This window comes from Cereibacter changlensis JA139, assembly GCF_003034985.1.
GTDB lineage: Bacteria > Pseudomonadota > Alphaproteobacteria > Rhodobacterales > Rhodobacteraceae > Cereibacter > Cereibacter changlensis.
This window is the reverse complement of record NZ_PZKG01000006.1, coordinates 1-56,321: the sequence shown is the minus strand read 5'-3', so window position 1 is coordinate 56,321 and position 56,321 is coordinate 1. Positions and strand designations below refer to the sequence as shown.

Genomic DNA, 56,321 nt, shown 5'->3' with positions numbered 1-56,321 from the left:
TGGCCAGCCTGCTGATGGTCCAGGTGGGCTGGGATGCGCGGCGCAAGAATTTTCCGGTCGAGCCTCCGGTGCCGCTGCGCGAAATCCCCCGCATCACCTGGCAGGCGCTGCCGACGCTGATGATGCCTGTCATCTTGCTCGGCTGCATCTATTCGGGCGTCACGACGCCAACCGAGGCGGCCGCCCTAGCTGCAGCCTATGCCGTGCTGGTCTCGGTGCTCTTTTACCGCAGCCTCGGGTGGCGCGAAGGCTATGCTGCGCTGCTGATCAGCGCCAAGACATCGGCCTCGATCGGCATGATGATCGGCGGGGCCTTGGTCTTCAACTACGTGGTCACCATCGAGAACATCCCGAATGCGCTGAGCAGCCTGCTGCAGGGCTGGGATCTGAGCCCCATCCAGTTCCTGCTGCTGGTCAACGTGATCCTGCTGGTGCTCGGTTGCCTGCTGGAAGGAACGACCATCCTTCTCATCATCGTCCCGGTGCTGATCCCCACGGCCAATGCGCTTGGCATCGATCTCGTGCATTTCGGGGTCGTCGTGGTGGTGAACATCATGCTGGGACTGGTGACGCCGCCTTACGGGCTCTTGCTGTTCATCATGGCCAACATATCCGGCGCGCCGACGAAACTGATAATCCGTGACAGCCTTCCCTTCCTGTTCTGGATGGTTGTCTGCCTCGGCCTCATCACCTTCTTCCCCGAAATCGTCCTCTGGCTGCCCCGGCAGGCCGGCTATGGCGCGTGAATCTCTGGCACATGACATGACCCTCTACATCCTGAACGGCCCGAACCTGAACCGCTTGGGCAAGCGTGAGCCGGAGATATACGGCCACACCACCCTTGCCGAGGTCGAGGCCTGGTCACGCGACGCTGCCGGCGATCTTTCCGTGGAATTTCGCCAGACCAATGCCGAGCACCAGCTCATCGATTGGATCCACGAGGCGATAGAGGGCAGTGCTCGCGGCATCATCATCAACCCGGCCGGGCTCACCTTCACCTCGGTGCCGATCATGGACGCGCTGAAGATGTTTTCCGGCCCGATCATCGAACTGCACATCTCCAATATCCATCAGCGCGAGGCCGTCTACCACAATTCGCTGATGTCGAAGGTCGCCACTGCCGTCATCGCCGGCCTTGGCCCACGGGGCTACCCGACCGCAGTGCGCGCCATGCGCGACCTGATCGGGGAGGCCGTCTGAAATGTCAGGGCGCGCTTCTCCTGCTGGCGCTTCCGAAATGCAGCAGACCATCCGCCTCGGACTGATCGGTGACAACATCGCTGCCTCGCAGTCTCCCCGGCTGCATCGGTTGGCGGGGTTGCAGAACGGCCGATCCGTGACCTACGACAGGCTGGTCCCGCTCGAGCATGGCAAGGACTTCGACGCCCTGTTCAGCCATGTCGCAACCTCGGGTTACCGCGGCGTGAATGTCACCTATCCCTACAAGGAGCGGGTGGTCCGCAAGGTCAGGATCGACGATCCCTTGGTGCGCGCCATCGGCGCGGTCAACACGGTGACCTTCGACGAGGACGGGCCGCGCGGCTACAACACCGACCACAGCGGTTTCGTCGCCGCCTACCGCCATATCCGCAGCAACGAGGCTACCGGAACGGTCTGCCTGATCGGGGCGGGCGGGGTCGGTAAGGCGGTGGCCTTCGGCTTGCTGGCGCTCGGCGCGACCGACATCCGCATCGTCGACCGGGATCTGCCGCGGGCTCAGGCTCTGGCCACGGCGCTCCGCGCTCTCTCGCCGAGACTGAAGACAGAGGTGGGCGCCGATGCGGCGGACTGGGCGCGCGGGGCGACCGGCCTGATCAACTGCACGCCGATCGGCATGGTCGGCCATGGCGGAACGCCGTTGCCCCTATCCACCATGGCAGGATCGGAGTGGGTGTTCGACGCGGTCTACACGCCGGTCGACACGCCCTTCCTGCAGGATGCCGCCGCCGAGGGGCTGACGGTCATCTCGGGTTACGAGCTATTCATCGGCCAGGGGGCGGACGCCTGGACAATCTTCACCGGCCTGCCGCTCGATCAGGACCGGCTGCGCGCCGATCTGCTGCAACCGGAGTGATGCCATGAAAACTTCGATCGCGACCGTCTCGATCTCGGGCAACTTCCGCGAAAAGCTGGCGGCGATCGCCGAGGCGGGCTTCGATGGTATCGAAATCTTCGAGCAGGATTTCATCGCCTGGGACGGCAGCCCGCGGCAAGTGGGTCGGATGGTGCGCGATCACGGGCTGGAGATCACCCTGTTCCAGCCATTCCGCGACTTCGAATGCCTGCCCGAACCGCATCGCGCCCGCGCCTTCTCGCGCGCCCGGCGCAAGTTCGACCTGATGGCCGAACTGGGCACCGACCTGATGCTGGTCTGCTCCTCGGTCCATCCGGAAAGCACGGGCGGGGTAGACCGCGCGGCGGCCGATTTCCGCGAGCTGGGCGAAATTGCCGCCGAACGCGGCCTGCGGGTGGGTTTCGAGGCGCTGGCCTGGGGCCGGCACTTCAACGATCACCGCGACGCCTGGGAGGTGGTGCGCCGCGCCGACCACCCGAACGCCGGGCTGATACTCGACAGTTTTCACACTCTGGGTCGGGGCCTCGACCCCGAGACGATCCGGCGCATCCCCGGCGACCGCATCTTCTTCGTTCAGCTGGCCGACGCGCCGCTGATCGGGATGGACCTGCTCTACTGGTCCCGCCACTTCCGCAACATGCCGGGCGAGGGCGATCTCGATGTCGTGGGCTTCATGCGCGCAGTGATGGCGACAGGTTATGCCGGGCCGCTGTCGCTGGAGATATTCAACGACCAGTTCCGGGGCGGGCTGCCCCGTCTGGTGGCGGCGGACGGCCATCGCTCGCTGGTCGACCTGATGGACCGCGTGCGACGTGCGGAGCCTGCTCTACCGGTGGGCCTGCAGGCATTTCCACCGCCGGCAGCCGTCGATGCAGTGGAATTTATCGAGTTTTCGACCGGTCCGGACGAGGTTCCCGAACTGGAGGCGCTTCTGGCCGCCACCGGTTTCGTAAAGGCCGGTCATCATGTCTCGAAGGCGGTCACGCTATGGCGGCAGGGCAGGATCAACCTGCTGGTGAACTGCGAGACCAGCGGCTTCGCCCATTCGGCCTATGTCAGCCGCGGCACCAGCGTCACCGAGATCGGCCTCACCATGCCCGATGCCGCCGCCAGCTTCGCCCGCGCCGTGGCGCTTGGGGCCGAGGTCCATGAGCAGACGACCGGGCCAGGCGAGTTGTCCATCCCCGCCATCGCTGGCGTAGGAACCAGCATGCTGCGATTTCTCGATCGGGAAACAGATCTGGGCAGCATCTGGGAAGTGGACTTCAACCACCCCACCGAGACGCTGGGGGCGGCGGGCCTGTTGCGGGTCGATCACATCGCGCAGACGATGGCGCATGACGAGATGCTCAGCTGGGCGTTGTTCTACACGTCGATCTTCGACGCCTCCCGATCGGCCATGGTGGATGTCGTCGATCCGGGCGGACTGGTGCGCAGTCAGGCGGTTGAAAGCGGCGCGCTGCGGGTGACGCTGAACGGGGCCGAGACCCGGCGCACCCTGGCCGGGCGCTTCATCTCCGAAAGCCTCGGCGCGTCGGTCCAGCACATCGCCTTCGCCACAGACGACATCTTCGGCACCGCGGCACGGCTGGCGGCCTCCGGCTTTCCGATCCTGCGCATCGGGGCCAACTACTACGACGACCTCGACGCGCGCTTCGGGCTGGAGCCGGAGCTGTCGCAGCGGCTGCGGGACGGCAGCATCCTGTATGACCGCGATGCGGAGGGCGAGTTCTTCCAGCTCTACAGCACCAGCCGCGCCGACGGCATGTTCTTCGAGGTGGTGGAGCGGCGCGGCCGCTATGCGGGCTACGGCGCGCCGAATGCCCCGTTCCGCATCGCCGCCCAGCGGCGCGCGGCGCGCCCAGCGGGGTTGCCCCGCGAGTGATGAGCAAAGGAACTGTTAGTGAGGCGGGGGCATGCATGTTCTGCCGCGTCCCCGGAAGCGCTGCCGTGCCTTAGACGGCACAGCATGACATCAGCCGCTACGGTTATTAGCCGCGAGCGCGCCCGCCGCGATCTTCGACCCGAAAGGAAACCGCCTGCCATGAAACGACTGCTGCTCGTCCGCCACGGGGAAAGCGTCTGGAACGCCACACGCCGGCTGCAGGGCCAGGCCGACATCCCGCTGTCGGAGCGGGGGCAGGATCAGGTGCGGGCGCTGGCCCCGCTGGTCGCCCGGCTGGCGCCGGATCTGGTGCTGACCTCCGACCTGCAGCGCGCCCGGCGGAGCGCGGTGCTACTGGGCCATCCCAAGGCGCGGCTGCAGCCGCTGTTGCGCGAGATCTCGGTCGGCGACTGGACCGGCGAGAGCATCGACGCGCTGGACCCGGGCCCCTACCAGGGCTGGCGCGAGGGCAGCCACGTGCCGGAGGGCGGCGAGTCCTGGGCCGCGTTCAGCGCCCGGACCGGCCGCGCCGTGGACGAGGCGCAGGCGGAGGGGCAGGCCACCGTGCTGATGGTCTGCCACGGCGGCGTGATCCGGGCGCTCCTGGACCGGCTGGTCGGGCTCGCCCCGCGGCATATCCTGCCCGTGGGACCGGCCAGCCTCACCGTGCTCGGCTTCCGCAACGGCCTTGCCCGGCTCGAGGCGCTGAACGTCACACCGGGCGGGCTGTCGCTCGACGCGCCGGACTGAGACGCCGACGGCTTGTCCTTGCGTCCTCCGGCCGGCAACGGCCCGCCGCTCGCTCATCTCGTGCGGCTTCACGAGGATCGCGACGGCTTCGCGCTCGGCGGCGGGCGTTTCGACTTTCGCGACAGGAGATCCTTCAATGCTGCCCGGCTAAGACTAAACGCTGCAGGATGCAGGTTCCGTCGCTGGCACATCCCTTCTTTTGCATGATGGCGTCTGATCCCCATGCGCGTCATCGCAACAAGACACGACGGTGGGGCGGCAATGCGTCGACGCGACATGCGCTGCGCGATTATTCCGTCTCGCAGACAAGGCGGCAAAGCGCTGTCAGCCGCTCGAGCGTTGCGTCGACGCAGGTCCCGATGTCCTTCTCGTCCTGCGCCGCCCAGAGTTGCACCGCTTGGCGGAGGGCGGCGATGACGATCTGGGACAGCAGATCGAGGGTAAGTGCGTCAGTCTCGGGCAGGCGATGCGACAGAATGGACGCCACGCTAGAGCGGAGGACCCTAAGATGATCCTCGAACAGGCTCATTAACCGGGGCGCCTCTTCGGACAGGGCGATCATGTCGTGGATCGCACCGCGGTTCACGTCCTCTTGGATCAGGTGCGTTCGCATCAGCCTAGCGAGGTCGTCGTGCAGCGAGCCGGTCCCCTCGACAAAGGCGCATATCGCCTCGTCGGAAAACTCAGGCGTTTCTCCGACGGCGGCGGCTTCCTTGTTGGCATAATAGTTGAAGAAGGTGCGCACGCTCACCTGCGCCTCGGCGGCGATCATGCCGGTGGTGACCACGTCGAAGCCGTGCCGCCGGGCCAGACGGAGGGTCGCCGCCTGAATGTCGCGGGCGGTCTGTCGCCGGCGACGGCTGCGCAGGGAGGAAACCATGATAACTCGGGTCACCTTTTCTTGCAGGGTGTGCAAATCTTGCTTATGCTGCATACTCTCAGGCCAAGGCCGTCTGCGCAACCACTCTTCCCGCAAGCACAGGATCTCCTATGAAATCTGCCCCCTATTTCTGCCGCTGTGTTGCGGCGTCCGCCGTGCTTTGGGCGGGATGCGCCTTGGCGCAGACTCCGGAGCCTGCCGCGAGGCAGGTCGGCGTGATCGATCTCGTCGTGCAAGAGGTGCCGCGTGTCTATGTGCTGCCGGGCCGGGCCGTCGCCTTCGAGGAGGCCGACATCCGGCCGCGGGTTGGCGGGATCGTGACCGAGATCATCTATGCGCAGGGCGAAGCAATTGAGGCCGGGGATCCGATGTTCCGCATCGACCCGGTGACCTACGAGGCTGCCGTGGCGCAGGCGACGGCCAATCTTGCCTCGGCGCGCGCGGCGGTGCCGCAGGCCGAGGCAGCCTATGGTCGGGCGCAGGCACTGGTGGGGTCGGGCTCCACGCAGGCGACGCTGGAGTCCGCACTCGCTACCTTGGAGCAGGCCCGCGCAGCCGTGCAGGGTAACGAGGCGACGCTGAAGCTGGCCGAGACGGAACTGTCTTGGACGACTGTCACCAGCCCGATCGACGGGATGGCCAGCCTGACCGGCGTCTCGGTCGGCGATCTGGTGACCGCGAGCCAGGCCGACGTGATGGCCACCGTGACCCGGCTCGATCCGATCGAGGTGGACATGTACGAGCCCTCGGTCCGGCTGCTGCAGATCCGCAACGACATGACCGAGGGTCGGCTGCGGCTGGCCGAGCGGCTCCAGGCCAGCCTGACGCTGGAGAACGGCGAGACTTATGAAGCGACCGGGGAATTCGTGGCGCCGGGTTACACCGTCTCGACCACGACCGGCACAGTGGACTTCCGCTTCCGCTTCGACAATCCCGACAACCGGCTGCTGCCCGGCATGTTCGTGCGCGGACGTGTCGAGCTTGGGCAGACCGACGCGCTATTGGTGCCGCAACTTGCCGCTACGCGGCGCCGGGACGGGCAGCTGACGGCTTGGGTCATCGAAGACGGCAAGGCGGCGCAGCGTGAGTTGTCCGAAGATGGCAGCTATCAGAACAGCTGGATCGTGACCGGAGGGCTCGCCGAGGGTGATCAGTTGATCGTCGACGGCCGCACCGGCCTGACCGAAGGCGCCGCCGTGACGCCCGTGCCGATCGAGATCGACGCCCAAGGCGTGATCCGCGACACCGCCCCTGCAGCGGACGCTGCTCCGGCAGAAGCGGAGTAGACATCACATGGCCCGTTTCTTCATTCACCGCCCGGTGTTCGCTTGGGTGATCGCCATCGTGACCATGCTGGCGGGGGCCTTCGGCCTCGCCACCCTGCCCATCGCCCAATACCCCGAGATCGCCCCGACGACGGTCCGCGTCAGCGCCAGCTATACCGGCGCCTCCGCCGAGATCGTCGAGAACTCGGTGACCACGATCATCGAGGACGGGATGACCGGGATCGATGGCCTGATCTACATGACCTCGTCCACAAGCCCCGGCTCGACCTCGATCTCGCTCACCTTCGACGACACGGTCGATCCGGAGATCGCGCAGGTGCAGGTGCAGAACAAGCTGCAACTGGTCACCTCGCAGCTTCCTGACATCGTGCAGAGCCAAGGGATCTCGGTCTCCCGCTCCACCTCGTCGATCCTGCTGGTCGGCGCGCTGACCTCGTCGGATGGCAGCTATTCGTCGCTCGAGCTTGGCGATCTTGTGGCGCAGTCGGTCGAGGACGCGGTGAAGCGGACGCCGGGTGTCGGGTCGATCAACTCCTTCGGCTCGGGCTATGCGATGCGGATCTGGCTCGATCCGATGAAGCTGGTGCAGTATCAGGTGACGCCGGGGGACGTGACCTCGGCCGTGTCCGAACAGAACACCAACGTCACCGTTGGCAGCCTCGGGGCGCAGCCCACGCTCGAAGGCCAGCAACTGAGCGTCAGCCTCTCGGCGCAGTCGCAGTTGTCCACCGTCAGCGAGTTCGAGCGCATCCTGCTGCGGGTGGACGAGGACGGCTCCACGGTGTTTCTGGGCGACGTTGCGCGGATCGAGATCGGGCAGGAGAGCTATGGCTCCTCCTCGCGCTACAACGGCAATCCTGCTGCGGGGTTCGCCGTGAACCTCGCCACGGGCGCGAATGCGGTCGACACGGCAGAGTCCGTGCGGACCGTACTGGACGGTGTCGCCTCGGCGCTGCCGGCAGGGGTCGAGATCGTCTATCCCTACGACACGTCACCCTTCGTCGAAGAGTCGATCAACCAAGTCTACCACACGCTGTTCGAGGCGGTGGCGCTGGTCTTCCTCGTCATCCTCGTCTTCCTGCAAAGCTGGCGTGCGACGCTGATCCCGACTATCGCTGTTCCGGTCGTGCTGCTGGGCACATTCGGCATTCTGGCCATCGCTGGGCTGTCGATCAACACGCTGACCATGTTCGCGCTGGTGCTCGCCATCGGCCTGCTGGTCGATGATGCTATCGTCGTGGTGGAAAACGTCGAGCGGGTGATGGAGGAGGAAGGGCTGGACCCCGTCGCCGCGACCGAGAAGAGCATGGACGAGATCACCGGCGCGCTGGTCGGTATCGTGCTGGTCCTGTCCGCGGTGTTCCTGCCGATGGCTTTCATGTCCGGCTCCACCGGGGTGATCTACCGGCAGTTCTCGGTGACGATCATCTCGGCCATGGGGCTCTCGCTAGGGGTCGCGGTGATCCTGACGCCGGCGATGTGCGCAAGCCTTCTGAAACCGCGCAGCCATGGCGGCGGCATTGCGCCGGCCCGCTGGTTCAACCGCACGCTGGACCGGGCGACGAACGGCTACGGTTCGGTCGTCACGCGCCTTCTGCGACGACCGTTCCGCATGCTGATCCTACTGGTCGCGATCTCGGCCGGGGCGATGGCGCTCTATGGCAAGCTGCCGGGCTCGTTTATCCCGCAGGAGGATCAGGGCGTGCTGATGGTCATGGTCGAGACGCCGGAAGGGTCTACCACCGGCCAGACCGAGGCGGTGGTCGAGGATCTGGAGCGCTATCTTCTGACCGAGGAGACCGACACTGTCGACTCCGTCTTCGGCGCGCTCGGCTTCAGCTTTGGCGGTAGCGGGCAGAACAAGGCCATGCTCTTCGTCAAGCTGAAGGAGTTCGACTCGCGCGAGGGCTTCGATGCGGCCAGTCTGGCCGACCGGGCGAACGGGCGGTTCTTCGGCAGCCGGGCGGGGCAGATCTTCTTCCTGATGCCGCCTGCGATCCAGGGTCTTGGGACGTCGGACGGGTTCACCATGTATCTCGTGGATCAGTCCGGAGCAGGGCAGGCTGCGTTGACTGAAGCAGCGGACCAGCTGGTAGCCACGGCGCAGACGGATGGCCGGGCGACCGGCCTGCGCGGCAACGAGGCGCCGTTCGAGACAACGCTGCGGCTGGACCTCGACCAGCAGAAGGCGACGGCGTTCGGTCTGTCGATCCCGGAGGTGAACGCGATGCTCTCGGTCATCTTCTCCGGCCGCGACGTGAACGACTTCACCCTAGGAACTGAATTGCGCCCGGTGATCGTGCAGGGCGAGGCCGAGGCGAGGATGCAGCCGACCGACATCGACCGTTGGTATGCCCGCAATGGCGCCGGCGAGATGGTGCCCTTCTCGGCATTCGCCACGCAGGTCTGGGATCAGGAACCGCAGAGCCTCGCCCGCTACGGCGGCACCCGCGCGCTGGAACTGAGCGGGTCGGCCGGGGCGGGTGTCTCCTCCGGTGCGGCTATGGATGCGATGGAAGAGTTGGTGGCCGATCTGGACGGCGGCTACGGCACCGCTTGGACCTCGCTGTCCTATCAGGAGCGGCTGTCGGGCAATCAGGCGCCGCTGCTGTTCGCCCTGTCGGCCCTGGTGGTGTTTCTCTGTCTGGCGGCGCTCTATGAAAGCTGGACCGTGCCGCTGGCGGTGATGATGACGGTGCCGATCGGCATCCTCGGGGCTCTGGCGGCGGCGCTGCTGTTCGGCCAGTCGAACGACGTCTACTTCAAGGTCGGGCTGCTAACGACCATCGGCCTTGCGGCGCGCAACGCGATCCTGATCGTGGAGTTCGCGCAGACGCTGCACAAGGGCGGCAAGCCGCTGATCGAGGCCGCCATAGAGGCGTCTCGCCTCCGTCTCCGCCCTATCCTAATGACCACCTTCGCCTTCATGCTGGGCGTCCTGCCGCTGGCAACCGCCACCGGCGCCGGAGCCGGTGCGCAGCAGGCCATTGGCATCGGCGTGCTGGGCGGGATGGCGGCCTCGGCGGTGATCGGGATCTTCCTTGTCCCGGTGTTCTACATCGCGGTGCTGCGGGGGGTGCAGATGATCCGTCCCAAGTCAGGCCGCGCCAAGGAAGCGTGATCGGTGGGCCCGGCGTTCCATATATGCCGGGCCTCGATAATATCGAGGTGCCACCCGTTTGGCGAAAAAACGTGGCCGCCGCTTGTCATCCTAAGCATTGGCACACAGGCTCCTTGACCTGCCCAAACCCCTCCCTGCCGATGTGCGTCGCTTCCGACCGGGGCAGATCCTGCGATAGACAGGCGTCTCTCCATGTCTGCGCCCCACGCGCCTTCGATCACCAACATGGGAGAGTGAAACGAAAGCCGGCTAGCGCCAGCGGCAAGTCACGCGGAGAGAGCCCTATGTCACCGTGCCGGCTGCGCCAGAAGGGCGTGGCAGTCACTGTGAAGGGCGCCGTCGATGCGGTCGCGGCAAAGACGTGAGAGGGCAGCGTGTCGGCGGCGCCGGCGGCATTGCCGGTCAGCCAGGTTTCGATCCGGTCGGCAGCCTCCGGATCAAGGCTGGCATCTTCGCCGAAATGGTCGGAAAGACCCGCCATCAGCGCCTGCCACGACGCGGCAGGCAGCAGGCTCGGGTGATAGGCCATGTGACAGGCCGAGCATTCCTCGCGAGTCGTCGTGTCGAAGGCGGTGGGCAGACCGTCGATTTCGCGGGTGATCAGCATGCTGTCCGCCGACCAGAGCCCTGCGCCTGCGAGCAGCACAAGGAAGAGGGCCAGCAGACCCTTGGCGGGCAGGTCGCGCACCGGATGGTCGCCGGTCGAGCCTCCTTCCGTCCGGTCAGCATGGACCGAGCCAGGTTCTCGCCACTCCGGCGGCTTTCAAACGCGACCCCAGCAAGGTGGAGGGAGACCAGTCCGACAACAGCCCATGCCGCAGCCTCATGCACCTCGCGACCCGTCAGCCCGGCGTCGAACGACCAGAAGGCCAGCGGTCCGGTCTTGAAGATGCCTCCCAGCACCACGAGCCCGCTCACGCAGATCACGAGCATGCACCCGATGAGCCCGAAGACCATGAGAGCGCCCACTGGGTTGTGCCCGAGGTGACGCGGAGCGTCGCTTCGAAGATGCTCGACAACGCTCTGCGGATTGGGGAGGAAATCCGAAAAGCGGGCATGGGTCGAGCCGGTGAAACCCCAGACGATCCTTGCGATAACAAGACCTCCCGCAACAAGTCCCGAACCGATGTGCCATTGGAGAACCTCCGGCCCACCGAAGAAGCCGGTGGCTGCGGCACCCGACACTGAGACCGCAAGCGCCCAGTGAAACAGCCGGAGCGGCAGATCCCAGACCGAAATGGAGGATAGAGGCATAACCGGGCTCCCGATGGCGGTAGCCCTTTTTCAGGCCCTCAGGTGACGCAGGCCTGAATGGGACTGTCAGCTATCAGTAAGAGGCCGAGCCGGTCTGAGCTGTTTCAACAACGATTTACCATGTGGTATGCCTCACGCGCAAGAATGCGCTCTTCGCCGGCTCGAAGCGCGGAGGTGAAAGTTGGGCGATCCTAGGCTCGCTGGTGAACACCGCCAAGCTCAACGGCATCGATCGGGAACTCTGGCTTGCGGACGTTCTGGAGCGGACCGTCTCCGGCGCCACCCCGATCAACCGGCTCGACACGTTGCCGCCCTGGACCTGGAAGGCCGCGCGCGAGGCGCTGCGGCCGACGCCATTGCTTCCGCAGCCCGTCAGCCCCTCGTCCACGAGACATGGAGCTATTCAGAGACGCGGCCATGCGCTTGCGGAGCCCAAAAAAAGAGGCCGAGGAGCAGGTCACAAGAGCGAACGGCTTATCCCATCTTGCACTTATCCACTCACGGGAGGGGATAAGACATGAGTAGATCCCTTGCGCGTTGCCGTGTCAGGTTGAGGCCAGACGTGACCGCTTACCGCTGTCTCGCCTTGCGATCTGCGTAGCGCCGGTCACGCTCGGCTTTCTTATCCGCTTCCGTGAGGACAGCTCGTGAGGCGTCGTCCTTCATGTCCAGTTCATGGGCAGCGATTTCGGCTGCTGCGACGGCGGCGGCCTCTGCCTGTTCAAGATCGAGCCGTTCCTGTTCCTCGCGCTTGCCCTTGACTCGGTCAGCCTGGCGTTCTTCCTTGGCCGCCGCTCGTGCAACGCGCTCTTCTTGCCGTGCAATGCGCGTGGGCTCCGCAGCTTCGACAGCTGCGCGGTGAGCGTTCAACAGGGCTGCCTTTGACTCAGACGCAGCGATGCGACGATCGGCGAGGTTGTCCTTCGGGTTCTTCATCGGGTGTCTTCCGGTGTTTCCTGACGATTGGCAAAGGCAACTAGGGCTCGCGGTCACAGTGGTCAAGTTGATTCAAGATCAGGTCGGGCAGCTGCACGCTTGGTAAAGCTTCTCGATACTTTACGATCAGGCGCATCACTTTGACGGGCTGACAGCGAGCACGGAGACTATTCGGAGCTGAGCACTGGTCTCTGGACGCTGCACGGGGACGTCGGCGATTTGGCCCCGATGCAGTCGCTATTCAAAAGCTGGAAGGTTCTGTGGAAGGAGCGCGCATGCCAGAGCGGACTTGACGGGCGATGCCAACGGGCGGGCTCGGCGTATGCGGTGACGACAAGGCGCAGAGCGGTGTTGCCTGCCTTGAATAGGATATCCTGTTGCTCGCGCTGACGACCGCGCGGCACAACGAATCGCACCTGTAGATTCAGCATCTCGCCGTCGCGCTCGGCATGGATGATGATCGACATGCGCAGCTTCTGACGGGCGCCCTGTCTACGCGCGACATAAGACAAAGCCGCTAAACCGATCTGCTGGTCGTGGCTGTCCGGCGACATCCGGATCTGGCCATGTGCCACAAATGGTGCAGCACGAGCGGCCGGCCGGCGTGCTCGGTGACGGGCATCTTCATACTGTAGACATCACGCAGGATTACTGGCGTCATCCCAGCAAAAGCCGGTCGGTCGGTCGGCAGGGATCATGAACACCGTGGAGATCTATGACACGCGCTCGACCAAGCGATATGGCATCTCCCACCTACGATGTAGAGGGCGACTATGTAGCGCCTGGGTATCGATGATCTTCCTTGCAACTTGCCGCTTTTGACAATTTTTGAATCCATGCAGGCAGTTGTCGCACCGTGAATCTTTCTGTGAGAAATGTTGGTTTTTGTGCTGGCCATGAGTCGCGTTGGATGTAACGTGCCCGAAGAATGATCACTTTGAGAACTGCCTGCTTAGCCGTCCTGTCCGCCACCCTGTTGACGAAGCGCACGACCGCTGCATTCCATCGAGGAGAAAAACGATGCAAGATCCTTCTTTGAAATTCCGCCGCCGCGCGCTGAAGCCGCAGCTGCTCGGCATCCGACGCGCCGCGCTGGCGACAACCGCCCTGATCCCCGCCGCCCTGATGGCCCAGATCGCATTCGCCGATCCTGTCGCCGGACCGTTGATTTTCGACGATGGCGGCGAGACCAGCTACGGGGCCGACATCACCGGCGACATCGATGTCGAGGTCCGTTCGGGAACTGTCATCCTGAAGGGCATGAACACCTTCACCGGGGCCACGATCATCAGCGAAGACGCGACGCTTGCGCTCGACGGCCAAGGCCGGGTCAACCAGTCCAGCGGCGTTGCGGTGAACGGCACCTTCGATGTTTCCAGCGCCTCTTCAGCCACGGTGAACGCCATTTCCGGCGCGGGCGTGATCGACGTCGGAGACAAATATCTCAACATCAACGCATCGACCGGGAGCTTCGCCGGCAACATCAGTGGCACGGGCGGAGTCAACGTCAATGCCGGCGACCTGATCCTGACAGGAACGAGCGAGGTCACCGGCCAGTTCGGCACCGGGACCGGAGCGAGCCTCACGGTCGGCGCCGGCGGCACCTCGGGGTGGATCTCGGCGAACGTGCTGAACTTCGGCGCGCTCACCTTCGACCGCAGCGATGGGGGAACCTATTCCGGCAAGATTACCGGGACAGGGAACATCTTCTTCACCGGCGGCGGCAGCTACGTCCTGACCGGGGAGAACAGCAACTCCGGCAGCGTCAGCATATCCGACGGCACTTCGGTCCAACTGGGCGATGGCGGCGCCACCGGCAAGCTCGGCGGCAGCGGCCAGAACTCCGGCAGCATCGCCAATGACGGGATGCTGATCTACAACCGGTCCAGCGCCACGACCTATGCCGGCGTGATCTCCGGGGCCGGCGAGTTGCGGCAGATCGGCGGCGGCAGGCTGACGCTGAACGGCCAGAACAGCTATTCGGGCGGCACAACGGTGGAAGCCGGCGAACTGCTGGTCGGCGGCACGGATGTCTATGCTTCGGCGACAGTCAGCGGACCGGTGTCCGTTTATGACGGGGCAATGCTGGGAGGCTTCGGCACGATCAACGGAGACCTGACGATCCTCGACGGCGGCGCCCTTGGCGCAGGCAACGCCTCGGCCATCGGCACGCTGAGCGTGAACGGCGATCTGGATTTCGCGGCGGGGTCTCGGTTCAACGTCAAGGTGAACGGCGGAACCGGCGCCAGCGACCTGCTCGCCGTCACCGGCACAGCCACGCTGGCGGGCTCTGTGGCCCATATCGGCTTCGAGGGGATCTACGATCCTGTCTCGACCTACACGATCCTGACGGCGGGCGACATCAACGGCGAGTTCGACGATGTCAGCAGCGACTTCGCCTTCCTCTACCCGGTGCTGAGCTACTCCGAAACCGATGTCGTGCTCTCGCTCATCCGCAACGACATCGAATTCACCGCCATCACCACCACGCCAAACCAGTTCGCGGTCGCCGCAGCTGTCGAGCAGCTGGGCGGCGGGTCGCCGCTCTACGGCGCGGTGGCCATGCTCGGCGAAGACGAGGCCAATGAGGCCAATGAGGCCTTTGACAGCCTTTCGGGCGAGACCCATGCCTCTACCGGTTCCTTCCTGATGGGCAACAGCGCGCTGCTGCGCGACGCCATCGGCCAGCGCATGCGCAACATGGAAACGCAGGGATCCGCCGGCGTCACCATCTCCAGCAAGGGCGCTCCGGCGACGGCGACGACACCCGTCTGGGTCAGCTCCTTCGGTTCCTGGTCCGACATCGATGGCGACTCGAATGTGGAAGGTATCTCCGGCTCCAGCGGCGGCCTGATGGCAGGGGTGGATCGTCAGCTTGACAGCGGCTGGCTGCTTGGCGCGGCCTTCGGCCTCGGCCGGTCGAGCTTCGATCTCGATGACGGCAGCGCATCAGTCGACAGCAACGACTGGCATCTGGGGCTCTATGCCGACCGCAGCTGGGGCCGGCTGACGCTGCGCAGCGGGCTTGGCTTCACCTCGCATGACGTGAGCTCCGAGCGCGACGTATCGGTCGGGGCGATTTCGGAGCAGCAGGAAGCCGATTATGATGCACGCACCGTGCAGGCCTTCGGAGAACTCGGCTACCGGATCGACAGGGGCCAGGCGGCCCTCGAGCCCTTCATCAATCTGGCGCATGTGCGCTTCTCCAGCGACGACATCGCCGAGGACGGCGGCGCTGCCGCTCTCGAGATCTCGCCGGAGAGCCGCTCCACCACCTTCGCCACTCTCGGACTTCGTGGAACCCACGACCTCAGCCTGCAGGGAACGCCTGCGCGGCTCGAGGGAGCCGTCGCCTGGCGGCGCGCCTTAGGTGATCTGGGCGCCTCCTCGGATAACAGCTTCATTGGCGGCGGTGGTTTCACTGTGTCCGGCGCAGACCTGCCCCGCGATGTAGTGACGCTCGAAGCCGGTCTCGGCCTCGCTCTCGCCGAGGGAAGTGATTTCAGCATCGGCTATGCCGGGCAGTTCGGCGACGGGTCCCGGCAAGACGGCGTCAGGGCGACGCTGAAGATGCGCTTCTGAGCTCCGGTTCAGCGACCCATTAGCCAATCCAAAGAAGGTCCGCCAAGATGTCCTTGGCGGGCCTTTTGTCACGTCGATCTTCGATGGATCAGCGCGAACAAAATCTCGCCCTGGCCTGATCGCAGGCCTTCGACGAGGTCTCTCAGGGAGGCGGCTCAGATGATGCGTGGTTAAGACTGTTGCCGCTCCGCATCAAGCGCGCCAACCTGCGTGGCGGCAGCAGCTCATCGCCGTGGTTCTGGCGCGGAGATTGCTGTCATTCGGCATGCCCTCCGGGAGCACGCCTAATGACAGAGAGCACGGCCTTATTCGGCCAGGATGTGAGTCATCAGGTCATGGGTGGCGCGAACCCGCGCCTCGTTGGGGTAGTTGCGGTTGGCAAGGACCACAACGCCCAGATTCTCGCTTGGCACCATCGCGATGTAGCCGCCGAAGCCGTTTGTGGATCCTGTCTTGTTCAGGATGACGCTCTGATCGGGCGCCGCGTCCCCTTCGTCCATAGGTTGAGGCTGGAGGATGAAGTCGGGCCCGTTCCCCTCCACCAGACGCTCCGGGTCGACTGGCCAAGGATAGGCCTCCCAAATCATCGCCTGGCTGTACAGGCGTGTCCGGAACCGGCCCTCCTGCGTAGAGGCCACCGCCTTTTGTAGTTCCGGCGAGGCAGTGCCAACGCCAAGCTCGATATCGAGGAGCGTCAGCATGTCGCGAGCCGACGATTTCACCCCATAGGCTTCGTCATCGAGCACACCGGGCGACACGCGGATCGGCGCGTTCGTCTTGCGGTCATAGCCGAAGGCATAGCGCTCCATCGCGTCGGTGGGGACGTCGATCCAGGTGGACTTCAACCCAAGCGCGGGGAAAAGAACCGTCCGGGCGGCATCAGCATAGCTCATGCCCATCGTGCCTGCGGTGATGTGCCCCAGAAGGCCGATGCTGATGTTGGAATAGCTGCGCGCACCGGGCTCGGACGGCTGCCAGCCGCTCAGCCAGTCGACCAGGCGATCGACCTCGGCAACATTGTCCGGAACCTGCAACGGCAAACCGCCCGTATGGTGCGTCGCCAGATCGATCAGCGTCAACTCTCCTGCAGGCGAGCCTTGCAGCCCGGGAAGATAGGCCGCGACCGGCGCGTCGAACGACAGCGCGCCCCGCCCCTCTGCCAGGGTCGCCAGCGTTGCGGTGAAGATCTTGCTGATCGAGCCGAGTTCGAAAAGCGTGTCAGGCGTCACCGACTGCTGATCCTCGCGTGACGCCAAGCCCGTCTGATAGAAACTGTGCTTTCCGCCATGGGTCACGCCCACGACCAGACCGGGAATGTCATATTCCCTGATGGCGCTCTCGAAGGCCGCTGCGGCGGCGCTCTCGAACGACGGCTGGCTGTCTTGCGCAAGCGCAGGCGTCAGCGCGCCCGCCATGAGGACGGAGAGGGTGGATAGGTGCTTCATGTCTTGTCCTATACGATCATCAGAGCCGGGATAAATCGCGCCGACTGCACAGGGCAGACGACAAAGGATTGGAATGCGCATAAGTTCAACTCATGCCAGATCGTCCCGACATCCCGCTGAACGCCCTTCGCACCTTCGAGGTGGCTGCTCGTCAGGGCAGCTTCACCCGCGCAGCCGTCGAATTGCGCGTGACCCAAGCCGCAGTCAGCCACCAGATCGCGCGGCTGGAGGATATGCTAGGCGTGATCCTGTTCCACCGAACGCCGACGGGTCTGATGCTGACAGATGCCGGTCAGGCGCTGTTCCCGGTGATGGAGCGCGGGCTGGACGACATCGCCCGCATGCTGGACCGGGTGGCGGCGGGGCAGCCGGGCGAAGTGCTCAACATCGGCGTGGTGACGACCTTCGCGGCGGGCTGGTTCATCCCCCGGCATCAGGCTTTCGCCCGCGCCCATCCCGGCATCACGTTGCGCCTGTCCACACACAACAACCGGGTGGAGATCGCGCGCGAGGGGCTGGACGCGGCGATCCGCTTCGGCGACGGCCAGTGGCCGGGGCTCGAGGCGCATCACATCATGGATGCCCCCATGACGCCATTTTGCGCTCCAGATCTGGGGCTGCGGTTTCCATCCGACCTTCACAGGCACACGCTTCTGCGCAGCTACCGGGCCGATGAATGGCCTGCGTGGTTCGCACAGGCAGGTGTAAGCTGTCCTTCCCTGACGGGGCCCATCATGGACAGTTCGATCGGGCTGGCGGACCTCGCCTCCGAGAGGTTCGGGATCGCCTTGCTACCTGTGCCGATGTTTGAACGCCATGTTCGCGCGGGCCGGCTGACATGCCCGTTTGCCACCACTGTGACCCTGGGAAGCTACTGGCTGACCGTGCCCAGGGAGCGGCGCATGACATCAGCTTCAAGAGCACTGCTGGACTGGATGCGCGACGTGCTTAGTCAATCAAATGTCCCCTGAGTGACAAGGACCGCCATTGGAGCTCGCGTCATGCTGCTGCGGGCATCTATGCTGCCTATGCCGCCCGGCGTCGGGCTGCATCCACTCACCGCGCAGCGAGTGTCGGCCCATACCTGACAGTCGGCCTGCTGGCACGCCGCAGCGCGGCTTCCCAGTACCGGCCGTTGGTGCTGACCGCAGCCAGACCGGCTGCGCGCAGTGTCTGCATTGAGAACCAAACGGTTCGCGGCGCAAGATGAGGACACCGGGCCCGGCGATAAACAACAGCCCTAGCGTCGAATCCATGTCCGGCACCTCAACGAAGAACACCAACCCCAAAGGGCGGCAGGCCCCGCATAAGCGAAGTCGAACGCTCCGATCATCGCGGAAGGTGCGTTCCGACAAGCGATCGCTGCGTCGATGCTATCAGGATCGCCGTCGCCAGGAGCTGCATGGCGATGACACGAGACAGGGTCGAAAATGCAAGCGTCGTGCAAAGCTCGCTTTGACAGAGCTGCGGCAGCCTTTATGCATGCAGGCCTGCACCGTCTGCGGCACCCGCTACAACAGGATAGAATATGCCTCCTAAATTTGGCACCAGCGGCCTGCGCGGCCTCGTCACGGAACTGACTCCCGAACTGGTGACCGCACATGTCGCGGCCTTCCTACGCACATGTCCAGTGGGCGCAGGGCTTTTCGTGGGGCGCGATCTCAGGTCTTCCTCTCCGGAACTGGCGGGGGTGGTGATTGCTGCCGGACGCGCTGCGGGACTTGCCGTAACCGACTGCGGTGCCGTGCCGACGCCAGCGCTGGCTCTCGCCGCTATGAGCGCGGGGGCGGCAGCCGTCATGGTGACCGGCAGCCATATCCCTGCTGATCGCAATGGCCTAAAATTCTACACCCCAGATGGCGAGATCACCAAGGCGCATGAGGTCGCAATTCTGGCCGGGCTGACGGCGACGTCGCCCACCCGCGCGGGCCCAACGCCGCTGCAAGACAGCGGGGCAGGACCGGCTTGGGTGGCACGGTACGTCACGGCCTACGGAACCCAAGCGCTGCGCGGCATGCGGATCGGCGTCTATAGCCATTCCTCGGTGGCGCGCGATCTGATGCTGGAGACCTTCAGGGCTTTGGGGGCCGGGATCGCCGATTTGGGGCGCTCGGAGAGCTTTATCCCGGTCGACACCGAGGCGGTGGACGCTCCGACTCGGGCTCAACTTGCGGCCTGGGCGGCGGAGGGTTTTGATGCCATTGTTTCGACAGATGGCGACGGAGACCGACCTCTGATGACCGATGCGGCCGGCCAGGTAATCCCGGGAGATGTTTTGGGCCAGATCACCGCCGCGGCGCTCGGTGTTGAGACGGTGGTGACGCCGGTTTCCTCCAACACCGGCGCAGAGGCTTCGGGGCGCTTTACGCGAGTGATCCGCACCAAGATTGGTTCCCCCTTCGTCATAGCGGCGATGCAAGCGGCGGGCGGCAAAGTTGCAGGCTATGAGGCTAATGGCGGCTTCCTCCTGGGTTTCGCCGCAGAGGGCCCTGTTGGCGCGCTGCCTGCGCTGATGACCCGCGACAGCCTGCTGCCACTGATCGCTCCGCTTGCAAAGGCGCGGGGTATTGGCCTTGCCGCGCTCGTCGCGGCCGAACCCCCTCGTTTCACCGCCGCCGATCGGCTTCAGGATGTGCCGGTTGAGGCCGCCTCTGCGCTGGTGACGACCCTGGTCGTCGATCCGCGGGCGCGGGCAGCGTTCCTTGCCTCCCTCGGCGGAGTGGAAGCTGCCGAGGATCGCACCGACGGTCTGCGGCTGACGCTGGAGAGCGGGGAAATTGTGCATCTGCGCCCCTCGGGCAACGCGCCAGAGTTGCGCTTCTATGCCGAGGCCGACAGTCTTCCGGCAGCCAGCGCGCTGCTGGCGGCCGGTCTGAAGCTCTTGCGGGAGATGCTATAGAAGCACCGTTCGCAAGCAAGCGCTCTCCCGCATAGTGACCTTGGACAGTTGCCAGCCTCGGCGATTTCGCGAGGGAGCGTTCAGCTTCTAGATCCTGGCTGTCTAGATCTTGCCGTCCTGCCTCATTGCTTTCGTCAGATCGTCGTAGGCCCGCAGAGTGCCGATCAGCGCGGCCATTTCATGAAGCGGGATCATGTTCGGCCCATCAGAAGGAGCTCTGTCCGGATCCTGATGAGTCTCGATGAACAAGGCGCTGACGCCCACAGCACAGGCCGCTCGAGCAAGCACTGGGGCGAACTCGCGCTGTCCGCCGGACGATCCTCCGCGTCCCCCTGGTTGCTGCACCGAATGGGTTGCATCGAATACAACCGGGTAGCCCGTGGCGCTCATTGTCGGCAGGCCCCGGAAGTCGGTCACAAGCGTGTTGTAACCGAAGGAGGTTCCCCGCTCGCAGAGCATGATGTTCTTGTTCCCGGTGGACGCCACTTTGGCGGCGACATTTTCCATGTCCCAAGGCGCAAGAAACTGACCCTTCTTAATGTTGATGGCGCGGCCGGTCTCGCCTGCTGCCAGAAGCAGGTCTGTCTGGCGGCAAAGGAACGCCGGGATCTGCAAGACATCGCAGACCTCGCCGGCGGGGGCACAGTGACCTGGTTCATGAACGTCTGTCAGGACGGGGCACCCGAATTCCTCGCGAATCCGAGCGAGGATCTCCAACCCCCTTTGCATCCCCAGCCCGCGCTCGGTGCCGAGGGATGAGCGATTGGCCTTGTCATAGCTGGCCTTGAAGACGAACTTCGTGCCCGAAGGCGCGCAGGCTTCCGCGATGCCGCTCGCCATCATCCGCGCGTGTTCGAGGCTTTCCAACTGGCACGGCCCTGTGATGAGCATGATGGGATGGCTACCCCCGACCAGGATGTCGCCGATCTTCACGGTGGTTTGTTGCATCTTGTGGCTCTCTCCGGCACTCGGTTAACTTTCGTTCTTTGTATTGGCAGAAGCCCGTGGCTGGCCAGCCCCTCAGACCCCGAAACATGGTCAGCCCGCTCCTCGAAGTGTACTTCACTAGCTAGATTTCTAGAGATCCTGTCCTGATGGCGGAAGCCGTGCCTCAAGGCATTGGGGCCAACAGCGATGGTCGCTCGCGCGACCCCGGTGGATAAGCAACCGCGAGAAGACAGGCGACCTGATCGGGATCATTGCGCCACCGCAAACGACGGCGAGGCAGGTCGAGTGAGTTCCTCTTGATCTTCGCCGTCCCGGAAACGTGCAAATTGCTTGAGCGCTGCGTCAACAGACCATGAGCGCCGTATGCGGCAGTAGGCGCCGGCGCGGCAGGCTCGGCTGGTCTCCTGCGGCACTGGCTTGCCGACCGCGCGCATGTTCATCCAAGGCGATCCATGCGTTTGCAGCTGGGCGCGAGAGGAATGGGCGCCTACCTCAGTTGCCCTCGGTGTTTCGCATGCGAAACATATTATGAAATATTTCCGCGTTGCTTCGCGAAACCTGTGGGAGCTTGTCCCGGAACCGCAAAAATGATGATCAGGAGCCTAATGAAGAAATCTGCTCCCCATGCAGCTGTCAAGAACCCCGACTGCCAGCGCCGCAAAACCAAGGTCACGGCCAGCCAAACCAGATGGCAGAGGACCAGCCTCTTCTTTAGTCAATGCCAGAGCTTCCATCGACCGGATCACCATCTTTGAGACGTCTCTGACTGCGTTACGGCCCTCAGGATCAAGGATTTCAAGGATCTGCGGCGCTTGTGTAGCACAAACCGACTTGATCGTGAGCTGCGCAACCTGCTGTAGATCGGGACCGTCGTATCGTAGCTGCGGGACTTCCCAGTGGCCGAATTCACTGACCGCCTCCCTTAGAGCAACAACAATCGTGCTTGCTGGAAACATTACCATCTGACAGGACGCCAAGTCTTTCTTCAGACTGCGCCGACATATGCGATCAAGTACCGAACGTAGTTCAGCGTGCACCGACAGTCACCTCCTAACTCACTAACGCCACCGATTTATCTCGTGGCTAGGTCTGAAAGAAAGTCTCGCTTTTTGCCTGCGTACATCTGCCGCGCATGGTTCCATTAGGCTCAGGACCCATTGATCTGCTTGAGGTCGCCAAGCCTGCATGTTTCAAATCCCCGAACTGACGAGTTCAGCCTGAACAATGTGTTCAGCCCGGTATGCTGGCCTGATCCTGCCGGTCCTGGGCAATTAGGGCCGCCAAGATTGCGGCTATGATCAGCGCAAGCCAAGCCCGGAGATGGGCGAGGATCTTGCGGATATTGTGGCCACAGCCACAGAGCACGGCGAAGAGGGCATCGCCGATGGCTCCCTTCAGGGGACATCTGGCGAGGCGACCGTCGGTTTTCATGTGGCCGATCTCTGCCTCGATGGCGCTGCGGCGGCGGAGGTCAGCGGTCAGCTTCGGCGTCAGGCCGCGGCGGGCGCCGCTGATCAGGACACGGGTCCTGTTCTCACCGTGGCCGCGGTAGCCGCGGTCGACGACGGCGAGGTCGGGGCGCTGGTCGGTCAGGACCGCCACCTGTTCCAGTGCTTGCCTCAGAGTGTGGCCGTCATAGGGATTGCCCGAAAAGCTGCGCATGCCGACGACGAAGCCCTCGTCCAGCGTGGTGGCGACGCTGACCTTGCAGCCGAACTCGTAGCGGACCCGCGCCTTACCCTTGGAGATGCAGTCGACTTCGGGCTCATGCAGGGCATAGATCTTGTCCGCGCCCTTGGGGGGCTGGTGAAGCAGTTGCGACACGAGGCTGAGCTTCCCGATGATGCGATCCCGCAGGTTGCCTTCGGGGATGTCCTGCAGGTGGCGGCGGATATCCCGCATGACCCGACCGGTGTAGCCCTTCAGCCTTTTCAATGCCTTGCGCATGCGTTTGAACTGCTTTGCATGGGCGTAGCGGCCAACCTGCAGCGCCAGTCGCGGCGCAAGGCGCGCGTAGGACTGCCGCAGCTCCACCCCGGCCTCTTGCGCCAGGGCGACCAGTTGATCGCGCGCCCGCTCATAAAGCCGGGAGTCCGTCGGATGGGCGATCGCCTTTTCCATCACGGTCGTATCCACTACCACACGCCTGACGCTGTCCTCGTTGTGTTTCGCGTGCAATTTTGATGGGGTGGACGGCCCCTGTCCCTAACGTGGCGCGGATTGCTGTCATGTTGCATGATCAGGGTTCCATGTCTGGACGGCCCCTGATGCGCAAGCTGGGATTCTGACGAGCCTATGCCGAAAGCAGTCATGTCTACGGCCTGTTTGCGCGGCATAGCCGCTGGCCCAGATGAAGTCCGCAGATCAGGTCCCAATCAAAATTACGCGCTCGTTTTGGCGCCTTGACCCCCTGGGGTGTCCTGATCCCCGGTTCGACCGGTTTGTCATCTTTCCTCAGCCTCGACGCATTCAGTTTCGCCTGTCTCGTGGCATCACGCGGTCCGAGCTGCGAAGACCTCGTTCCGTCGCAAGATCGCCCAGGCGATGCGAGCGGTCTTGTCAGCCTGGGCGACCGCGGCAACCTTCGGCCGCTTGCGCTCCTTGAGCCCCACCAGCCATGCTTTGCCGGGATCTCCCTGTCGGGCAAAACGCATGACGGCGCTGGCACCAGAGACCAGGAGACGCCGGATACAGCCATCGCCCTGCTTGCTGATGCCCATCTGCCTGTCTTTGCCGCCGCTGGAATTCGCACTCGGCGTGAGCCCCAGCCAGGCGGCGAACTGACGGGCGGTTCTGAACAGGCTCGCATCCGGCACATTCGCCGCTATGGCGCTGGCCGTGATGGGTCCGATCCCAGGAATGGTCGCGAGCCGACGGCTGGCATCATTTGCCCGGTGCCAATCGAGGATGCGGCTTTCGAGCCTTTCGATCTCATCGACCAGGCAGTCCGCCATCCTGATCAGCGCCTGAAGGGCTGCGGTGGCATGTTCAGGAAGTGAGCCCCGCACCTTGTGGAAATGGGTCTTCAGGCTGCTCAGCCCTTCGACGCCCTGGGCCGCAACGATGCCCAGCTCCGCGAGATGCGCCCTGAGCGCGTTGGTCTGCATCGTCCTCTGCCGAACCAAGAGCTCCCTCGTCTTGTGCAGCATCAGCACCGCCTGCTGACCTTCGCTCTTCACCGCGACGAAGCGCATCATCGGCCGGGTCACCGCTTCGCAGATGGCTTCTGCGTCCGAGGCATCGGTTTTGCCACGCTTGACATAGGGCTTCACGTAGGACGGGGGCATTAGCCTGACCTCGTGACCGAGGCGGGCAATCTCGCGCGCCCAAAAGTGCGACGACGCGCAAGCCTCCATTCCAACCAGGCAGGGCGACAAGCCGGCGAAGAATGGCGTGATCTCTGCACGGCGCAGCTTGCGTCGAACGCAGACCCTTCCTTCGGCATCGACGCCGTGAACCTGGAAGACATTTTTCGCAAGGTCGGGACCGACCGTCACGACGAGATCAGACATGGTGGAACCTCCCTTTATTGGAACCCTGATCATGCAACATGACAGCAATCCGCGCCACGTTAGGGACAGGGGCCGTCCCCCCCATCAAAATTGGGCGCCGAAAGGGGGTCAGGTTTGCGTGCCGATTGACAGCTTCCAGCTGGTCGAGCGCATCCTCGGCGAGCAGGACCCTGCCGCGGGGGTATCTTTCCGTATCGAGGAGCTCCTCGGAAACGAAGTGGTGCCCCTTGGGCCAGGCGAGGCCGGACCGGTCGCCTGAGCCGATCTGCTCGATCCCTTCGGATCCCGACATGGCCTGAGCATCATGAGGACGAACTTGGCCTCCGTCTTCGCGTGGATGTTCTCCTGACTGCAGAAGTCCGACCCGGTGATGTCGGACACGCTCGACCATGAACGGAACTCACGGTTCGTGGGCGGCAACAGGCTCCTGATGCGCGTCGCATCCGCGGCGATCTCCATCAGGGAGCGCGCCAGCCGGCCGGCTCCGGAACGATCCGGCCAGCTATCGTGGATCGGCGCCAGCCTCCGGGGCATCGCGTTCGCCATCCCGACCTCCCTGATCCGGAGGGTTGGCCAGTTGCCCCGCACGCCGTCGGCTTCGCCCTTGATCAGGATGGGCCAAGCCGTGTCCGGCATCCTGCTCCGGATCTCGTCGATCAGGGAGTCGAGCTCGGAGCCCTCGATGATGCTCCAGTCGAACTCCGTGCGGTTTCTGCGCTTCAGCCCGGACCACCAGGCTCCGGTCGCGGCTGGGTGAAAGACCGGTGGCAGGTCAGTGTCAGCCACTTTCGTAGGCGAACCAGGACAAACCACCCCCGCTCAGCGGAGCAGCCGCTCTGCGAAGAGAGCGCCGATTTCTGGGAAAACGATTGGGTGATCTTCGCAGAGGCCCTTGCCTTGGGTCATCAGGCAAAGGCCAACCGGCGCAGCTCCGGGCATCTCCACCCGGATGAGGTCGTGCTTGTAGTAGGACGCACGCTCATCGCCGGTCCAGGAGTTCTGCCCGGCCTTGCTCCACAGCCGCGCCGCGACGGGCATGCCGCCGCCGAGGAAGGTCTCCACCTGGAAATGCGGCAGCTTCGCTTCCGCGCTGTCGCGGTCGCGAAGCAGCGTCGTCTGAGCGCGGCTGCGGGCTGCAGGCGACAGCGGCGCGTCGCCGGCGAAGATCTCGAACATCAGCCGGGCCGCCGCCAGGGGCGTCAACGCGTTCAGGTATTCGCCGGAACGGCCGGCATATTGCGCCTCGCGGCCGTAGCGCACGTCGTCCATAAGCTTCTGCGAGATGTTGCACTGCGCGAAATCTTCGGCGAAGCCGGCCCAGACGCCAGTGGTGAAAAACCTGTTCAGCCCCTCCCTCGCCTCCCGCCAGGTTTCGAACTCGGCCGCCGACAGCAGCGTGTCGCCGGTGGTGCCGGTCACGAGGTCGATCACGTAATTGGTGGCGGTGTTCGAGGACCAGAGGACCATGTCGCGGATCGCCCGCGACAGATCCTCGTGATCGGCGACGCGGCCCGCGTCGATGGCGTGCAGCACATGCACGAGGTGGAACGCCTTCACCAGGCTGCAGGGATAGCAGCGCCAGTCGCCGCGATAGGCGAAGCCGTCGGGCTGCCGGCCCGCGCCGGTCTCGCGCCAGGCGACGAAGCCGAAGCTGTCGGGGCGCAGCCCCTTGTCGCCGTGTCGTTCGACCAGTTCGGCGGCAAGGCCCTCGCAGCGCGCGGTCCAGTCGGGATCAGCCTTGAAAAACATGTGCGGAAACTCTCTCGAAGGAATGGGTCAGGCGGTGGAAGCCTTCCAGCAGCGGACGAGCCCTGCCGGTGGAACGGGCCGCATCGGCTGCGGCCTGTGGCAGGCGTCTTCCACCAGCGGGCAGCGGGTGGCGAAGCGGCAGCCGGGAAGGACGGCGAAGGGGTCGGGAATCTCGCCGGCGATGGGCTCGGCCAGTGCCTGCCGGCGGCGCACATCCGGCACCGCGGCGATCAGGGCGCGGGTGTAGGGATGGGCCGGGGCGGCGAACAGCGCGGCGCTGTCCTGCAACTCGACGATCTCGCCCAGATACATCACCGCCACCCGGTCGCAGAGATAGCGCACCACGTTCATGTCATGCGAGATGAACAGGATGGTCAGGCCCTTGTCGCGGTTCAGCCGCTTCAGCAGGTTGATGATCTGCGCCTGCACCGAGGCGTCCAGCGCCGAGACCGGCTCGTCGGCCACGAGGATCTCGGGGCCAGGGCAGAGCGCCCGGGCGATGGAGACCCGCTGGCGCTGGCCGCCCGAGAGCGCATGGGGGAACTTCAGCGCGGTCTCGGGCGACAGACTGACCTCGGCCAGGATCTCCTGCATCCGGGCGCGGCGCTCGGCTCGGGACAGCCGGGGGTGATACCGCGCCACCACCTCCTCGAGCTGCGCACCGATCGTCATGCGCGGGTTCAGCGAGGAATAGGGGTCCTGGAAGACCATCTGCAGCCGCCCGGCCGGGTCCGGCCCGTCGAGGGGCTGGCCGTCGAACAGCACCGCGCCGCCGTCGGCACGGTGCAGGCCGACGCCGAGCCGCGCCAGCGTGCTCTTGCCGCAGCCGCTCTCGCCGACGATGCCGAGGATCTCGCCGGGCCGCACCGCCAGATCGACGCCGCGCACCGCATGCAGTGAAATGCCGGGGCGGCGCGCCAGCGCATCGAGCAAGCCGCGCCTGACCGGGAAGCGGCGCTCGACCTTCTGGAACTCAAGCTGCGGCATCGGCGGCCTCGTTCAGGATGCAGGCGTCGAGATGGCCGGCGGCCAGCCCCTTGCGGGACAGGAGCGGCGGCGGACCGCCTTCGCGGCAGCGGGGCTGGGCAAGCGCGCAGCGCGGGGCGAAACGGCAGCCGGGCGGCGGGCTGATCAGGCTGGGCGGCGCGCCCTCGATCGGGGTCAGTTCCTCGTCGCGGCCGGTCTGGCCCGGCAGGGCGGCCAGCAGCGCCCGGGTGTAGGGATGCGACGGCGCGTCGAGCACCTCGCGCACCCGGCCCGACTCGACCAGTCGCCCGGCATACATCACCGCCATCCGGTCGCAGATCTGCGAGACCACGCCGAGATCATGCGTGACGAGGATGATCGAGGCGCCGAGGCTGTCGCGCCGCTCGCGCAGCAGCCGCAGGATCTGGTCCTGCACCGTCACGTCCAGCGCGGTGGTCGGCTCGTCAGCGATGATCAGCTTGGGGCGCAGCGCCAGCGCCATGGCGATGACCACCCGCTGCCGCAGCCCGCCGGAAAGCTCGTGCGGATAGGCGTCGAGCCGCCGCTCCGGCGAGGTGACATGCACGTCGCGCAGCAGTTGCAGCGCCTGGGCCCGGGCCTCGGTGCGCCCGACCTTGCGGTGCCGCAGGATCACCTCGGCGATCTGCTTGCCGATCCGCATCGTCGGATTCAGCGCCGTCAGCGGGTCCTGGAAGATGAAGGCAACGTCACGCCCCCTGACCTGCGCCAGCTCCCGCTCGGGCATGGCCGCCAGGTCGCCGGCCCCCTCCAGCAGGATCCGCCCGCCCGCAACCTTCGCCTGGGCGCCGCCGAACAGCCGCAGGATCGAGCGGCAGGTGGCCGACTTGCCGCAGCCGCTTTCGCCGACGATGCCGAAGATCTCGCCCGGGGCGACATCGAAGCTGACCCCGTCGACCGCCCGCGCCACGCCGGAGGGGCTCTGGAACTCGGTCCGCAGGTCGCGGATGCTCAGGAGGCTCATGCTCTATCCCTTCGGCTTCAGCGCGGTGGAGAGGCCCTCGCCCAAAAGCGAGAAGGCGATGCCGATCCAGACGATAGCGAGCCCGGGGAAGATGGTCATCCAGGGCGCCTCGCGCATGAAATCGATGCTCTCGACGATCAGCAGCCCCCATTCCGGGGCCGGCGGCTGCACGCCGAGGCCGAAGAACGACATGGCGGCCACCGCCTGCACCGTCAGCACCACATCGGACATCGAATAGACCAGCGCCGGGGTCAGGGCATTGGGCAGGATGTGGCGCAGCATCACCTGCAGCCGGCCATAGCGCAGGACCCGGGTCGCCTCGATGAATTCCAGCCGCGCGATCAAGAGCGTCTCGCCGCGGACGATGCGCGCGTAGCCGATCCAGTTCACGATGAAGAAGGCGATGTAGAGATTAGTCTCGCTGGGACCCAGCACGCCGACGATGGCGAGGACCAGCACGTAGAACGGGAAGGCCCAGACCACGTCGGTCAGCCGCATCAGCGCCGCGTCGATCCGGCCGCCGAAATAACCGGCCGCGAGGCCGATCAGCACGCCGATCGCCATCGGCCCGAAGACGCAGATCAGCGCCAGCCGCAGGTCATAGACCGCGCCCACCATCACGCGGGTGAAGATGTCGCGGCCGAAGTTGTCGGTGCCGAACCAGTGCAGCGCGGAAGGGGCCTGCATCGCGTCAGCGAAATCGAGCGCGAAGGGATCATAGGGCGACAGGAGCGGCGTCAGCGCCGTGGCACTGGCGGTCAGCGCCAGCATCAGCAGCCCGAGCGCCCCGGCGGGGCTGCGCAGCAGGTTTCTCAGCACGACCATCACTCACTCCAGCCGGACGCGCGGATCGGCCAGCGCGTAGCAGATGTCGGTGATCAGGTTCACCAGGACGACCATGATGGCGAAGAATACGGTCAGCCCGCGGATCACCGGCAGGTCACGCGAGACGATGGCGTCGATCAGCAGCGAACCTAGACCGGGTGCCGAGAAGATCTTCTCCACCACCACCGTGCCGCCGATGATCCAGCTGATGCGGACGCCAATGATCGAGATCGTCGAGATCAGGCTGTTGGGCAGCACATGGCGCAGGAACACCTCGCGACGGCGCAGCCCCTTGGCGCGCGCCGTGTCGATGTAATCGGCCTGCATCGTGTCGATCAGCGCGGCGCGCAGGCTCTGCTGGATCAGCGCCGCGGTGGAGAGGCCGACCACCAGCGACGGCAGGAACAGCCGGTGCAGGTTCTCAAGCAGGCCCTCGCCTACGCCACCAGTGGGAAACCAGCCCATCCCCAAAGCAAGTCCCAGGATCAGCACGTAGCAGAGCCAGAAGGGCGGGACGGCGATCAGCACCACGAAGACCTGCCGGATCGCCACATCTGCGAGCCGCCCTCGGTTGGCGGCGGCGAGGATGGCGAAGGGCAAGGCGATGACCAGCGCGATCACCGTGGAATAGGCGACGATAGCCAGCGTGTAGGGCAGCCGCTCCGCCACCAGGGTGATGATCGGCTGCTTGTGGAAAATCGAGACGCCGAAGCTGCCGGTCAGGCAGTCGCGCAGGAAATATAGATACTGGACCCAGAGCGGCTTATCGAGCCCCCAGAGCTCGCGCATCGCCTGCAGCTCCTCGGCGCTGGCCCGCGTCCCCATGGCGCGCGAGGCCGGGTCGCCGGGCATGATCTGCAGCAGGAGGAAACTGAGCAGGGTGATCCCGATCAACACCGGGACGAGCATCAGCAGGCGCTTGAGGATTGCGAGGATCATAGGGTCTCGGATCAGGCGGCGCAGCAGGGGCGCAGGGAAAGGCTCGGGACGGGCAGCGACCCCTTGCGGGGCCGCGGCGGTGTCTCAGTTCTCGATCGACACTTCCTCGAGGCGGAAGTTCGAGGTCGGCAGCACCTCAAAGCCCTTCACCCCGTCCTTCACCGCCCAGGCCGAAGCCGGGTGGTAGAGGAAGATGTAGGGCGCGCCGTCATGCAGGATCTGGACCATCTCCTGGAACATCTCGCCGCGCTCCGGGCCGTCCAGCGCCTTGCGCTCGGCGGCGTAGAGCTCGTTCAGCCGGTCGCTGCGCCACTCGGTGTGATAGGCGTTGGCCCGTTCCGGGTTCACGCCGACGAAGCCGATGATCTGGTCGGGGTCGATGGTGTCCGAAGTGGTGTAGGAGACCGACATCTCGTAATTGCCGGCCTTGGTGGTCTCCCACTGGGTGCCGCCCTCCAGCATCTGCACCTTCAGCTTCACGCCCACCTGCTGCAGCATCGCCTGCAGCGCGATGGCGGCGTTCCGGCTGGTCGCCGCGCCAGAATCCACCACCAGCTGCGCCTCGAACCCGCCGGCATAGCCGGCCTCGGCAAGCAGCTCCTTGGCGCGGGCCGGATCATAGGCATAGGGGGTGAGGTCGGGGTCGGCATAGGCCATGACCGGCATGGCCGAGGCGGCGGGCTTGCCCGCGCCGTAGAGCACGCCCTGCACCAGCGCCTCCTTGTCCACGGCGAGGTTCAGCGCCTGGCGCACCCGCTCGTCGTCGAAGGGTTTCTTCGTGGTGTTCAGCTGCACGAAATCGGCGCGGTAGGGGATGGTCTGGCCGACGCTGATGCCGTCCTTGGCGTCCAGCGCCTCCAGCTGGTTCAGTGGCGGGTCGAGCGCGATGTCCACCTCGCCCGCTTCCAGCTTGATGACCCGCGCCGAAGGCTCGGTCACGATCTCGAGCACGGCCGCGTCGACATGCGGCTTGCCCTCCTGCCAGTAATGCGGGTTCTTTTCCAGCTCGATCTTCGAGCCGCGGTTCCAGGCCTTCAGCACGAAAGGACCCGAGCCGACCGGCGCCTCGAAGAAGGCCTCGCCCTTGGCCTCGACCTGCGCCTTGGGCAGGATCGCCGCGGCGAAGAGCGCGAGGTTGTTGAAGGCCGGGGTAAAGGGCTCCGCCAGGGTCATGACGATCTCGTGGTCGTTCATGATCTGGAAACCGGTGATCGGACGATAGAAGCGGCCCCAGCCCGAAGCCTCGGATGCGGCGCGGGCGATGGAGAACTGCACGTCCTCCGCCGTCACCGGGGTGCCGTCGGAGAATTTGGCGTCGCGCAGCTTGAAGGTCAGCGTCAGCCCGTCCTCCGACACGGTCCAGCTTTCGGCAAGGCCGGGCTCCAGCCCTTCGCCGGTCCTGTCCGGGCGGATCAGCGTGTCGAAGATCAGCAGTTGCGTCCAGATCGAGCCGTTGTCGCTGGTGGCGATCGGGTCGAGGCTCAGCGGGTCAGAGCTCATCGCCACGCGCAGGGTCTCGGCCTGGGCAGCAAGGCCGGTCATCGCCACGGCCGTGGCCAGCAGCAGCGCCTTCATCGTCATTCGGGGGATCATCAGCGGGTTCTCCATAACCTGTCGGGAAGCGCGTCGTTCTTCGTCCCGACGACGACCGCGCAGTCGACTCGGGTTGCGGAGTTCATGTTAGACAGCCGGCGCCTGCTGGAATAATAATTAATAATTGGCCCACTATCAGCGGAGTGATGATGAACCTTCGGGAACTGGAACTGTTCGGCACGCTGATGCGGGTCGGCACCACGATCGAGACGGCGCGCCTCCTCGGCATCTCGCAGCCTGGGGTCAGCGGCCAGCTGAAGAGGCTGGAGATGCGGCTGGGCTTCTCGCTGTTTCACCGTGCCGGCAACCGGCTGGAGCCGACGCGCGAGGCCAACGAGCTCTTCGCCATGGCGCAGCCGATCTTCGGCACCCATGCCCATGTGAAGGCCAAGCTGCCCAGCCTGCGCGACTTGGCCGAGATGCCGGTGGCGATCTCGGCGACGCCGGCGCTGGTGGAGAGCTTCATCGGCCCGATCCTGATCCGCGCCGGCTATCTGAACTGGAAGAAGCGCATCATCCTGCGGGTGCACTCCCCCGAGGACGATCTGCGCAGCGGCGAGGCCGACATCGGCCTGCAGATGGCGGTGCCGCCGCGCGCCGAATTCCAAGCGCATGTGGTGGGAAAGATCCCGCTGGTGGCGGTGCTGCCGGAGCAGCATGCCCTGGCCGCGCTGCCGGAACTCACCTGCGCGTCGATCGCGCCACATCCGCTGGTCTGCTACAACAAGGACTGGTCGCCGATGGGCTTCACGATCCACGAGGCCTTCTTGGCGCAGGGGCTGAGCTACGACCCGGCCTGCGTCGTGCCCTTCTGCTCCAACGTCTGCAGCATGGTGCGCGCCTGCGGCGGGATCGGCATCGTCGACGCGATGACCGCGCATGACTACGGCATGCAGGGGCTGGTCTGGCGGCCGATCCGCGACATGCCCAACGTCTCGATCATCGCCTTCCACCGCCGCAACGAGCCGATGCGGGCCCCGGTGCAGGACCTGCTGACCGCCTTCCTCGCCGGCGAGACCGCCGTCTGAGGCCGCTGCGCCATGGGCGTCCCGGCCAGGGATGCCAGCGGGCGGGTTCCCCATCGCCTCCTTCATCGTAACCCAAATATCCCGGGGGTGCGGGGGCTGGCCCCCGTTGGCGGTCCGTCGCTGCAGCCGCCCCTCAGCGGCGGCGCATCAGCCTGAGGCATGGTTTGGGATGGGCCGGGGAATAGTCAGTTGAAGCCGGGCCCCCGCCAGCCGATCACCGGGAGGACAGGATGCGCCGGGGCCTAGCCCCGGGCGCCCATCCGCCATGAGGGAGGACATACCATGACATCCGACGCGATTTCCCGCAGCACGGCGCTCGACGCGCTGTTCAACCCTTCGAGCGTGGCGGTGGTCGGCGCCTCGGCCGACGCCAGCAAGACCGGCGGCCGCCCGGTGGCCTATCTGCAGAAACATGGTTTTTCCGGAGCGATCTGGCCGATCAACCCCAAGGCGGCCGAGATCGCCGGGCTGAAGAGCTACGCCGCGGTCGATGACCTACCCGCCGCCCCCGACGCCGCGATCGTGCTCCTGGGGGCCGAGCGGGCGCATCTGGCGGTGCGCGATCTGGCCCGGCGCGGCACCAAGCTGGCCATCGTGCTGGCCAGCGGCTTCGGCGAGGCGGGCGAGGCCGGCATGGCCCGGCAGCAGCAGCTGCGCGAGGCCGCGGGCGGCATGCGGCTGCTCGGCCCCAACACCATCGGCGCGCTGGACCTGCACAGCCGGATCGTGCTGTCCGCCAGCGGTGCGCTGGAAGGCGACGACCTGCCGGCAGGCGGCATCTCGCTGGCCTCGCAGAGCGGCGGCATCCTTGGGGCGCTCTTATCGCGCGGCGCGGCGCGCGGCATCGGCTTCGCCAAGCTCGCCTCCACCGGCAACGAGATCGACCTCGATCTGGCCGACCTGATCGCGCATTACACCGCCGACGCCGACACGCGGGTGATCTCGGTCTATGCCGAGGGCATCCGCTCGGTGGAGAAGTTCCGCACCGCCGCCCTCGCCGCGCGGGACGCGGGCAAGCCGGTGGTGGTGTTCAAGGTCGGCCGGTCGGAGTTCGGAGCGCGGGCGGCGGTCTCGCATACCGGGGCGATGGCGGGCGAGGACCGGGTCTATGACGCGCTGTTCCGCCAATGCGGCGTGATCCGGGCCGAAAGCTTCAGCGACCTGCTCGACATCCCGGCCATGCTGGCCAGCGGCCGGCGGATGGCAGGCCGCCGGGTCGCCGTGCTCACCTCCACCGGCGGCGCCGGCAGCCTGGTCGCCGACGCCTGCGGCATGGCGGGGCTGGACGTGCCGCTGCTCGACGAGGCCACCGCGGCGAAACTCTCGGGCCTGCTGCAGGCCGAGGAGCCGATGACCGGCAACCCTGTCGATGTGACGCTCGCCGGGGTGAAGCCCGAGATCATGACCGCCGCCACCGAGGCGCTGCTGGCCTCGGACCGAGTGGATGGCGTGGTCGTCGTCGTCGGCTCTTCCGCCCTCGCCCAGCCGGAGATCGCCGTCGAGGCGATCCGCAACGGGGCGGCGCGCAGCGGCAAGCCGATCGTCGCCTATGTCAGCCCCGAGGCACCGCATATCCTGCGCCGCCTGAACCTGCAGGGCATCCCGGCCTTCACCGCGCCAGAAACCTGCGCCGTGGCGCTGACGGCGGCGCAGCCGCTTGCGCCGGCTGGGCAGGTCTCCACCGCCCCGCTGCCCGCAGCGCCCGAGGTGCGCAGCGGCACGCTGAACGAGGCGGAGTCGCGCGATCTCTTCGCCCACTTCGGCCTGACCGGCGCGGCGCAGCGGATCGTGCAGGGCGAGGCCGAGGCCGAGGCGGCGGCCCGGGCGCTCGGCGGCAAGGTCGTGCTGAAGGTGCTGTCGCAGGCCATTGCCCACAAATCCGATGTCGGCGGCGTGAAGGTCGGCCTCACCACAGAAGACATCGGCCCGGCGCTCACAGCGATGCGGGCCCATCTCGAGGCGCAGTCCCTGCCCCGCCCCGAGGGCTTCCTGGTGCAGAAGATGCTGAGCGGTGGCATCGAGTTCATCCTCGGCTTCCGCCGCGATCCGCAGCTGGGTCCGCTGGTGCTGCTCGGCGCCGGCGGGGTGATGGCCGAGGTGATGGGCGACAGCGCGATCCGGCTCTTGCCGCTGGGCGAGGCCGACGCGCGCGACATGGTGCGCGAGCTGCGACTGTCGAAGCTGCTCGACGGCTACCGCGGCGGCCCGCGCCACGATGTCGAGGCCCTGATTCAGGCCATCCTCTCGCTGGCCCGGATGGGCGAGGCGATGGGCGAGCGGCTCTTGGAGGCCGAGATCAACCCGCTGTTCGTGCTGCCCGAGGGCGAGGGCGTGGCGGCGGCGGACGGGCTGGTGGTCACCGCCTGACAGGCGCAGGAACGGCCCGGGCGCGGCTTCGCGCCCGCGGTCTTACCCGCCCGGAAGGCGACCATGCAGAAGGCCGCAGGCGGATGCCTGCGGCCTTAATCTTGTCGTCGAAGGATCAGGCCTTGGTCTTGTTCAGGAAGGCCTCGACCGAGGCGCGGTGCTCGGCGCTGGTGTAGCAGATCGCCTGCGCCTCGCGGCCCAGGGTGAAGATCTCGTCGGCAGTGCTCTCGAAGGTCTGGTCGAGGATGGCCTTGGTCAGGGCGACGGCGGCGGGCGAGCCTTGGCTCAGCTCCTCCGCCCACGCCTGGGCCTCGGCCAGCAGCGCCTCCGGGGCGGCGATGCGGTCGACCATGCCGATGCTGAGCGCTTCCTCGGGCTCGACGACGCGGCCGGTGAGGATCAGTTCCTTGGCCTTCGACAGGCCGACGCGGCGCGGCAGGAAGTACATCCCGCCGCCATCCGACACGAGGCCGCGCTTGATGAAGCTCATCGAGAGCTTGGCACCTTCCGCCACGATGATGAAGTCGCAGGCCAGCGCCATGTCGAGGCCGAGGCCGAAGGCCGCGCCGTTCACCGCGGCGATTACCGGCTTGGACAGGTTGCGGATGACGCCGACGCCGCGATGGGTCTGCTTCTGCCGCTTCCAGCCGTTGAAGGCGACCTCGCCCGCCGGGGCGTCGAGCCGCGCCCGCATCCCGCCGATGTCGCCACCCGAGCAGAAGCCCTTGCCTGCCCCGGTGAGGATCACCGCGCGGACCTCGCGGCTCGCGTCGGCCCAGTCGAAGGCGGCGATCAGCTCGGCGCGCATCTCGTCGTTGAGCGCGTTGCGCAGTTCGGGCCGGTTCAGCGTGATGGTGGCGACCCCGTTCGTCAGAGAGACGAGGATATGGGTCATGGCCTGCGGGCCGGCGCCGGAGGAGATCTGGTTCATGTCAACACGTCCTGCAACAAGGTTCGGGAAAATTCAGGATCCGGCGGCCCGGGGGGCGCCGGCGGCGGTCAAGTGGCGGGGCAGTTTCTGCCCGGTGAGGATGCAGGCCTTCAGCCGTCCGGTGTCGTCGGGATCCAGCAGGGTCGCGGCCAGCTCGTCGAATTTGGCGGCCAGTTCGGCATCGGTCAGCGGATCGTCGGGATCGCCCTTGCGGGTCTCCTGGAAGTGCTCCAGCACCCGGCCGTCCATCAGCTCCACCCGCAGGCGCGCCATGCGGCGGCGCGGATAGGCGGCGGCGATCTCGGGGTCCTCGGCGACATGTACCAGCGGCATGACGGCGCGGATGTCGAGCCGGGCGAGGGCTTCGGGGGTGAAGGCGGCCATCCGCACCCCGCCCAGCACCAGAAGCGCGCCGACGCAATATTGCAGACTGAAGCGCGCATCACGGGCGCTCTCCACCTGCATCCGGTCGCATATCGACCGGGTCGGGCCATAGCCGCGCACGTCGATCCGGCGGATGTCGGCGGCGCTGAAGGGAACCTTCGCCTGCAGCGCGCGCAGCCCGTCCAGCGTCGGGAAGATATGACCGCAGCAGCCGTGGTTCTTGAAGGTCATGCGCGAGATCGGCGTCCAGTCGCCTAAGCCCTCCAGAGCGGCCGACCAGTTGCCGGTATCCTCCCCGGTCGCCGCGGCATAACCATGCGGCGCGTGCAGGCTGTCGAGCGAGCCTGTAACGCCAGCGGCGGCCGCCAACCCGGCGAGGACGCCGGCCTCGGCCGCGTGGCCGCTATGCAGGGTCTTGGTGACGCCCTGGCCCTGCAGGTTCTCCTGATGGCCGCCGGCGAAGCTGGTGGCGATAGCGATGGCATTACCGATCACCCCAGCGTCGCCGCCCTTCAGCATCGCCACCGCCGTCGCCGCCCCGAGCGTGCCGACCGTCGCAGTGATGTGCCAGTTGCGGTAATGGCTCGGCTGCAGCGCCACGGCGATCCGGCAACCGACCTCGTAGCCGCCGATCACCGCGCGCAGGAATGCCTCGTTGCTGGCCCCGATGTCCTGCGCCACCGCCAGCGCCGCCGAGATCGTCGGGCTGCCGGGGTGGTAGCCGCCATCGCGGTAGATGTCATCGAATTCCGCGGTGTGGCTGGCCACGCCGTTCAGCAGCGCGGCATGGCGCGAAAAGCCCGCCCCACCATCGACATACGCCACCGCCGCACCTGCGCCGCGCCCCGGGGCCAGCGCTCGGGCCAGAGCCACGACCGGACCCTCGGCGCAGCCCGGCAGCAACGAGGCGAACCAGTCCAGCACGGCGCGGCGCGCGTCATGCTCCACATCGGCGGACAAGGGGCGGCGGTTCCACTCCGCGGCAGCCGCCGCAAGTTCGAGCAATGGGTTCGTCATCTTTCGCCTTCCCGGGCGGCAGGTCCGGTCCCGCCACCTCCTCACTATGCCGCACGCTGCGCGGGCGGTTCGTCTGATAAAATGTCGCGCAGCACAGGCTTGCGGTCAGCCTCGGCGCACAGGACGCGGCCGTTCAGCCCCGCTTCAGCAGCAGGCCGCCGTCGACCGGCAGCAGCACGCCGGTGACATAGCGCGCCTCGTCCGAGGCAAGGAACACCGCCGCATGCGCCACGTCCCAAGCGTTGCCCATGAAGCCCATCGGCACCAATCCGTCGCGTTCGCCTCGGATCTCGGCATGGCTGCGGCCGGTCTCGCGCACCCGGCGCTCGATGGCCATCGGCGTGTCGATCAGCCCGGGCACGATGACATTGGCCCGCACCCCGTGACCGGCGTTCTCGGCCGCGACATGCTGGGTCATGGTGTTGATCGCGCCTTTCGAGGTCTTGTAGGCCAGCGTCGGGCGCTTCGACAGCGAGGAGGTCGAGGAGATGTTGATGATCGCGCCGGACCGCCTGTCGCGCATGCCCGGGAGCGCATGCTTGCACAGCATGAATATGCTCTTGAGATTCAGGGTCAGGATGCGGTCCCAGTCCTCGACCGGCAGGTCATAGGTCGGCCGGTCGCCGGTGGAGGTGCCGATGTTGTTGTGTAGGATGTCGATGCGGCCATGGCGGCGCTCCGCCTCCGCCACGACGGCAGCGCAGGCCGCCTCTTCGGTCACGTCGGCCGCCAGAACGCTCGCCCCCCGGTCGCCGCCCGGAAGTCCGGCGAGCGCTGCGCGGGTTTCCTCGGCCCACTCGGCGTTGCGGTCCACCAGCAGGCAGGTCGCGCCCTCCTCGGCGAAGCGGATCGCCGTGGCCCGGCCGTTGCCGATGCTGGAGCCGGGCTGCTGCCCTGCCCCGACGATCACCGCGATCTTCCCCTCCAGCCTGCCCGCCATTCCCGCACCCTCCCCGGTTTCTCTGATCGGCGGTCAGGTTAGCAGCAAGAAGAACTGGTGAAGACAGATCAGAGGTTTGGCAAACCAGAGGTGCTCTTTGTGCGCCGCGGCGCCGCGAGCGTGGCTTGTGCCCCTTCCCCGGCCTTGAAGAACTCCGGCGCCTCGCCGACCTGCTCCAAGAGCCAGTCGATGAAGCGGCGGGTCTTCACGTTGACCGATGTTGCGGTCGGCCAGACGACATAGAAGGCCGCCCCGGTCGGGATCGGCCGGTTGATCGGGCAGACCAGCCGGCCGTCGCGGATACTGTCCTGCAAAAGACCCAGCTGGCCGATCGCCATGCCGAAGCCCTGCTCGGCCGCCGAGAAGGTCAGCAGCGAGGTGTCGAACTCCATCTGCCGGTGGCGCGAGATGTCGACCTTCAGCGTCTCGGCCCAGAACTCCCAGGCGCGGCGGCGGTAGCGCGCATGCAGCAGGTCGCATTCCGCCAGATCCTCCGGCGCGCGGATCGGCCCCGCCTTGTCGAGGTAGCGCTGCGAGCAGACGACATCGACTTCCTCGTCGAACATCTTGCGGCTGCGCGCATCGCGCCAGCTGCCCGAACCAAGCTGCACCGCCACGTCGAGATGCGTGCCGCGGAAATCCAGCGGCTCCACACGCGTGTCGAAGCGCACGCGGATGTCGGGGTAGCGTTCGGTGAAATCGGCCAGCCGCGGCATCAGCCAGTGATGCGCGAAGGTCGGGTAGACCCGCAGGTTCACCGTGCTCTGCGTCTCCTGGTTGATGATCCGCCGGGTGCAGGATTCCAGCTCGTCGAACAGGCCCGAAATCTCCAGCCCGAAGGCGCGACCCACCTCGGTCAGCTTGGCGGAACGGGTGCCGCGCTCGAACAGGCTGACGTTCAGGTAGTTCTCGAGGATGGCGATCTGGCGGCTGATCGCCACCTGGCTCACGCCCAGCTCGCGCGCCGCCGCCGTGAAGGTCTTGTGGCGCGACGCGATGGCGAAGGCCCGCAGCGGGTTCAGCGGAAGGTTCAGCCGTCGCATTTGCATAATCGGAGGTTTCCCCAGGTCAACCAAAGGCCAGTCAAACTTCGTTCAAGTTAGTCTAGATCTCGAGCCAAGCCAAGTGGTGCGGGCAAATGCTTCGGGCGGCGGCTCCTGCGCGGGACGCCGACCGCAGACCTCCGCGAGCGCGGGATGCGCCGGCCACGGGTGAAACGGGGGGAGAAAATCATGGCGGGACGCCTGTCTGGCAAGGTTACGATCATCACCGGCGCGGGAAGCGTCGGTCCGGGCTGGGGCAATGGCCGCGCTGCGGCCGTGCTTTTCGCGCGCGAGGGGGCGACGGTGATCGCCACGGACATCAAGGCCGAGGCCATGGAGGAAACGGCGGCGCTACTGCGCGAGACCGGGGCCGAGCATCAGTTGGAGCTTTGCGACGTGACCGACGCCGGCTCGATCGCCGGGCTGGTGGCGCGGGTGATGGAGCGGCACGGCCGCATCGACGTGCTGGTGAACAACGTCGGCGGCTCGGCGCGCGGCGGGGCGGTCGAGATGACCGAGGAAACCTGGCTGACGCAGCTGAATTATAACCTTACCAGCGTCTTCCTGACCTGCAAGCATGTCCTGCCGGTGATGAAGGCGCAGGGCGGCGGGTCGATCATCAACACCGCCTCCACATCGGGCACGCGCTGGACCGGCGCGGCGCAAGTGGCCTATGCGGCGGCGAAGGCCGGGGTGATCCAGTTCTCCAAGGTGACGGCAGTGGAATACGCCCCGCACAACATCCGGGTGAACACGGTCGTGCCGGGCCAGATGCACACGCCGATGGTCGAGGTCCGGCTGGCCGGGCAGCGGTCGGGCGGCGATGTCGAGGCGCTTCTGGCCAAGCGCCAGTCGCGGATACCGCTGCCCTTCATGGGCGACGGGCGCGACACGGCGCAGGCGGCGCTGTTCCTCGCTTCGGACGATGCGCGGTTCGTGACCGGGACCGAGATCGTCGTCGACGGGGGCATGTCGGCGCGTTGTGACTGACGCCCCTGCCTCTTCCGGCGCGGTGCTGCGGCGGTTCCTGCGACTGGCGCTGTTCATCGGCCTCGGGGCCTGCGGCGGCTGGCTGTTCCAGCGCATTGGCTCGCCGCTGCCCTGGATGATCGGGCCGCTGGTGGTGACGGCGCTGCTGTGCCTGACCGGAGCCCTGCCGACTCAGGTGCCGAACCGGCTGCGGCCTTTCGGCCAGGTCGTGGTGGCCAGCCAGGTCGGCCTGACCTTCACCAGCGAGACGCTGCATGTGGTGCTGGAACTGGGTCCGGTGATCCTGGGCACAGCGATGATGACGCTGGTCTGCATCCTGCTCGTCACGCTCGTCTTCTCGCGTTGGAGCGGGATGACCTTGGCGCAGGGCTTCCTCGCCAATGTGCCGACCAGCCCGGTCGAGGCCGCGGCCATGGCGGTGGAGAACAGGGTCGATCCGGTTCCGGTGATCTTCTCCCAGACCCTGCGGCTCTCGGCGGTGGTGCTGGTGCTGCCCTTCGGCCTGTTCGCGCTGGAAGGCTGGCCGGCCGGGCGCGGCATGCCCCATGCCGACGTGCCGATCCAGCCGCTGAACATCGTGCTGCTGCTGGCCTGCGGCTTCGCGGCAATGCACCTGTTCCGCTGGCTGAGGATCCCCAATCCGAACTTCCTCGGCCCGCTGGCCGCCACCGCCACGCTGGCGGTGTCCGGCTACGGCTTGCCGCCCTACCCTGCGGTGATCCTCTCGGCGGCGCAGGTGGTGCTGGGCTGCTGGCTCGGCTCCACCTTCCGCCGAGAGCTGGTGGCGCGGGCGGGACGGCTGACGCTGACCTGCCTCGTCTCGATCCTGACGCTTCTGGCGGCCTGCTCGCTGGGCGCGGCGGGAATCGCGCAATTGGCGGGCATGGACTGGCGGCTGCTGGTGCTGGGCGCCGCGCCGGGCGGGGTCACGGAAATGGCGCTAACCGCCAAGTTCCTCGGCCAGAACGCCACCATCGTCACCGCCTTCCACCTGACGCGCATCTTCATCTTCATGCCAAACATCCCTTGGATCGTCGCCGTCATCGCCCGCTACGAACGGCGGCGGCTTCGTCCGGAAAGCGAGGACAAATGACCCAGTTTCGCCCCCTGCCCCAAGACCGGCCCGCCCGCATCGCCGTGCTGGACGACTACATGGGCGTCGCGCACCGGCTGGCCCCTTGGGCTCAGTTGGCAGGCAAGGCCGAGGTGGAGTTCCTCACTGAGGTGCTGCCGCAGGATCTCGACGCCGCCGCCGCCCGGCTACAAGGCTATGACGCGATCTGCCTCTTGCGCGAACGCAGCGCCATGCCGGGCGAGCTGCTGCGGCGGCTGCCCGGGCTCAAGGCCATCGCCGCGACCGGCCGGCAGAACCGCACATTGGATCAGGCCGCCGCCGACGACCTCGGCATCGCCGTGATGACCACCACCGGCAGCGGCAACGGCGTCTATGCCACGGTGGAGCTGGCTTGGGGGCTGATCATCGCGCTGATGCGCCACATTCCCGAGGAATGCGCCGGGATGCGCGAGGGTGCCTGGCAGACCCGGTTGGGCAATGCGCTTTACGGGCGCAGCATCGGGCTCGTCGGCTTGGGCAAGCTCGGCACGCGCATGGCGCAGATCGCCCGGGCCTTCGGCATGGAGGTGCTGGCCTGGAGCCCGAACCTGACGTCGGAGCGGGCCGAGGCGGCCGGTGCGCGCTATCTGCCGAAGGCGGAGCTGCTGCGGACCGCCGATGTCGTCTCGCTGCATCTCGTGCTGGGGCCAACGACCCGCGGAATCCTCGGCGCCATCGATCTGGCGCAGATGAAGCCGGGGGCGATCCTGATCAACACTGCACGCGGTCCGCTGGTCGATACGCCGGCGCTGGTCGACGCGCTGCGCGACGGGCCCCTGCGCGGCGCGGGCATCGATGTCTACGACCACGAGCCGCTGGCCGCCGATGCGCCGATCCGGCGGCAGGCCAACGCCCTGATCACTCCGCATCTGGGCTATTCGGTGCAGGAGACCTTCGAGGCCTTCTACGGCGAGACGGTGGAAAATCTCGAAAGCTGGCTGGCCGGCGCGCCCACCCGCCTCGCTGCACAAGGAGAACCGCGCAAATGAGACTTGCTCCCCCCGATCCCGCCGGAATGACCCCCGACCAGAAGCGGGTGCATGACACCATCACCAGCGGCCCGCGCGGCCGGGTGCGTGGCCCCTTGGCCATCTGGCTCCACCGACCGGAGCTGGCGGAGGCGGCGCAGGCGCTGGGGGCCTATTGCCGCTACGGCTCCTCCTTGGAACCCCGCCTGTCGGAACTGGCCATCCTCTGCATGGCGGTGATCTGGCGGTCGGAGTTCGAATGGTGGGCGCACAAGCCGATCGCGCTGAAGGCAGGCCTGTCCGCGGCCGCGGTCGAGGCGCTGCGCCAGGGCGGGGCCCCGGACTTCGCCGATCCCGAGGAAGCGCTGGTGCATGAGGTGGTGCAGGCGCTTTCCGTGCAACGCCGGCTGGAGGATGCGCTCTACGCGCGGGCCGAGGCCGGGCTGGGCCGCGACCGGCTGGTCGATCTGGTCGGGCTCTGCGGCTACTACACGCTGATCTCGATGACACTGAACGCCTTCGAAGTGCCCCTGCCCGAGGGCGCGCAGCCGGAGCTTTCCGCCGGCTGAAAACCTCCCCCGTAAATGCAGAAGCCCGGCTCGCGCCGGGCTTCTGTCTGTCTGCCGTGCCGAAGGATCAGTTGGCGACGATGCTGCGCTCGGTCGCCAGCGTCTTCCACAGATCCATTTCCTTCTCGACCTGCGCCTTGAATTCGTCGGCGCTGTCCTTGCCGGCGATCACGAAGTTGTCGGCCAGCACCTTCTTGAAGCTGTCGGTAGCCAGCGCAGCATGCATGTCGCTGTTGATCTTCTCGACCAGGGCCGGATCCATACCGCCCGGGCCGAACAGGCCGACCCAGCTGTTGATGTCGATGCCGTCGACACCCGCCTCGGCGCTCGCCTCGACATCCGGCAGAAGCTCGTAGCGTTCCGACCCAAGCACGACCAGCGCCTTGACCTGGCCGTTGTTCACATAGGGCATCACGCTGGCGGTGTTGCTGATGTAGACATCGGCATGGCCGCCCATCAGGTTCACTTGGGCGTCGCCGCCGCTGGAGAAGTGCACGATGTCGGCGTCCAGCCCGGCCTGCTGGATCAGCAGCTCCTCGGTGAAGTGGCTCGATGTGCCCACACCGGCTGTCGCGAAGAACATCGGCCGCTCCTTGGCCTCGGCGATGAAGTCCGCGAAGGTGGTGGCGTTCACCGCCGCGCCCGCCACGGCCATGTACGGGCTGGTCGCGACCATGCCGATGGCGGTGATGTCGGTCTTCGGATCGAAGGGCAGATCGTTTTGCACCGCCGGTGCGGTGGCCACTGCGGGAGTGTTTACCAGCAACGTGTAGCCATCCGGCTCGGCCTGCGACAGTGCGGCGGTGCCGATCATCGAGCCCGCGCCGGCGCGGTTCTCGACTACGACGGGCTGACCCCAGATCTGCTGCAGCTCATGCGCCAGCTGGCGGCCGATCAGGTCGGTCGACCCGCCGCCGCTGTAGGGCACGATCAGCGTGATCGGCTTGGACGGGAAGTCCTGCGCGGCGGCTGCGGCGCTGCTGAGACCGAGGGCCACCATGGCGGCTGTTAGCATCTTCATCTTCAAACTCCTCCCTTGAGTTGGTCACGGACGGGCCGGGCGCGGCGTTTCCACCGGCATGGCCCGTGGGGGATCCGGGACGCGCGCGCCCCGGACGGTCGTTGCGGGCCGGTCAGTCCTCCTGCCCGGCGGTGAGCTTGCGGTCGCGCATCCGGGCCTTCTGGCGCATCCCGGCCCAGATGCTCCAGATCAGCACGAGGGCGGTGATGCCAAGCACGACGCCGGTGATCGGGCGCTCGATGACGGCGCTGAAATCGCCCCGGGCCAATACCATGGCGCGGCGGAAGTGCTGCTCTACCAGCGGACCGAGTACGAAGCCGAGAAGCAGCGGCGCAGCGGGCATGCCGAAGATTCGCATCGCATAGCCGAGCGCGCCGAAGCCCATCACCGCCATCACGTCGAAGGCGCTGTAGTGCACGCTGTAGGCGCCGATGCAGATGAACATCAGGATCGCCGGGTAGAGCAGGTGATAGGGCACGCTCAGCAGCCGGACCCAGAGGCCGATAAGCGGCAGGTTCAGCACCACCAGCAGCAGGTTGCCGATCCAGAAGCTCATGATCAGGCCCCAGAACAGCTCCGGCTGGTCGGTCACCAGCTTGGGGCCTGGGTGGATGCCATGCACCATCAGCGCGCCGATCATCAGCGCCATCGTGGCGCTGCCCGGGATGCCGAGCGACAGGGTCGGGATGAAGGCGGTCTGGTCGGCGGCGTTGTTCGCCGATTCCGGCGCGACGACGCCCTCGATCGCGCCCTTGCCGAAACGCTCGGGCTCCTTGGAGATGCGCTTCTCCACCCCGTAGGACACGAAGGCCGCGACGGTCGGCCCGGTGCCCGGCAGCGCGCCGAACAGTGATCCCAGCGTCGAGGACCGGAACATCGGCCCCCAGGAGCGGCGGAAATCGTCGCGGGTCGGCATCAGCTTGCGCAGGGTGATCGCCTTGGGGTCGAGTTGCCGCGCGGCGGTGCGGCCGATCGAGCTGACGATCTCGGCCACGCCGAACAGCCCCATGGCCAGCGCGCTGATGCTCAGCCCGTCTAGCACGGAAAGCGAGCCGAAGGTGAAGCGCGCGGTGCCGCTCTGCGGGTCCATGCCCACCGTGGCCAGCAGGATGCCGAGCGCCACCATGGCGAGGCCCTTCACCACCGAGGCATCCGACACCGAGGAGGCCGCAACCAGCCCCAGCAGCATCAGCGCGAAATACTCCGCCGAGCCAAAGGACAGCGCCCAGGAGGCGACCACCGGCGTGAAGACGCTTAGCACGATGATGCCGTAGATCCCGCCGTAGAACGAGGCGACGGCCGTCATCGCCAGCGCCACGCCCGCCCGGCCCTGCTGGGCCATCGGGTAGCCGTCGAGGCAGGTGACGGCGCTGGAGGTGGTTCCGGGAATGTTCAGCAGGATCGACGCCGTGCTGCCGCCATAGGCGGTGCCGTAGTAGATCCCGGCCAGCATGATCAACGCGGTGGTCGGCTCCAGATGGAAGGTCATCGGGAAAAGCATCGAGATGGCCGCCAGCGCGCCCAAGCCCGGCAGGACGCCGATCAGCGTGCCGACGAATACGCCGAAGAAGCAGTACATCAGGTTGACCGGCGTCAGAGCCGTGTCGAGCCCGAGAGCGATATTGGAGATCAGGTCCATTCAGAAAGGCCAGTTCACGAGAGCGATGGGCAGTTGCAGGGCGACGATGAACACCAGCCAGGCCGACGCTCCCAGCACGGCGGCGAGCACGAACCGTCCGACGACGCTCAGCTTTCGCTCCGCCAGCGTGGAAACCAGGGTGCAGGCCAGAACGGCGGGCAAGAGGCCAAGCGGGCGGATCGTCAGGGCGAAGGCCAGCACGCTGCCGAGGATGACCAGCGGCACGAAGATCCGGATCTCGCCCCGCTGCGGCAGGCTCGAGAAGGAGCCGAAAATGATGACCAGCCCGAAGACCGCGAGCAGCACGCCGAGCGCCACCGGCACCATGCCCGGACCCATCCGGGTGACGGTGCCGACGGTGTAGTGGATCGCCGCATAGCTGGCGAAGCCGACCCCCAGAAGGGTGACGAAGGCTCCTCCGGCCATTTCTCGGTAGTCAATTCCAGACATCGCCCCTCCTCCCGCGCAAAGCCGCCCTCCTCAAGGCCCTATAAGTCTCTGGCCAATCTTGCCTCGCAACAACATGCTAAATCGCAAGTTACCGTAACCGGAAGTCAGGCTCGGGGGCTTCGAACGTGGCTTGCCCGCCCCCGGTTCCCTTGGCAAGTCTGGTCACCATGAGAGAAACGCTGGAACATCAGGGCTGGACCCACGACCCGTCGGAAGGCTTCATCGCCCTGCTCGGCGGCCTGTGGCATCGCGAGGTCGAGGGCGGGCGCGAGATCGGGCTGCTTGCCCGGGACGAACACGCCAACCGCAACGGCACGGTGCATGGCGGCATGCTGATGAGCTTCGTCGACCGCGCCTTCGGCATGACAGCGCGGATGACCGCCGGCGCGCCGCGCGGCGCGACCGTCAGCCTGACCCACCAGTTCCTGGCGCCGATGCATCCCGGCCAGTTCGCCTGGGTCGCGCCGCGCGTGGTGCGGATGACGCCGCGGCTGGCATTCATCGAGGGCACGGTGATCTGCGAGGGTGAGCCGCTGGTGATGGCCCAAGGCGTCTGGAGACTTGCCCGCCGCACCGATTGACGAATGGGTGACCGGGGAAGGTACCCCGGCCGCCCTTGCTCAGGCCTTGTCAGCGGAGGCCAGAATCCTCAGCCCCGCCAGATCCGCCGCCTTCTTCTGCGGCCCGAAGTCGGCGACGGCCCGCGCGCAGTCCGCAGCCAGCCTGGCGGGATCTTGTTGTCCGGCCCAGTGCAGCGGCCCGCCGGTCCAGCGCGGAAAGCCGTAGCCGTTCACCAGCACCACATCCACGTCGCCGGGCCGGGCCGCCACGCCCTCTTCCAGCACCAGCCCGGCCTCGTTGACCAGCGCGGCCAGCACGCGGCTGCGGATCTCTTCCGGCGCGAGGACGCGCGGGATGACGCCCTTGCGGGCGCGCGCCTCGGCGATGAGAGCCTCGGCGGCGGGATCGGGCTGGCGCTTGCCGGCCTCGTCATAGCGGTAGTAGCCCGCGCCGGTCTTGCGCCCCAGCCGCCCCGCCGCGCAGAGCAGGTCGGGGATCTCGACATAGCGCGCCCGCGGGTCGCGCTGCGGGGCCTGCTGCTGGCGCATCCGCCAGGCGATGTCGAGCCCGGAGAGATCGGCCACCGCGAAGGGCCCCATGGCTAAGCCGAAGCCCTCCAGCGCCGCGTCCACCTCCTGCGGCAGCGCGCCCTCCTCCAGCAGGAACTCGCTGGCGGCGCGATAAGCGGCATAGATGCGGTTGCCGATGAAACCGAAGGCGTTGCCCGCCTGCACCGGCTGCTTGCCCAAGGCGCGCGCCACCGCCAGCCCGGTCGCCACCGCTTCGGAGCTGCTGGACCGGCCCGGCACCACCTCGAGCAGCTTCATCACATGGGCCGGGCTGAAGAAATGCAGCCCCACCACCGCCTCGGGTCGGCCGGTCGCCGCCGCGATCGGGTCGATGTCGAGATAGGAGGTGTTGGTCGCGAGCAGCGCGCCGGGCTTGGCCACGGAGTCGAGCCGGGCGAAGACCTGCCGCTTCACCTCGAGATCCTCGATCACCGCCTCGATCAGCACATCGGCCTCACCCAACCGCGCCATCTCGTCGGTGAGAGTCAACGCGGCCCGCGCCGCCTCGGCGGCCTCGCCCGTCAGCCGCCCGGCGACCGCGCTGCGGCCGATCTCGTCGCCGATGCGCTTGCGGGCGCGGTCCAGCGCGGCGGGATCGCTGTCGACAAGCACCACCGGGTAGCCGGCCTGCAGGGCGGCGAGCGCGATGCCCGCCCCCATGGTGCCCGCGCCGAGCACGCCAAAGCCGCGGATCGGTCCGGGCGTCCCGCCCGTCGCCGCGCCGCGCGAGGCCTCGCGCTCAGCGAAGAAGATGTGGCGCAGCGCCCGCGCCTCGGGCTGCAGCCGCAGATGCTCGAAGGCCGCGCGTTCCGCGGCGAGACCCTCCGCCGCCGGCTGCTGCCCGACGGCGCGGACCTGCGCGATGGCTTCGAGTATATGCGGCCGCTGCCGGCCCTTGGCTGCGGCCTTCCGGGCGGCGGCCTCGATCTCCGCGCCCGGCTCCTCCGGCACGTCGCGCTCGATCGCCCGCCGCTTGCCCGAAGCCAGGGCCAGCGCCACCGCCTCGGCCCGCAGATCCCCGGCAGCCAGCGCGTCGATCATCCCGAGCTCCAGCGCCTCGGCGGCGCCGACCCGGGTTCCGCCGCAGATCAGTGCGATGGCACGCGACCTGCCGACCAGGCGCGGCAGCTTCTGCGTGCCGCCCGCGCCGGGAATGATCCCCAGCCCGCATTCCGGCAGGCCCAGCACCGTGCCCGGCGCGGCGATGCGAGCGTCGGCCCCCAGCGCCAGCTCGTAGCCGCCGCCGAGCGCCGCGCCATGCAGCGCCGCGACCCAGCGCTTCGCCGAGCCTTCCAGGGCGGCGATCACCTGCGGCAGCTGCGGATCGGCCAGCGGCAGGTCGAATTCGCGCAGGTCGGAGCCAGCGATGAAAGACTTGCCCGCCCCGATCAGCACACCCGCCGTCAGCGCGGGATCGGCCTCGACCTCGGCGATCCGCGCCAAGAGCGCGCGGCGCACCGCGGCGGAGCCCGCGTTCACCGGCGGGTTGTCGATCACCAGCACCGCCACGGCGCCGTCGCGTTCCAGATGCACCTTGCCGCTCATGTTCCGCTCACCCTTGCCAGACCGTCAATTGCCATAATCCCCTGCCCCTCGGGCAGGACGAACAGCGGATTGATCTCCGCCTCTTCCACCCTTGCGCCCTGCGTCGCCCCGAGACCGGAGAACGCGACTATAGCCTCGGCCAGCGCCGCGAGATCGCCCTTCGGCGCGCCGCGGAAACCCTCGAATATCCGCGCCGACTTCAGCTCGGCGATCATCTCGAACGCCCCCGCGAGATCGACCGGGGCGAGACGCAGGATGCTGTCGCGATAGATCTCGGTGTGTATGCCTCCCGCCGCCAGCACCACGACCGGGCCGACCTGCGGGTCGCGGCGGAAGCCGAGCAGCACCTCGCCCAGACCCCTGGTCATCTGCTGCACCAGGATGCGGGTCACCCTGTGGCCCGCCATCCGCTCGGCCACGCGTTCGCCGACGCCGGCGATCGCCGCCTCCAGTTCCTGCGCGTCGCGGATGCCCAGCACCACGCCGCCGGCATCGGTCTTGTGCGGGATGGCCGCGTCCAGCACCTTGGCGACAACCGGATAGGCGAAGGGCAGCTCCGGCAGCGGCTGACCGACCTCCAGCACCAGATGCGGCGCGACCGTCAGGCCGGCCCCGGAAAGCAGCGCGTAGGATTGTGCCTCGTCGAGCACCCGGCTCTCCGCCGCGCCGGCTTCGGCGTCCAGCGGCAGGTCGCGCTGCGGCAGGCGGCGGTGCAGGGCGGCGGCGACGGCGTCGCCGCAAGTCTCGGGAAACTGGAAGGCCGGCACGCCCGAACGCGCCAGCAGCTGCGCCGCATCGGGCGCGTCCGGCACAAGAAACACCGCCAGCGGATGGCCCGGCCCCGCCGCCGCGTCGATGGCGGGCTGCACCGCAAGCTCGGGGTTGAAACGCGCCGAGGAACCGACGCTGGCCAGCAACAGATCGAACTCCGGGGCGGCGCGCAGGATGTCGAGCGTGGTCTTCATCACGTCATAGCGGGTGCCCGCCAGCGTCAGATCGATGATCCGGCCATGGCCTGGATCGATGCCGCTGTCGCGCAGCTTCGCCCGGGTCGCCGCGCTGGCCGGAACCACATCCACGCCGCGCAACGCCATCTGGTCTACCGCCATCGCCGCCCCGCCGCCGGTCGTCGTCACCACGCCGACGCGGCCGCGCCGCGATTGCGCCGCCGCGGGCAGCCGTTCCAGCAGGGGCATGACCTCGATCAGCCCCTCGAAGCTTTCCACCCGGGCGATGCCGCAGGCGCGCAGGAAGACATCCGCCACCTCGTCGGCCCCGGCCAGCGAGCCGGTGTGCGAGACGGCCAGCTCCGCCGCCTCATCCGACCGGCCCAGCTTGTAGGCCGCGACCGGCTTGCCGCGCGCCGCCGCTTCCAGCGCGAACGCGCGCAGCGCCTCGGCGTGGCGCAGGGTTTCGAGGAACAGCATGTAGCTAGTGACCGAGGGGTCATCCAACGTCGCGGCGCAGATCTCGCCGATCGACAGGTCGGTCTCGGCCCCTACCGACACCAGCCCGGCGAAGCCGATGCCCTTGCGCTTGCCGCGCGAGACCAGCGCCCCGATCAGGCTGCCGGAATGCGAGCCGACGAATATCCCACCCTTCGGCAGGTCCGGCTCGGCGAAGGCGGCGTTCGCGGTCAGGGTCAGCCCGTTGTGCAGGTTCACCACGCCGATGCTGGAGGGCCCGACCAGCCGCATCCCGCCGCGCGACAGGATTTCGGCGAGCCGCGCCTCGTTGGCCGCGCCCTTCTCGCCGGCCTCGGCAAAGCCGGAGGACAGCATCGTCGCCACCGGCACGCCGAGCCGCTGGCACTCCTCGAGACTGTCCAGCGCCTTCTCGGCGTCGGTCAGCAGGAAGACATGGTCCGGCCGTTCCGGCAGCGCGGCGAGCGAAGGCCAGGCCTTCTCGCCCTGCACGGAGTCGCGGCGCGGGTTGACCAGCATCACCTCGCCGGCGAAACCGCTGCGCCGCAGGAATTGCAGCGGCCGCCCGGCGGTCTTGGCGGGATCGTCCGAGACGCCGACAAGCGCCACACATTGCGGCGTCAGCAACGCCCTGGTCCAATCGGAAGTCATCTGCTCTCCCTCAGGCGCGCTGGTTGAAGCGGCGGTCGAAGACGTGTTCGGCGATCCGGTTTTTCAGCATCTCGATGGAGCCGCCGGCGATCATCCAGCCCCGGGTGCGCTTCACGCAATACTCCACCAGACTTTCGGTCGAATAGCCGTAGCCGCCCATCACCTGCATCGCCTCGTTCGATACGTCCCAGCCCGCCTGGTTGCAGGCCAGCTTGGCCATGGCCGTGTCATTGGCCGAGGGAAGCTGGCCCTCCGGCACCGACGCGGCCCGGTGCAGGAACATCTGCGCCGCCTCCAGCTTCATCGCCATCTCGGCGAATTTCCATTGCAGGCCCTGGAATTCGCAAAGCGGGCGACCGAACTGCTTGCGGTCCAGCGCGTGGCGTCGCGCGGTCTCGAAGGCGTAGCGCCCCAGCGCCAGAGCGCGCGAGGCATTGCCCAGCCGCTCGACGTTGAAGCCCGAGATCTGCTTCTTGAAGCCGCCCGGCCCCAGCAGCACGTTGGTCTTCGGGATGCGGCAGTCTTCGAAATACAGCGGGCACCATTCCTCACCGCTCATGAAGCCAGCCCGCTGGCCGATGGTGAAGCCGGGGGTGTCGCGCTCGACGAGCACCGAACCGATGCCGCCCACCCCGGGGCCGAAGCGCAGGTAGATCAGGAATAGCCCCGCCTCCGGCGAATGGGTCGAGAACACCTTGGAACCGTTGATGACATAGTGGTCGCCATCCTCGCGCGCACTGGTCTTCAACTCAGTGACGGCCGACCCGGCATCCGGCTCGCTCATGCCGAGCGAGATCAGCATCCGGCCCGCCAGCAGGTCGGCGAGCCAGCGCTCCTTCTGCTCGGGCGAGGCGTATTCCACGAAGGTGCGGATCGGGCCGAAATTGCCGGCCTGCACCACATCGGCGCTTTTCGGGCAGGAGAGGGCGATGGTCTGGATTGCCAGCACCGCGTCCATCAGCGTGCCGCCGATGCCGCCGTCCTCCTCCTTCATGGTGATGCCGAGGAGGCCCATGTCCGATAGTTTCCGCGCCACGTCCCAAGGGTATTCCCGCGAATGCGCCCGCTCCAGCGCTCCCGGCGCCAGCTCGCTCTGGGCGAAACGCGCCACGGAATCGACAAGCCCGCGCTGCTCCTCGGTCAATGCGCTAAACATCGGTGATCTCCCCTTCCATTCCGCTATCCCCGTTCTGCCACAGCCCGCCGGGGGGGCAACTTCGCGAAGGTCAGGGATTGGTGATCTGCGGTTATGCAAGCGCCGGCATTCCGCATTCAATCGAAGCGCAGGTTAGGGTGGATCACCTGCGCCCGCCGCGACCCTCAGCGGAAATAGCTGGTTCCCTCCATGATCAGCCGCGCCGTCCGGCCGATCAGCGCCTTGCGCACGGCGATGCCGCCGGCCTCGGCGCACACCTCGGCGGCGACGCGCAGCACGCCGCCCGGATGGCCGACCCGCAGGTCGTAGATCCCGCGCGCCTGGCCAAGACCGGCGACGGCTTCCTGCACCAGCGTGCCGGGGATCCCGGCGGCCACGGCGGTTCCGGCGGCGCCCGAACCCGGATAGGCCTTGGAGAACTCGTAGCGGGCCAGCGAGCGGGCGAAGAGATCATGGTCGTCCATCGCCACCGCCTGGCCGTTGGTCGCGCCGTAGGCGAGCGGCGGGGCCACGGCGAAGATCAGCGGGTTGGTGCTGACCCGCAGCTCCTGATCGGCATCCGGGCCGGCGATGAAGCCGATATGCGCCGAAACCGCCTTGCGCACCGCCTCCAGCCGCCCGACCAGCGCCAGATCCGCCTGCATGTCGTAGATCGAGGCCGAGGTATCCATGCCGATGTCGCCGGCGCGGACGAAGAACAGCAGGTTGGCCATGTCGATCACGCTGACCTCCAGCAGGCCGATGCCCGGGATGTCGACCCTGTCCATGGCATTGCCGGTGGGCAGCACCGAGCCGCCAAGCGCCGAGCCGGCAAAATCGCCGAAATCCACGTCGATCCGGGGGCCTGTGCCCGGCACGCCGCCAATGGCGAAATCGCCCTCGACCGCCGGGAAGCCGTCGCGCATCGGCACATGGGTCACCAGCCGCCGGCCGGTGTTGACCTGGTGCACGTTGACCTGCATCCGGTCGCCCTCCATCCGCCCCGCCCCGGTCAGCGCGCCGTAGAGGGCCGCGCCGGCCGAAAGATTGCCGCAGTTCGCCCTCCAGTCGACCCGGGGCAGCTCGGTGTTCACCTGGCCGAAGAGATAGTCGATGTCGCAATCCGCCCGGGTCGGCGCGCCCATGATCGCCACCTTGCTGGTCAGCTTGTCGGCGCCTCCAAGCCCGTCGATCTGCCGGCGGTCGGGCGAGCCGAAGACCCGCAGCACGATCTCGTCCCGGGCGGCCCCCGGCTCGGGCAGGTCGGCGCGGTCGAGGTAGATCCCCTTGGACGAGCCGCCGCGGATGATCCGGCTCGGGATGGAGCGCATGTTGAGGGCGGGCAGAACGGGCATGGGATCCTCCTGGGGCGGGCCTAGATGAGACACCCGGGCGTCGGGCGGGTGCGCGGCCCAGAACAGCCTGCCTGCCGCGGTGATGACAGCGACTAAAAGTCAGGCAGGCGCAGCCAGAGTTCCGCCCCAGCGCGAAGCAGAGGGGTTCGCGAGCGCCTGCCCCGGGCTGCCCGCCGTCAGAAATGCCGGTCCAGCGCAGCCCAGCGAAGATGAAGAATGCGATGAACAGCGTGTCGGCGAGGACGGCGGCGACGGGACCGAGGCTCAGGAGCCGCTGGATTGAGGTGCGCATACCCACCGCGGCCATCGCGAGCACGTTAGAGGATGCAGACACGGCAATCGGATAGGCGGCGAGCGCGGGGAGAGAGATTTCCTGGATCTCTCCCCGCGCTCACCCAAAACCAACCTGAGACCTGGATCAAGGCCTCCTGCCTTAAGTGCCGCGCCGGCAGGGCCGCTCTCGCTAATCCTCCGCGTCCCCAAGAAGAGAGCGATGCCGCCGACCCCATCGCCCAAAGCCTAGGATCAGAGCGCTTCCCAGCGAGGAGAGCTGCTCAAACCTTCCCACGACCGGCAGGAGCGCCACGCGCTGTCTTCCCTGAGGATCCTGTCCGGCTGGCTGAGAGGTTCTGCATCGCAGAAAACTCCCATCGGATGGGAACCGGACGCTAGTCGCGCAGGTTTCAGCACCTTGCTCTGGAGCAGCCAGTGCTCAAAGGCCTCAGCCGAGGCCTGAAATCCACTTAGCCAACTGGGGTTGATATGCCGCTGACTAGATGGGGAAAGCCTGTCTTCATTCAGCTTGGTGGCCGAAGCTCCCCCGACGCAGTTTCCTCCGCCTTCGAAGCGCTGCAGGTTCTCACGTTCAAAAGTCCGGATACGCTGACGCCCCGGATCTCGCGGGCGATCAATGCGAGCCTTGCTGCGCTGCAGGGCAAGACGGATCATGAGGAGGCCCGCGCCGCCTTCCTTGAAGCTGCATTAGACGCGGATTTCAGCGTCCGATAGCCGACATTTGCCGTGACTCGCTGCGTCCAGGGGCTTGCCAAGAGTAGCGTCGAGCGACGGCGGGGTCCGATCAAGCAAAAGTCCCGAGTGGCGGGCTGTTTCTGATCTGTTGCTCTCGACAGGATGAAGGTTGGTACTAAATCCTGATCGTGACCAATACAACCCGATCGGTCGGAGGTTTTAGACCTAGCCGGTAAGCTTTCAGTCCAATCATTCGGCTGAGGTTCTTGTGGTTCGCTGTTGCTTCGAAGCGGTCTAGGTCCTCCACATCTGCGGATACGCGGAGAACATGATGGAAGAGCTGACCGCGCTTCTGGATGCCATAGGCGGCGAGATGCATCATGAGGGCGCTCGGGCCGCGGGCATTCTCTGGCCCTGCCGATCGTTGTCCATCGACGTGGTTCTGATGATGTAACCGCTCCCCTTTGTGGATCCTAGCAGACCCACCTTGGCACACAGATGCCGTCGGGGGGCGGTTACATCATCAGAGCCGGCATGACGTGCGACTGATCGCGCCGAAGTTCGTCAAGCCTTATGTCAAGAACCAGAAGAACGACATGGCGGATGCAGAGGCGATCGCAGAGGCCGCCTCTCTATAGCAACGACTCCTGACAAGAACAGTATGTTCTCTGTATCGGCCAGATCCGCGCTGCAGTGCCCTCTGCGGGATGTCGTTCCAGGCGGCTGCCTGCCTCTCGCCCTTGCCGAAAACTCCCGCAGCTTGCGCTTTCCTCCGGCAGCGGCATCGTCTCAAGCCTGCCGCAGCGCCGCTTCCTCTGGTATGTGGCTGCCGTCGGGGCTAGACGCGTCCCACCCCTTGATCCGGAGCCGACTGATGATGCTGAAAACCCTGAAACGCGGCGTGGCCCTAATGGCGGCGATCGCCGCCACCCCGACTCTCGCCGCCGAAGCCTTCGCGCCGAAGGTTCTGGTGATGGCGATGTTCGAAGCCGAGGCGGCCCCGTGGTTGAAGAACATCGACCTGCCCGAGAAGATCGTCGTCCCCGGCCTGCCGAAGGACTTCAACGCGCTGTCCTGCAACGCGGATCTCTGCGTGATGACCACGACGATGGGCTATGCCAACGCCGCCAGTTCGGCCATGGCCGTCGGGTTCTCCGACCAGCTGGATCTGTCGCAAACCTATGTCCTGATCGCGGGCATCGCCGGGGTCGACCCTGCGAACGGCACGCTCGGCTCGGCGGCATGGGCCGATCACGTCGTGGATGCGGGGCTGGTGCACCGCATCGACAGCCGCGACGCGCCGGTGGACTGGACCAGCCAGATCGTCGAACTGGGGGCGAAGACTCCCGGAGAGAAGCCCGGCTGGGCCGCGGGCACCGAGGTCTTCACGCTCAACCCGGCGCTGGTCGCCGCCGCCTACGAGGCGACCAAGGCTGTCGAACTCGCCGATGGCGACGAGGCGGCGGCGTACCGCGCCACCTACACCCAGGATGCGGCCAAGGCTGCTCCGCAGGTGATGATCTGCGCCTCGGTATCCGCTGACACCTATTGGCATGGCGCAACCATCGCACAGGAGGTTGCCGATCACGCCGGGCTGTTGACCGACGGAGCAGCCGACTACTGCATGAGCCAGATGGAGGACAACGCGACGCTCACCGCCCTGTCGCGGGCAGCCGAGGCCGGACGGCTGGACATGGACCGCGTGGCGGTGCTGCGGACCGCCTCGAACTTCGACCGGGCCGCCGAGGGACAGGAAACCGCGGCCTCGCTCGCCGCGAAATCGGGCGGCTTTGGACCTGCGACCGAAAATGCCTATCGCGTGGGGCGGGCCTTCGCCGAGACGGTGATCACTGACTGGGACCGCTTCTCCAAGGGCCTGCCCCGGGAGTGACGGGCCGGAACGAGGCGAGGCAGGGCGTTCGGCCTTGCCCCGCCCCGGGCTCCTGCTTCTGTAATGCAGCAGGAGCCCGGGGCGGGCCGTCGCCGTCATCAGGAAGAACCGGA

General features: G+C 66.8%; 46 protein-coding genes and 2 pseudogenes (1 of these 48 running past the window's edge). 22 read left to right on the top strand and 26 right to left on the bottom strand.

Going from position 1 to position 56,321, the window contains the following annotated elements; genetic code table 11:
• The 5 genes from C5F48_RS02550 to C5F48_RS02530 all read left to right on the top strand — a co-directional run.
• A protein-coding gene (locus tag C5F48_RS02550; protein ID WP_107662339.1) for a TRAP transporter large permease crosses the window boundary here: on the top strand, positions 1–746 show its 3' portion. It extends 556 nt beyond the left edge of the window; only the last 746 of its 1,302 coding nucleotides appear in the window; the start codon falls outside the window, past its left edge; the stop codon is at positions 744–746.
• A gap of 16 nt (positions 747–762) precedes the next feature.
• The gene (locus tag C5F48_RS02545) at positions 763–1,200 is read left to right on the top strand and encodes a type II 3-dehydroquinate dehydratase (protein WP_107662355.1); all 438 of its coding nucleotides are present in this window, start codon (positions 763–765) and stop codon (positions 1,198–1,200) included.
• A gap of 37 nt (positions 1,201–1,237) precedes the next feature.
• Entirely contained in the window at positions 1,238–2,074 is an 837-nt protein-coding gene (locus C5F48_RS02540; protein ID WP_107662338.1) for a shikimate dehydrogenase family protein, read from the top strand.
• Between the two features lie 4 nt (positions 2,075–2,078).
• Positions 2,079–3,959: a bifunctional sugar phosphate isomerase/epimerase/4-hydroxyphenylpyruvate dioxygenase family protein gene (locus C5F48_RS02535; RefSeq protein WP_107662337.1), complete on the top strand. Its 1,881-nt coding sequence runs from the start codon at positions 2,079–2,081 to the stop codon at positions 3,957–3,959.
• A gap of 159 nt (positions 3,960–4,118) precedes the next feature.
• A complete protein-coding gene (locus tag C5F48_RS02530) occupies positions 4,119–4,709 on the top strand; it encodes a histidine phosphatase family protein (protein ID WP_107662336.1) in 591 nt (196 codons plus the stop codon).
• 289 nt (positions 4,710–4,998) lie between these two features.
• Here the strand turns inward: C5F48_RS02530 and C5F48_RS02525 are convergent, their stop codons facing one another.
• Positions 4,999–5,589, bottom strand: a complete 591-nt coding sequence (locus tag C5F48_RS02525; protein WP_170139738.1) for a TetR/AcrR family transcriptional regulator — start codon at positions 5,587–5,589, stop codon at positions 4,999–5,001.
• A gap of 176 nt (positions 5,590–5,765) precedes the next feature.
• On the opposite strand from C5F48_RS02525, the gene C5F48_RS02520 reads away from it, so the two are divergent.
• Together C5F48_RS02520 and C5F48_RS02515 are read left to right on the top strand one after the other, a co-directional pair.
• The gene (locus C5F48_RS02520; RefSeq protein WP_245941518.1) at positions 5,766–6,875 is read left to right on the top strand and encodes an efflux RND transporter periplasmic adaptor subunit; all 1,110 of its coding nucleotides are present in this window, start codon (positions 5,766–5,768) and stop codon (positions 6,873–6,875) included.
• A 7-nt stretch (positions 6,876–6,882) separates the two neighbouring features.
• Positions 6,883–9,996, top strand: a complete 3,114-nt coding sequence (locus C5F48_RS02515) for an efflux RND transporter permease subunit (RefSeq protein ID WP_107662333.1) — start codon at positions 6,883–6,885, stop codon at positions 9,994–9,996.
• Between the two features lie 217 nt (positions 9,997–10,213).
• Here C5F48_RS02515 and C5F48_RS25950 read toward each other — a convergent pair whose 3' ends face one another.
• Positions 10,214–10,684, bottom strand: a complete 471-nt coding sequence (locus C5F48_RS25950) for a diheme cytochrome c (RefSeq protein ID WP_245941519.1) — start codon at positions 10,682–10,684, stop codon at positions 10,214–10,216.
• Positions 10,597–11,250, bottom strand: coding sequence for a cytochrome b/b6 domain-containing protein (locus C5F48_RS25945; RefSeq protein ID WP_258186479.1), 654 nt, complete (start codon positions 11,248–11,250; stop codon positions 10,597–10,599). Before C5F48_RS25945 ends, C5F48_RS25950 begins: the two co-directional genes overlap by 88 nt.
• A 125-nt stretch (positions 11,251–11,375) precedes the next feature.
• Between C5F48_RS25945 and C5F48_RS25940 the strand changes: the two are divergent.
• Positions 11,376–11,588 (top strand): annotated as a pseudogene (locus C5F48_RS25940) (transposase domain-containing protein); the annotation flags it as partial.
• A gap of 232 nt (positions 11,589–11,820) precedes the next feature.
• On the opposite strand, the gene C5F48_RS02500 reads toward C5F48_RS25940, so the two are convergent.
• Together C5F48_RS02500 and C5F48_RS02495 are read right to left on the bottom strand one after the other, a co-directional pair.
• Positions 11,821–12,186 carry a DUF6481 family protein gene (locus tag C5F48_RS02500; protein WP_107662331.1) on the bottom strand — a complete coding sequence of 122 codons (366 nt, stop codon included), beginning with the start codon at positions 12,184–12,186 and terminating at the stop codon, positions 11,821–11,823.
• Positions 12,187–12,353: 167 nt separating this feature from the next.
• On the bottom strand, positions 12,354–12,653 hold the full coding sequence (locus C5F48_RS02495) for a hypothetical protein (RefSeq protein WP_146170550.1): 300 nt from the start codon (positions 12,651–12,653) through the stop codon (positions 12,354–12,356).
• Between the two features lie 553 nt (positions 12,654–13,206).
• Here C5F48_RS02495 and C5F48_RS02490 point away from each other — a divergent pair.
• Positions 13,207–15,768, top strand: coding sequence for an autotransporter outer membrane beta-barrel domain-containing protein (locus tag C5F48_RS02490; protein WP_107662329.1), 2,562 nt, complete (start codon positions 13,207–13,209; stop codon positions 15,766–15,768).
• A gap of 305 nt (positions 15,769–16,073) precedes the next feature.
• Here the strand turns inward: C5F48_RS02490 and ampC are convergent, their stop codons facing one another.
• Positions 16,074–17,213: a class C beta-lactamase gene (gene ampC / locus C5F48_RS02485; RefSeq protein WP_107662328.1), complete on the bottom strand. Its 1,140-nt coding sequence runs from the start codon at positions 17,211–17,213 to the stop codon at positions 16,074–16,076.
• 92 nt (positions 17,214–17,305) lie between these two features.
• Here ampC and C5F48_RS02480 point away from each other — a divergent pair, with 92 nt between their 5' ends.
• Positions 17,306–18,184 (top strand): LysR family transcriptional regulator, encoded by an 879-nt coding sequence (locus tag C5F48_RS02480; protein ID WP_107662327.1) that lies wholly within the window; start codon positions 17,306–17,308, stop codon positions 18,182–18,184.
• Between the two features lie 557 nt (positions 18,185–18,741).
• A complete protein-coding gene (locus C5F48_RS02475) occupies positions 18,742–20,112 on the top strand; it encodes a phosphomannomutase (RefSeq protein ID WP_107662326.1) in 1,371 nt (456 codons plus the stop codon).
• 102 nt (positions 20,113–20,214) lie between these two features.
• Here the strand turns inward: C5F48_RS02475 and kdsA are convergent, their stop codons facing one another.
• The 3 genes and pseudogenes from kdsA to C5F48_RS02460 form a co-directional block, all read right to left on the bottom strand.
• On the bottom strand, positions 20,215–21,060 hold the full coding sequence (gene kdsA, locus C5F48_RS02470; RefSeq protein WP_107662325.1) for a 3-deoxy-8-phosphooctulonate synthase: 846 nt from the start codon (positions 21,058–21,060) through the stop codon (positions 20,215–20,217).
• Between the two features lie 1,230 nt (positions 21,061–22,290).
• Positions 22,291–23,220, bottom strand: a pseudogene (locus C5F48_RS02465) (IS5 family transposase); the annotation flags it as partial.
• 332 nt (positions 23,221–23,552) lie between these two features.
• Positions 23,553–24,572 carry an IS110 family RNA-guided transposase gene (locus C5F48_RS02460; RefSeq protein WP_107662324.1) on the bottom strand — a complete coding sequence of 340 codons (1,020 nt, stop codon included), beginning with the start codon at positions 24,570–24,572 and terminating at the stop codon, positions 23,553–23,555.
• A 370-nt stretch (positions 24,573–24,942) separates the two neighbouring features.
• On the opposite strand from C5F48_RS02460, the gene C5F48_RS02450 reads away from it, so the two are divergent.
• Positions 24,943–25,329, top strand: coding sequence for a hypothetical protein (locus C5F48_RS02450; RefSeq protein WP_107662322.1), 387 nt, complete (start codon positions 24,943–24,945; stop codon positions 25,327–25,329).
• 62 nt (positions 25,330–25,391) lie between these two features.
• On the opposite strand, the gene C5F48_RS02445 is transcribed toward C5F48_RS02450, so the two are convergent.
• The 6 genes from C5F48_RS02445 to C5F48_RS02420 all read right to left on the bottom strand — a co-directional run bounded on the left by C5F48_RS02445 (position 25,392) and on the right by C5F48_RS02420 (position 31,647).
• Positions 25,392–26,321 (bottom strand): serine hydrolase, encoded by a 930-nt coding sequence (locus tag C5F48_RS02445; RefSeq protein WP_107662321.1) that lies wholly within the window; start codon positions 26,319–26,321, stop codon positions 25,392–25,394.
• A gap of 27 nt (positions 26,322–26,348) precedes the next feature.
• Entirely contained in the window at positions 26,349–27,308 is a 960-nt protein-coding gene (locus C5F48_RS02440) for an ABC transporter ATP-binding protein (protein WP_107662320.1), read from the bottom strand.
• Positions 27,295–28,290, bottom strand: a complete 996-nt coding sequence (locus C5F48_RS02435) for an ABC transporter ATP-binding protein (RefSeq protein WP_107662319.1) — start codon at positions 28,288–28,290, stop codon at positions 27,295–27,297. Before C5F48_RS02435 ends, C5F48_RS02440 begins: the two co-directional genes overlap by 14 nt.
• A gap of 3 nt (positions 28,291–28,293) precedes the next feature.
• On the bottom strand, positions 28,294–29,115 hold the full coding sequence (locus C5F48_RS02430; protein WP_107662318.1) for an ABC transporter permease: 822 nt from the start codon (positions 29,113–29,115) through the stop codon (positions 28,294–28,296).
• A 3-nt stretch (positions 29,116–29,118) separates the two neighbouring features.
• A complete protein-coding gene (locus C5F48_RS02425) occupies positions 29,119–30,054 on the bottom strand; it encodes an ABC transporter permease (RefSeq protein ID WP_107662317.1) in 936 nt (311 codons plus the stop codon).
• Positions 30,055–30,138: 84 nt separating this feature from the next.
• Complete coding sequence (locus tag C5F48_RS02420) at positions 30,139–31,647, bottom strand: ABC transporter substrate-binding protein (protein ID WP_107662354.1); 1,509 nt, start codon at positions 31,645–31,647, stop codon at positions 30,139–30,141.
• A gap of 149 nt (positions 31,648–31,796) precedes the next feature.
• On the opposite strand from C5F48_RS02420, the gene C5F48_RS02415 reads away from it, so the two are divergent.
• Positions 31,797–32,675, top strand: a complete 879-nt coding sequence (locus tag C5F48_RS02415; RefSeq protein WP_107662316.1) for a LysR family transcriptional regulator — start codon at positions 31,797–31,799, stop codon at positions 32,673–32,675.
• A 282-nt stretch (positions 32,676–32,957) separates the two neighbouring features.
• Positions 32,958–35,042: an acetate--CoA ligase family protein gene (locus C5F48_RS02410; protein ID WP_107662315.1), complete on the top strand. Its 2,085-nt coding sequence runs from the start codon at positions 32,958–32,960 to the stop codon at positions 35,040–35,042.
• A gap of 115 nt (positions 35,043–35,157) precedes the next feature.
• Here the strand turns inward: C5F48_RS02410 and C5F48_RS02405 are convergent, their stop codons facing one another.
• The 4 genes from C5F48_RS02405 to C5F48_RS02390 all read right to left on the bottom strand — a co-directional run bounded on the left by C5F48_RS02405 (position 35,158) and on the right by C5F48_RS02390 (position 39,357).
• Positions 35,158–35,973 (bottom strand): enoyl-CoA hydratase/isomerase family protein, encoded by an 816-nt coding sequence (locus tag C5F48_RS02405; protein ID WP_245941498.1) that lies wholly within the window; start codon positions 35,971–35,973, stop codon positions 35,158–35,160.
• Between the two features lie 33 nt (positions 35,974–36,006).
• Entirely contained in the window at positions 36,007–37,374 is a 1,368-nt protein-coding gene (locus C5F48_RS02400) for an MmgE/PrpD family protein (RefSeq protein WP_107662314.1), read from the bottom strand.
• A 133-nt stretch (positions 37,375–37,507) separates the two neighbouring features.
• On the bottom strand, positions 37,508–38,314 hold the full coding sequence (locus C5F48_RS02395) for an SDR family NAD(P)-dependent oxidoreductase (protein ID WP_107662313.1): 807 nt from the start codon (positions 38,312–38,314) through the stop codon (positions 37,508–37,510).
• A gap of 68 nt (positions 38,315–38,382) precedes the next feature.
• Complete coding sequence (locus C5F48_RS02390; RefSeq protein ID WP_211314670.1) at positions 38,383–39,357, bottom strand: LysR substrate-binding domain-containing protein; 975 nt, start codon at positions 39,355–39,357, stop codon at positions 38,383–38,385.
• A gap of 189 nt (positions 39,358–39,546) precedes the next feature.
• Between C5F48_RS02390 and C5F48_RS02385 the strand changes: the two genes are divergently transcribed.
• The 4 genes from C5F48_RS02385 to C5F48_RS02370 are packed head-to-tail and all read left to right on the top strand — an operon-like array spanning position 39,547 to position 42,998.
• Positions 39,547–40,347, top strand: a complete 801-nt coding sequence (locus tag C5F48_RS02385; protein ID WP_107662311.1) for an SDR family NAD(P)-dependent oxidoreductase — start codon at positions 39,547–39,549, stop codon at positions 40,345–40,347.
• Positions 40,340–41,440, top strand: a complete 1,101-nt coding sequence (locus C5F48_RS02380; protein WP_107662310.1) for an AbrB family transcriptional regulator — start codon at positions 40,340–40,342, stop codon at positions 41,438–41,440. Before C5F48_RS02385 ends, C5F48_RS02380 begins: the two co-directional genes overlap by 8 nt.
• Complete coding sequence (locus C5F48_RS02375; RefSeq protein ID WP_107662309.1) at positions 41,437–42,450, top strand: D-2-hydroxyacid dehydrogenase family protein; 1,014 nt, start codon at positions 41,437–41,439, stop codon at positions 42,448–42,450. The genes C5F48_RS02380 and C5F48_RS02375 overlap by 4 nt, the downstream gene beginning before the upstream one ends.
• The gene (locus C5F48_RS02370; RefSeq protein WP_211314671.1) at positions 42,447–42,998 is read left to right on the top strand and encodes a carboxymuconolactone decarboxylase family protein; all 552 of its coding nucleotides are present in this window, start codon (positions 42,447–42,449) and stop codon (positions 42,996–42,998) included. The genes C5F48_RS02375 and C5F48_RS02370 overlap by 4 nt, the downstream gene beginning before the upstream one ends.
• Positions 42,999–43,065: 67 nt before the next feature.
• Here the strand turns inward: C5F48_RS02370 and C5F48_RS02365 are convergent, their stop codons facing one another.
• The 3 genes from C5F48_RS02365 to C5F48_RS02355 form a co-directional block, all read right to left on the bottom strand.
• Positions 43,066–44,019 carry a Bug family tripartite tricarboxylate transporter substrate binding protein gene (locus tag C5F48_RS02365; RefSeq protein ID WP_107662307.1) on the bottom strand — a complete coding sequence of 318 codons (954 nt, stop codon included), beginning with the start codon at positions 44,017–44,019 and terminating at the stop codon, positions 43,066–43,068.
• 112 nt (positions 44,020–44,131) lie between these two features.
• Positions 44,132–45,658 (bottom strand): tripartite tricarboxylate transporter permease, encoded by a 1,527-nt coding sequence (locus C5F48_RS02360; RefSeq protein WP_107662306.1) that lies wholly within the window; start codon positions 45,656–45,658, stop codon positions 44,132–44,134.
• Positions 45,659–46,108, bottom strand: coding sequence for a tripartite tricarboxylate transporter TctB family protein (locus C5F48_RS02355; RefSeq protein WP_107662305.1), 450 nt, complete (start codon positions 46,106–46,108; stop codon positions 45,659–45,661).
• 167 nt (positions 46,109–46,275) lie between these two features.
• Between C5F48_RS02355 and C5F48_RS02350 the strand changes: the two genes are divergently transcribed.
• Positions 46,276–46,689: a PaaI family thioesterase gene (locus C5F48_RS02350; RefSeq protein ID WP_107662304.1), complete on the top strand. Its 414-nt coding sequence runs from the start codon at positions 46,276–46,278 to the stop codon at positions 46,687–46,689.
• Positions 46,690–46,728: 39 nt separating this feature from the next.
• Here C5F48_RS02350 and C5F48_RS02345 read toward each other — a convergent pair whose 3' ends face one another.
• The 4 genes from C5F48_RS02345 to C5F48_RS02330 form a co-directional block, all read right to left on the bottom strand.
• Complete coding sequence (locus tag C5F48_RS02345) at positions 46,729–48,783, bottom strand: 3-hydroxyacyl-CoA dehydrogenase NAD-binding domain-containing protein (RefSeq protein WP_107662303.1); 2,055 nt, start codon at positions 48,781–48,783, stop codon at positions 46,729–46,731.
• Positions 48,780–50,858 (bottom strand): acetate--CoA ligase family protein, encoded by a 2,079-nt coding sequence (locus tag C5F48_RS02340; RefSeq protein WP_107662302.1) that lies wholly within the window; start codon positions 50,856–50,858, stop codon positions 48,780–48,782. The genes C5F48_RS02345 and C5F48_RS02340 overlap by 4 nt, the downstream gene beginning before the upstream one ends.
• Positions 50,859–50,868: 10 nt before the next feature.
• Positions 50,869–52,014: an acyl-CoA dehydrogenase family protein gene (locus C5F48_RS02335; RefSeq protein ID WP_107662301.1), complete on the bottom strand. Its 1,146-nt coding sequence runs from the start codon at positions 52,012–52,014 to the stop codon at positions 50,869–50,871.
• A gap of 164 nt (positions 52,015–52,178) precedes the next feature.
• The gene (locus C5F48_RS02330) at positions 52,179–53,348 is read right to left on the bottom strand and encodes a PrpF domain-containing protein (protein ID WP_107662300.1); all 1,170 of its coding nucleotides are present in this window, start codon (positions 53,346–53,348) and stop codon (positions 52,179–52,181) included.
• A gap of 762 nt (positions 53,349–54,110) precedes the next feature.
• Between C5F48_RS02330 and C5F48_RS26420 the strand changes: the two genes are divergently transcribed.
• The 3 genes from C5F48_RS26420 to C5F48_RS02320 all read left to right on the top strand — a co-directional run bounded on the left by C5F48_RS26420 (position 54,111) and on the right by C5F48_RS02320 (position 56,208).
• A complete protein-coding gene (locus C5F48_RS26420; protein ID WP_107662299.1) occupies positions 54,111–54,356 on the top strand; it encodes a DUF982 domain-containing protein in 246 nt (81 codons plus the stop codon).
• Positions 54,357–54,648: 292 nt separating this feature from the next.
• Complete coding sequence (locus tag C5F48_RS25930; protein ID WP_258186478.1) at positions 54,649–54,771, top strand: hypothetical protein; 123 nt, start codon at positions 54,649–54,651, stop codon at positions 54,769–54,771.
• A gap of 420 nt (positions 54,772–55,191) precedes the next feature.
• A complete protein-coding gene (locus C5F48_RS02320; protein WP_107662298.1) occupies positions 55,192–56,208 on the top strand; it encodes a purine-nucleoside phosphorylase in 1,017 nt (338 codons plus the stop codon).
• Positions 56,209–56,321: the final 113 nt, after the last annotated feature.

What these genes read in the sequence shown, in the direction of transcription:
- C5F48_RS02445 (WP_107662321.1), bottom strand. Translation starts at nt 26,321, where the DNA reads ATGTTTTTCAAGGCTGATCCCGACTGGACCGCGCGCTGCGAGGGCCTT.
- C5F48_RS02415 (WP_107662316.1), top strand. Translation starts at nt 31,797, where the DNA reads ATGAACCTTCGGGAACTGGAACTGTTCGGCACGCTGATGCGGGTCGGC.
- C5F48_RS02545 (WP_107662355.1), top strand. Translation starts at nt 763, where the DNA reads ATGACCCTCTACATCCTGAACGGCCCGAACCTGAACCGCTTGGGCAAG.
- C5F48_RS02400 (WP_107662314.1), bottom strand. Translation starts at nt 37,374, where the DNA reads ATGACGAACCCATTGCTCGAACTTGCGGCGGCTGCCGCGGAGTGGAAC.
- C5F48_RS25930 (WP_258186478.1), top strand. Translation starts at nt 54,649, where the DNA reads ATGGAAGAGCTGACCGCGCTTCTGGATGCCATAGGCGGCGAGATGCAT.
- C5F48_RS02535 (WP_107662337.1), top strand. Translation starts at nt 2,079, where the DNA reads ATGAAAACTTCGATCGCGACCGTCTCGATCTCGGGCAACTTCCGCGAA.
- C5F48_RS02405 (WP_245941498.1), bottom strand. Translation starts at nt 35,973, where the DNA reads ATGAACCAGATCTCCTCCGGCGCCGGCCCGCAGGCCATGACCCATATC.
- C5F48_RS02500 (WP_107662331.1), bottom strand. Translation starts at nt 12,186, where the DNA reads ATGAAGAACCCGAAGGACAACCTCGCCGATCGTCGCATCGCTGCGTCT.
- C5F48_RS02420 (WP_107662354.1), bottom strand. Translation starts at nt 31,647, where the DNA reads ATGATCCCCCGAATGACGATGAAGGCGCTGCTGCTGGCCACGGCCGTG.
- C5F48_RS02320 (WP_107662298.1), top strand. Translation starts at nt 55,192, where the DNA reads ATGATGCTGAAAACCCTGAAACGCGGCGTGGCCCTAATGGCGGCGATC.
- C5F48_RS02355 (WP_107662305.1), bottom strand. Translation starts at nt 46,108, where the DNA reads ATGTCTGGAATTGACTACCGAGAAATGGCCGGAGGAGCCTTCGTCACC.
- C5F48_RS02430 (WP_107662318.1), bottom strand. Translation starts at nt 29,115, where the DNA reads ATGGTCGTGCTGAGAAACCTGCTGCGCAGCCCCGCCGGGGCGCTCGGG.
- C5F48_RS02370 (WP_211314671.1), top strand. Translation starts at nt 42,447, where the DNA reads ATGAGACTTGCTCCCCCCGATCCCGCCGGAATGACCCCCGACCAGAAG.
- C5F48_RS02385 (WP_107662311.1), top strand. Translation starts at nt 39,547, where the DNA reads ATGGCGGGACGCCTGTCTGGCAAGGTTACGATCATCACCGGCGCGGGA.
- C5F48_RS02390 (WP_211314670.1), bottom strand. Translation starts at nt 39,357, where the DNA reads ATGCGACGGCTGAACCTTCCGCTGAACCCGCTGCGGGCCTTCGCCATC.
- C5F48_RS02395 (WP_107662313.1), bottom strand. Translation starts at nt 38,314, where the DNA reads ATGGCGGGCAGGCTGGAGGGGAAGATCGCGGTGATCGTCGGGGCAGGG.
- C5F48_RS02450 (WP_107662322.1), top strand. Translation starts at nt 24,943, where the DNA reads ATGTCGGACACGCTCGACCATGAACGGAACTCACGGTTCGTGGGCGGC.
- C5F48_RS25945 (WP_258186479.1), bottom strand. Translation starts at nt 11,250, where the DNA reads ATGCCTCTATCCTCCATTTCGGTCTGGGATCTGCCGCTCCGGCTGTTT.
- C5F48_RS02460 (WP_107662324.1), bottom strand. Translation starts at nt 24,572, where the DNA reads ATGTCTGATCTCGTCGTGACGGTCGGTCCCGACCTTGCGAAAAATGTC.
- C5F48_RS02375 (WP_107662309.1), top strand. Translation starts at nt 41,437, where the DNA reads ATGACCCAGTTTCGCCCCCTGCCCCAAGACCGGCCCGCCCGCATCGCC.
- C5F48_RS02540 (WP_107662338.1), top strand. Translation starts at nt 1,238, where the DNA reads ATGCAGCAGACCATCCGCCTCGGACTGATCGGTGACAACATCGCTGCC.
- C5F48_RS02345 (WP_107662303.1), bottom strand. Translation starts at nt 48,783, where the DNA reads ATGAGCGGCAAGGTGCATCTGGAACGCGACGGCGCCGTGGCGGTGCTG.
- C5F48_RS02480 (WP_107662327.1), top strand. Translation starts at nt 17,306, where the DNA reads ATGCCAGATCGTCCCGACATCCCGCTGAACGCCCTTCGCACCTTCGAG.
- C5F48_RS02495 (WP_146170550.1), bottom strand. Translation starts at nt 12,653, where the DNA reads ATGTCGATCATCATCCATGCCGAGCGCGACGGCGAGATGCTGAATCTA.
- C5F48_RS02410 (WP_107662315.1), top strand. Translation starts at nt 32,958, where the DNA reads ATGACATCCGACGCGATTTCCCGCAGCACGGCGCTCGACGCGCTGTTC.
- C5F48_RS02335 (WP_107662301.1), bottom strand. Translation starts at nt 52,014, where the DNA reads ATGTTTAGCGCATTGACCGAGGAGCAGCGCGGGCTTGTCGATTCCGTG.
- C5F48_RS02440 (WP_107662320.1), bottom strand. Translation starts at nt 27,308, where the DNA reads ATGCCGCAGCTTGAGTTCCAGAAGGTCGAGCGCCGCTTCCCGGTCAGG.
- C5F48_RS26420 (WP_107662299.1), top strand. Translation starts at nt 54,111, where the DNA reads ATGCCGCTGACTAGATGGGGAAAGCCTGTCTTCATTCAGCTTGGTGGC.
- C5F48_RS02425 (WP_107662317.1), bottom strand. Translation starts at nt 30,054, where the DNA reads ATGATCCTCGCAATCCTCAAGCGCCTGCTGATGCTCGTCCCGGTGTTG.
- C5F48_RS02330 (WP_107662300.1), bottom strand. Translation starts at nt 53,348, where the DNA reads ATGCCCGTTCTGCCCGCCCTCAACATGCGCTCCATCCCGAGCCGGATC.
- kdsA (WP_107662325.1), bottom strand. Translation starts at nt 21,060, where the DNA reads ATGCAACAAACCACCGTGAAGATCGGCGACATCCTGGTCGGGGGTAGC.
- C5F48_RS02515 (WP_107662333.1), top strand. Translation starts at nt 6,883, where the DNA reads ATGGCCCGTTTCTTCATTCACCGCCCGGTGTTCGCTTGGGTGATCGCC.
- ampC (WP_107662328.1), bottom strand. Translation starts at nt 17,213, where the DNA reads ATGAAGCACCTATCCACCCTCTCCGTCCTCATGGCGGGCGCGCTGACG.
- C5F48_RS02360 (WP_107662306.1), bottom strand. Translation starts at nt 45,658, where the DNA reads ATGGACCTGATCTCCAATATCGCTCTCGGGCTCGACACGGCTCTGACG.
- C5F48_RS02435 (WP_107662319.1), bottom strand. Translation starts at nt 28,290, where the DNA reads ATGAGCCTCCTGAGCATCCGCGACCTGCGGACCGAGTTCCAGAGCCCC.
- C5F48_RS02365 (WP_107662307.1), bottom strand. Translation starts at nt 44,019, where the DNA reads ATGAAGATGCTAACAGCCGCCATGGTGGCCCTCGGTCTCAGCAGCGCC.
- C5F48_RS02475 (WP_107662326.1), top strand. Translation starts at nt 18,742, where the DNA reads ATGCCTCCTAAATTTGGCACCAGCGGCCTGCGCGGCCTCGTCACGGAA.
- C5F48_RS02525 (WP_170139738.1), bottom strand. Translation starts at nt 5,589, where the DNA reads ATGGTTTCCTCCCTGCGCAGCCGTCGCCGGCGACAGACCGCCCGCGAC.
- C5F48_RS02530 (WP_107662336.1), top strand. Translation starts at nt 4,119, where the DNA reads ATGAAACGACTGCTGCTCGTCCGCCACGGGGAAAGCGTCTGGAACGCC.
- C5F48_RS02340 (WP_107662302.1), bottom strand. Translation starts at nt 50,858, where the DNA reads ATGACTTCCGATTGGACCAGGGCGTTGCTGACGCCGCAATGTGTGGCG.
- C5F48_RS02350 (WP_107662304.1), top strand. Translation starts at nt 46,276, where the DNA reads ATGAGAGAAACGCTGGAACATCAGGGCTGGACCCACGACCCGTCGGAA.
- C5F48_RS02490 (WP_107662329.1), top strand. Translation starts at nt 13,207, where the DNA reads ATGCAAGATCCTTCTTTGAAATTCCGCCGCCGCGCGCTGAAGCCGCAG.